We start from the raw sequence: 57,671 nt of genomic DNA, 5'->3' as shown, positions 1-57,671 counted from the left end.
GCCGGGCAGCATGAACACCGCCATCTTGCTGTGGCGCAGGGCCTCCCGCACGGTCGACAGCATCACGTCGTCGCTGACGGCGGCCCGTCCCACCTGGAGGGAGGAGGCGCCCAGGCCGTTGCCGTGGCCCACCTCCACCACCGGGATCCCCGCCGCGTCGGCCGCCTCGGCGTACCCCCGCAACGCCGCCACGCCGAGTTGGTGCCGCACCGCGTGCTGGCCGTCGCGCAAGGTGGGGTCGTGGATCACCACGGAGCTCATCGGCCCGCCCCCGTCCCGGCGGCCGGGGCGAGCCGGGCCGCGTGCTGCTCGGCGACCAGGACGGCGGCCGAGTTGATGATGTCCAGGTTTCCGGCGTACCGGGGCAGTACGTCGCTGTCCGCGGTGACCTCCAGGGAGATCACGACCCGGTCGCCGGTCACCGTGCAGGCGATGACCTCGTAGCCGGGCTGATGGGCCCGCACCCGCTCGGCCGCCCCGGCCACCACGGCGCGCACCGTGGCGGCGTCGGCCCCGGGGACGACGGCGTGGACGGCCGTGCGGAAGGTCGCCGGGGGCGCGGCCGGGCTGATGTTGAGGATCGCCTTGGTGTCGCGCACCCCGGTGAACTCGGTGAGAGCGTGCTGGGTGGTGGCCACGTACTCGTCGAGGTTGAGCCGGGTCGCCCGGCCCGCGATGCCGCCGGCCACAGTGGAGACGGCCTCCAGGTACGCCACTTCGTACCGGCCGGCGAGGGCGTGCGCGACCGGGATCGCCGCCTGTCCGCCGCAGCTGATGAGGCTGACGTTGCGCTCGGCCGGCGGGTGGGTCCCGGTCACGGTGGGCACCACCATCCGGCCGAGCCGGCTGGGGGTCAGATCGATCAGCAGCGTGTCCAGCGGCCTGAGCAGCCGCCAGTGTTCGGCGTGCGACATCGCGTTGGTGGCGTCGAACACCACGTCGAACGGGCGCGGGGCGGCGAGGATCGCACTGATCCCCTCCGCCGTGGTCGGACAGCCGAGCGCGGCGGCGTGGCGCAGCCCCGCGGACTCGGGGTTGCGCCCGGCCACCAGGCCGCACTTCAGCACGGCGGAGCGCCGGACCTTGCCGACCAGGTCCTGGCCGATGGCCCCGGTGCCGAGGACGGCGACGGTGATGGGCGGGACGGTGCCGGGCCCGGCGAGAGCGCGCTCAGCGACGGCCATCGCCCGCCTCCTCACCGATGCCACCACTGTCGCCGCTGTCGCCGCCGAACCGCTGCGCCCAGGCGTCCCCGCGGGCCACCGTCGCCTGGGCCATCCGGGCGAAGGGCGGGCCGACCATGTTGCCGTCCAGGACCGCGATCCCGCCGTCCGCCGCCCGCACGGCCTCGCTGACCCGCCGGGCCAGCCGCAGGCCGGCCGGGTCGGGTCGCAGGGCCCGGTTGATCGCGCCCAGCTCGCTCGGGTGCACGGTCACCTTGCCGTGGAAGCCCAGCTCGCGCACCCGGCCGAGCTCCTCCGCGAGCGCCTCGGGCTCGGCGAGCCGGAAGTTGGCGGTGTCGATCAGGGCGGTGCCGTACCGGGCGCCGGCCAGGGCCATCGCCTGCCGGGCCGCGAGCAGACCCGCCCAGGTGATGTCGATGCCCAGGGCGGCGGCCAGGTCCGCCGAGCCGAGGATCAGCCCGTCGGCGGCCGCCGCGATGGCATCGATGTCAGCGACGGCGGCCGGGGTCTCCACGGTCGCGTAGATCTCCGGGCGCGTCCCCGCCGAGGCGAGGGTGTCGCGCATCAGCGCCACCTCCACCGCGGACTTCACCATCGTCATCACCACGAAGCCCGGCTTGACCGGGCATTCGATGAGCATCGCCAGGTCGTGCACCGCCTCGGCGGTGCCCAGCTCGTTGACGCGCACGGCGGCGTTCGCGGGCTCCGGCGCCTTCTCCAGCGCCGCGCGGCACACGCTCCGCGCCGCGGGCTTCCGCTGCGGCGGGATGGCGTCCTCCAGGTCGATCAGGTGCACATCCGCGTCGTACGACCACGCCTTGACCACCCGGTCGAGGGACAGCGCGGGCGTGTAGAGGATGGAGCGCGGGATGGCCCGAGCGGTGCCCGTCGGTGTCAGCGGAGGTGCCACCTTCATCTGGTCGCCTCCGCCGGGGCCGCCTGCTGGGCGCCCACCGCGGCAAGGGCCGCGCACAGCCCGCGGATCTGCTCCTCGGTCTGGCCGGCGCGGAGCATCACCCGCAGGCCCGCGGTGCCGCGGGCGACGATCGGGAAGAACACCGGGGAGACATAGAACCCGGCCTCGTACACCCGGCGGCCCGCCTCCATGACCGTCTCATCGCTCATCGACACGACCCGGATCGGAAACGTCGTCCCGCTCTGCCCGGTGCTGATGTGCCGGTCGAACAGCTCGATGTTGGCTCGCAGCCGCCGCTGGAGGACGGTCAGCTCCTCGGTGCGGTGGATCTCCGCCGAGGCCAGGGAGGCCCCGACCGCGGCCGTGTTCATCGGCTGCGAGTAGCTGAGCGCGCCCGCGAACCGCTCGACCACGCGCAGCGTGTCCTTCGGGTAGCCGTCGAGCAGGATCGCCGCGCCGCTGGTGCCGAACGCCTTGTTCAGGGTGGCGACGGTGATGGTCCGCTCGTCCAGCACCGGGCAGTGCGAGCGGATGTAGCCGATGCCGCGCTCCCCGTACGCCGAGATCGAGTGCGAGTCGTCGTAGTACACCAGCAGGCCGTACTTCTCCTGAAGCTCCGCCAGTTCCCGCACCGGCGCGTAGCCGCCCAGGCTGTCCGCGCCGTCCACGACATAGGCGACGCGCTCGTACCGTGCGCACATGTCCTCGAGGAACCCGAGGTCGTGGTGGTCGCAGGTGACCACCTCCGTCTCGTCGGCGCAGGTCGGCTTGGCCGCGGCCATCGACACATGGCAGTTGCGGTCGAACACCATCAGCGGCCGGACCCGGTTGCCCAGATGGCCGGAGGCGATCAGCGGCAACAGCCCGGCGCTGGCGACGCCCGCCGAGACGGCGGCCACCACCTCGGCGCCGAACAGCTCGCCGAGCGAGGCTTCCAGCTCCGGCAGGGCCGGGAGCTGCACCCGGGTGCGCGGGATGCAGTGGTCCAGCACGCCGAACCGGCGCAGTGCGGCGACCGCGCCCTCGATGACCTTGGGGTGCGAGTCCAGGTCGAGATAGGAGCAGCAGGTGAAGTTGGTGAACTCGTGGCCGTCCTCGGTGTGCAGCACGCCGGGCTCGCCGTCCTCGAGTTCGGCCGTGATTCCGGCGAGGCCGTTGCGCTCGGACGGGTCCCAGAACGCGTTCCCGACGCCGACGGCCTTGTCGTTGTTGCGGTACCGGTGCGGGGGTGTGATGGTCCGGCGTTCGGTCATGACGCGGCCTCGGCGGGCTGGTAGTTGTAGACGCCCGTGAGCTTGCGGTAGGCGGCCGTGTAGAGCGCGACGCCGAGCACATGGGGTCTGCGGAAGATCTTGGGGTCGCGCAGCCAGAAGTTCATGTTGATGTTCATCTCGTCGAGCGACTCGGCCTGGTGCCACCAGCCGAGCGGGAGATAGAGCATCTGGCCGGGCTCCAGGATCAGCTCCCGGCGCTCGGCCAGTTTTGCGGCGAGCCTCGGGAAGCGCCGCCGGTCGACGTCGTCGAAGTCGAAGGCCCGCGACTTGTCGCCGAACCCGCGCACCAGCGACCTCGGGTAGTACTCGCGGAATCCCGGGGGCGCGAGGACGAACCGCTTACGGCCCTCCAGGGCTATGTTGAAGTTCTCCAGCTCGTCGAAGTGGCTTTGGGTGAACACTCCGCGGTGACTGATCCACAGATTGGCCGCGTTGAGCGAGCGCCGGTAGTCGAACAGCTTCCCGGCGTCGAAGCCGAGGATCGCGTCGACATCGGCCGGGCTGTTGCGGATGTTCGACACGATACGGTTCCAGGTGCCGGGGTCGGTCCGGTATCGGCCGTCGTCGAAGAACTCGCGGAGCCGGATCTCCTTGGTGGTCCAGCGCTGCGAATTCCGCTTGTCCCCGGGCTCGGTGAACAGGGTCACCTTCTTGTTTCCCAGGCGCTCGGCCACGCCTTCCCTGCCGAGGCCCCGGGCGCCTTTCGGTAAATCGATCACCACGGGGACATCCGCCCGGATGAGGGCCTGCCGCCCGAATGCCATGAACTCGTCGAAGAAGAGACGGGGAACCGGTAATCCCCCGAGTCCGTCCCGCTCGGACGCGTGCCGCGCAGTGCTCACCACTCTGTCCTCATTGTTCTCGTCATCGCTCCGCCATCGCTCTCGTCAACGTCATGGTGCTCATACGGCGGTTTCCGGGGCCGGTTCCGGGGCGGGCCCCGTCCTCAGGAGCGCCGGCTGTCCCACGAGGCTCAGCCCCATGGCGAGGAGCCCGCCGCCGACCGCCGCCCACGCGGCCTGTTCGAAGCCGCCCGGGTCGGCCAGCCGCCCGCCCACGGCGGTGCCCAGGGCGATGCCCAGGGCACCGGCGCTGGTGAGCCACGAGAACCCCTCGGACAGGGAGCCCTTCGGGGCCAGGGACTCCAGCAGGGTGCTGCCCGCGATCAGCCCCGGGGAGATCGCGACCCCCGCGACGACGGCGAGGAAGGCCATCGCGAGGGGGGAGTCCGCGAAGGCCAGGGGGACCACGCCGAGCGTCAGCGCCGAGGTGGTGATCGAGAGCAGCCGCGCCTGCGACAGCTTCCAGTCCACGGCCCCGTAGACCACCCCGGCGCTCAGACTGCCCACCGCCGTCAGCGACAGGAACACCCCGGCGAGCCCGGAGGCCGACCGCTCCTGCGCGAACGCGATCAATGTGACGTCGACCGCGCCGAGCAGAAACCCCATCCCCGCGTACGCGACCATCAGCACCCTGACCCCGGCCACCGAGATCGCCCGCCGGGGACCACGGCCCGGGGCCGGTTCGGACACCGGCTCGGACCGGCGGTGCAGCGCCACCGCGATGGAGCCGGTGGTGGTCAGCACCGCGCAGGCGATCAGGCCCGCGGCCGGGTGCACCGCGGTGGCCAGCAGGGTGACCAGCAGGGGCCCCAGCAGGAAGATGGTCTCGTCCAGCATGGATTCCAGGGCGTAGGCCGTGCGCAGCAGCCCGCGGTCGGCCATCGACGCCCACCGCGCCCGCATGAACGAGGTGAACGAGACCGAGGCGCACCCGGTGGCCACCGCCGCGAGGATCAGCAGCCACAGCGGGGCCTCGAGCAGGATCGACACCACCAGCAGCGTCATCCCCGCCCCGTGTGCCAGGCAGGCGGTGAGCAACACCCGCCGCTGGCTGAGCCGATCGGCCAGCCGCCCCAGCACCGGGCTGGCCACGCCCTGCGAGACCAGCATGGCGGCCGCCACCGTCCCGGCGTCCGCCAGCGACCGGGTGACCGCGGAGATCAGCATCAGACAGCTCAGCGACCGCATGGCGATCGGGAATCGGCCGACCATCCCCCAGAACGCCAGCGCCGCGGCGCCCGGCGCCCGCAGCAATCGGAAATAGGACCCGAGCCCGGAATTCGAGCCCGATGTACCTTCGGCCACATTGCCCCCGTCAGCGCGAAACGGCCATCCCGAGTTATTCCGACGATCTCGAGCCGGAATACCCGGTCACGCCACACGTCAAGGAACGAATTGTTCCGCACCGACTGTGCCGATCCCCTGTACCCCCGCCCAATACAGCGATTCGTCATAATAGGCGGGCCGCACCCGGTTGGCCATGGGTCCGGCGGTATCCGAGAACGATGGCCGTGTTCACCGCGGGTTTTGGACGCCTTGCTCACCGCGGCCTGTTCAAGCAGCGCAAGAACGGCCTGGGGCGAGGCGTGAGCGACGAGGTCGAGGCCTGGATGGCCGGCCTCAAGGCGTGACGCCCGCGCGGTGAGGCTGCCGCCCCGTGGCGCACAACGGGGAGAGTCACCGCGGAGCGGCAGCCGGACCGGGCCACGAGGCCCGGGAGAGCCGCCGGAGGCGTGGGTTCCCCGGCGACTCGACAGAAGATACGGGCCGCCGCCCCGCGTTGTTCAGTCTTCGACTAAACGGGTTTTGCCGCTGAGCCCGGTTTGCCGCGGCGGCCCGCCCCTTGCCAGGCTGTCCCCATGCCGACCACCCCGCTGCCCGAGCTCGTCGACGCGCTTCTCGCCGGCCCCCGCCCGTTGCCCATCGTCTCCGCGGGCGTCCCGGTCCTGCGCCGGCCCGCCCTTCCGTACGAGGGTCAGCTGTCCGACGGGCAGCTGGACCGGCTGGTGGTGGCGATGCGGGAGACCATGCACGCCGCGCCGGGGGTGGGCCTGGCCGCCCCGCAGATCGGGATTCCGCTGCGGATCGCGGTCATCGAGGACCCGGCCGAGGTGTCCGCGGAGGTGCGTGAGGCGCGCGGGCGGGTGCCGCTGACCTTCCGGGTCCTGGTCAACCCGTCGTACGAGCCGGTGGGCGACCCCGGCCGCCGGGTGGCGTTCTTCGAGGGGTGCCTGAGCGTGCCCGGCTGGCAGGCCGTGGTCGCCCGCCCCGAGCGGATCCGGCTGCGGGGGCAGGACGAGCGGGGGCGGGTGCTGGACGAGGAGTTCGCGGGGTGGCCCGCGCGCATCGTCCAGCACGAGACGGACCACCTCGACGGCATGCTCTATCTCGACCGGGCCGAGACCCGCTCGCTGGCCTCGGCGCGCTCCGTCGCCGAGCTGTGGTCCCAGCCCACCCCGGCCGACGCGGCCCGGGCGCTGAACTTCCCCCTGCCGGGCGCCTAGGGCCTGTCCGGCGGGCGTCCTTCTGGTGGACGGCGCGTGTTCCGGCCGCGGCGGCACACGTTCGTCATCGAGCGGCAGTCGTCGAATCACCGTCCGGACACTGCCGCGTTCTCGTACCGGGGCAACACTTGCGAAGCCATTCCAAGCTTCGCTGGTGCTGAATCCCCTGAACGGAGAACAGGAATGCCCTTGCTCTCGACAACCCCGGTACCGGCGGACGCCGGCTCCTACGTCACCTCGATCGCGGACACCGAAGAGCAGATACAGGCCGCGCAGCGGCTGCGCTACCAGGTGTTCGGCCAGGAGCGGGGCGCCCGGCTGCACTCGCCCGTCCCCGGCCGGGACATGGACGAGTTCGACGAGGTCATGGACCATCTGATCGTCACGGACACGGCGACGGACACCGTGGTCGGCACCTACCGGCTGCTGCCTCCCGGGCGCGCCGAGCGGCTGTACTCGGACACCGAGTTCGACCTGAGCGGGCTCCCGGAGGAGATCCGCTCGTCGATGGTCGAGGCGGGCCGGGCCTGTGTGCACCCGGACCACCGCTCGGGCGCGGTGATCAATCTGATGTGGGCCGGGCTCGCCCGGTATGTGCTGCTGTCCGGGCACCGCTATCTCGCGGGCTGCGCCTCGGTGCCGCTGGCCGACGGCGGGCAGGCCGCGGCGAACGCGTGGCTGCTGGGCACCTCCCGGCACGCCGCGCCGCCCGAGGTGCGGGTGCGCCCGCACGACCCCTGGATGCCCACCCGGCCGCTGGTGGCCGAGCCGGGCTACGCCTCGCTGCCGCCCCTGCTGCGCGGCTATCTGCGGATCGGGGCCTGGATGTGCGGGGCCCCGCAGCACGACCGGGACTTCGACGACGCCGACTTCTTCGTGCTGCTGGACACGGAGCGGATGAACGACCGCTATCGGCGCTACTTCCTGGGCGATTCACGGTGACCGTGCCCGTGCCCGTACCGGCGCCCGCGAGCGCGTGGGCCGCGTGGTCCCCGTGCACCACCCGCTGTGTGGCGCACGCCGCCGCGCGGGTGCCCGCCTCGCGGGCGGCCGGGCGTGCCGCGTCCTTCGCGCGGACGGTGGTGAGCGCGCTGCTGCGGGGCCGGGGGATCGGCGAGCCCGCCACGCTGCGCGCCCACGCCGCGGCGGTGCTGGACGCCCTGGACATCCGGCTCGAGGTGATCGGCGGGCCGCTGAGCGTGCCGGGTGACACGGGCACGCTGGTCGTCGCGAACCACATCTCCTGGCTGGACATCCTCGCCCTGCTCGCCGTGGAGCCGGTGACCATGCTGGCCAAGCGGGAGGTCGGGGGGTGGCCGGGGGTCGGCCCGCTGGTGCGGCGGGCGGGGACGCTGTTCATCGACCGCGACAGCCTGCGCGGGCTGCCGGACACCGTCGCGGCGATGTCCGGGCAACTGCGCTCCGGGCGCTCGGTCATGGCCTTCCCGCAGGGGGCGACCTGGTGTGCCGGGACGGGCGGCCGTTTCCGGCGGGCCACCTTCCAGGCGGCCCTCGACGCGGGGGCGCCGGTCCGGCCGGTGTCCCTCGAGTACGTCCAGCACGGAGCGCCGACCACGGTGGCCGCCTTCGTCGGCGAGGACGACTTCGGCAGCTCGGTGCGGCGGATTCTGGGTGCCGCCGGGCTCACGGTGCGGGTGCGGGTGCGCGAGCCGCTGTGGGCGCTGCCGGGGGTGGACGACCGTCGGGCGCTCGCCGCGCGGGCCCAGGCGGCGGTGTGCGGAGCGGAGATGGCCGTACACGGCTGACCCTTCGGGCAGTGTGGGCGATGTGTGGGATCGGTGGCGGCGGTCTGCCCGAGTCCACGGTGACACCGGCGGACGGGGCCCGACCCGGAGGTTTCGGCGCCCTTCCGCCGTACGACACGCGGAAGTTGATCACAGTTGCCCCGAACTCCATTCGGGCAGAAACGGTCACAAGTCTTTCGTATACGGGCAGGGCCAACAGTGCGTGGCATTGGTATACACCTGAAAGCGGACCTAAACACCCGTCACCAGATTGTTCAGCCGTTGCCGATACGACAGAAAGTGGTGACTTCCCTTGGCTGCCCTCCCCCACACCGCCCGGGTCACCCCTGATCACCCCAGAGTCCATGAAGGGCGCGGCCGGTACGCCACCGGCATGGCCACGCTCACCTCCGACCTGCGCGTCCTCGCGGGTGACGACGACTTCTTCCGCCACTTCGGCGGCTCGTCCGCGGAGCTGTGCGGCCGCGAACTGTTCGAGCTGCTGCGCCCCAGCGCGCTCTCCGTGCTGCGGGAACACTTCTCGCGCCTGCACGACGGGCGCCGCACCCGCTTCACCGAGCGCGTCGTGGGATGCCGCTCGGACGGGCAGGTGTTCTCCGGCGATCTGACCGGCACGGCCATCGAGGGCCCGTCCCGGCAGGCGTCCTCCATCGTCGTCCTGGTCAGGCCGGACGACGAGCCGGCCACCGAGGAGGTGTCCACGCTGCGGGGGCTGCTGCTCTCCCCCATCGAGGCCCGGATACTCGAAGGAGTGGCCACCGGCGCCTCGACCGTGCAGCTGGCCTCCAAGCTCTATCTGAGCAGGCAGGGCGTCGAGTACCACGTGAGCTCGATGCTGCGGAAGCTCAAGGCGCCCAACCGCGCCGCTTTGGTGTCCCGCGCCTACGCGGCAGGCATCCTGACCGTGGGCACCTGGCCGGCCCAGGTGCTCCCGGAGTACATCAAATAGCCCCCGTCGGCGGCACGGCCGGGGGCGTGCCGCCGACGCGGGTCGCTCCGTCGCTATCCGGCGACGAGCGCGGCGGTCACGGACGCCGTGGCGACGACGGCCAGGGCGATCCCGCCGAGCAGCGCGGCCACCAGCCGGCACCGCAGCCGGAGATGGACCGCCTGATACTCCGCGCGCAGCTCCTCGCAGCGCCACGCCACCTTGCGCAGCATCTGCTCGGTGACGTCCAACTGGTCCTGGGTGTAGCGGCGCTCGACCTCCTGGCGCTGGGCGACGGTCAGCCAGTCCAGCCGGCCCGCGAAGCGGCGCGCCCGTTCCGCGGCCAGGTCGCGTTCCGCCTGGAGCAGCAGATAGCCCTCGAGCTGGTTGATGCCCATGGCGATGTCGCCGGAGTACGGGGCGCCGGCCGCGCTCATGCCCCTCATCCCACCGGCTCCCGCTCGGCGACCTCGGGGTGGTGCAGATCGAACGCCGGGGATTCGGAGCGGATCCGGGGCAGCTCGGTGAAGTTGTGCCGGGGCGGTGGGCAGGAGGTGGCCCACTCCAGCGAGCGGCCGTAGCCCCACGGGTCGTCGACCTCGATCTTCTTGCCGTACTTCGCGGTCTTCCAGACGTTGTAGAAGAACGGCAGGATCGACAGGCCGAGCACAAAGGAGAAGATCGTCGAAACGGTGTTCAGCGTGGTGAAGCCGTCGGCGGCGAGATAATCCGGAATCCTGCGGATCATCCCTTCCGCCCCCAGCCAGTGCTGGACGAGGAACGTGCCGTGGAAGCCTATGAACAGCGTCCAGAAGGTGATCTTGCCGAGGCGCTCGTCCAGCATCTTGCCGGTGAACTTGGGCCACCAGAAGTGGAAGCCGGCGAACATCGCGAAGACGACCGTACCGAAGATCACGTAGTGGAAGTGGGCCACCACGAAGTAGGTGTCGGACACGTGGAAGTCCATCGGCGGTGAGGCGAGGATGACACCGGTCAGACCGCCGAAGAGAAACGTGATCAGGAAGCCGACCGCCCACAGCATCGGGGTCTCGAAGCTCAGCGACCCCTTCCACATCGTGCCGAGCCAGTTGAAGAACTTCACCCCGGTCGGCACCGCGATCAGGAACGTCATGAAGGAGAAGAACGGCAACAGCACGCCGCCCGTGACATACATATGGTGCGCCCACACCGTCACCGAAAGACCCGCGATCGAGATCGTCGCGCCGATCAGCCCGATGTAGCCGAACATCGGCTTGCGCGAGAACACCGGAATGACCTCGGAAATGATCCCGAAGAACGGCAGCGCGATGATGTACACCTCGGGATGGCCGAAGAACCAGAACAGATGCTGCCACAGCAGCGCCCCGCCGTTGGCCGCGTCGAAGATGTGCGCCCCGAACTGGCGGTCCGCCTCCAGGGCGAACAGCGCGGCGGCCAGCACCGGGAAGGCCAGCAGCACCAGCACACCGGTGAGCAGCACGTTCCAGGTGAAGATCGGCATACGGAACATCGTCATGCCCGGAGCGCGCATGCAGATGATGGTGGTGATGAAGTTGACCGAGCCGAGAATGGTGCCGAAGCCGGAGAAGGCCAGACCCATGATCCACATGTCGGCGCCCACACCCGGCGAGCGGACCGCGTCCGACAGCGGCGAATACGCGAACCAGCCGAAGTCGGCGGCGCCCTGCGGGGTGAGGAACCCGCCCACCGCGATCAGCGAGCCGAACAGGTACAGCCAGTAGGCGAACATGTTCAGCCGCGGGAACGCCACGTCGGGCGCGCCGATCTGAAGCGGCATGATCCAGTTCGCGAAGCCCGCGAACAGCGGCGTGGCGAACATCAGCAGCATGATCGTGCCATGCATGGTGAACGCCTGGTTGAACTGCTCGTTCGACATCAGCTGGTGGCCCGGGCGGGCCAACTCGGCGCGCATGAACAGCGCCAGGATCCCGCCGATACAGAAGAACGCGAACGACGTGACGAGGTAGAGCGTCCCGATCGTCTTGTGGTCGGTGGTCGTCAGCCACCTCACGGCCGCGGATCCGGGGCTCGGACGGCGCGTGGGCAGGGGCGCCGGTGCCGCGACAACAGTGTTGTTACTCATGCCCGGTAGGTGTCCGGCACCCCTCCCGACCGTCACAGGGGAGGCCGGGAAAAGAAAGATTCCCGGGGTGTGATGATCGGGGGCATGCCGGACACCTACCGGGCATGAGCCCCGACGAAGCCTTCGACACCGCCTACCGTGAGCATTACTGGGCGGTGAGCCGCTTCGTGGCGCGACGGCTCGACGGGCAGCCGAGCGAGGTCGAGGAAGTGGTCGCGGAGGTGTTCGCCGTCGCCTGGCGGCGCCGCCGCGAGCTGCCCGGGTCGCCCTTGCCCTGGCTGTACGGGGTGGCGCGGAACTGCCTGGCCAACGCGGTGCGCGGGCGCGGCCGGTACCGCAGGCTGCTCGCCAGACTCGGCCACCACGAGGTGACGCGCGGCCGGCGCACCGTGTCGGGCCCGGACGCCGAGCGGCCGGGCTCCTGGGTGCTGGAGGCGCTGGACCGGCTCACCGAGGCCGACCAGGAGGTGCTGAAGCTGACGGCGTGGGAGGAGCTGACCGTCGAGGAGCTGGCCACCGTCCTGGGATGCGGCCGGTCGGCCGCGGCCATGCGGCTGCACCGGGCCCGGCAGCGGCTGCGGGCGCAGATCGACACGGTGCGCGGGACTGTCCCGGTGCCGGCGGGGACCAGCACGGAGGAACAAGGGACATGACCGACGAACTCGACCTGCTCCGCGGCGCCGACCCCGTCCCCGCAGGCGACGAGCGCTGGCGGGACCGCCCGCTGGACTTCGAAGGCGAGCGGCGGCTGCGGCAGCTGGTGTCCGGCGCCCGGCGGCGCCGCACCGTCCGGCGGATCGTCATGGGTGCGGCCACGGCGACGGCGGGCGCGGTGGCCGCCATCGCGCTGACCGTCTCGGGCCCTGCCTCCTCCCCGGCCGTGGCCGCCCCGGTGGCGCTGCGGCCGCACGCCTCCGCCGCCGATGTGCCGCTCGCGGAGATCGCCGGCCGGGCCCGGACCGCGGCGGCCGCCGAGCCCGGGACGTCGGTGCGCGGCAGCCATGTCCAGGACTGGTCGCTGGGCCTGGAGTCGGGGAAGGACGCGGTGACGGTCCCCCTGGAGACGCTGACCCGCTGGAACGCGGACGGCAGCGGCTCGCTTCTCGTGGTGGCCACCGACCCCCGCCACCCGGGCCGCCCGGTCATCGACGACGGCGTGCCGCCCCGTACGGTCCACGACGGCAAGGTGGTGCAGCGGGAGAGCTACCCGCCGGGCATCGGCGGCGCGAACCAGAGCTTCTTCGAGCCGCCGCCGGCCGGCGCCGCCGCGCTGCGCGACTACCTCGCCGTCTGGCACCCGGGCGCGGACCGCGACCCGGACGAACTGCTCGGCGCGGTCCGGGACTTCCTCCGGGTGTGGACACCCGGCCCGCGCGAGATCGCGAACCTCGCCACCCTGCTCTCCCGTGACGCGGGCCTGCGCCCGGCCGGCCGGGTCACCGACCGGATGGGCCGGGAAGGCCAGGCGTTCGTGCGCACCACCGGCGGGCTGCGGCAGATGGTCGTCCTCGACCCGGACGACGGGAGGGTGCTGGACGTGGAGGAGACGTACACCCGCGACGACCCCGAGTACCGGATCGAGTCGGGCGATGTGCTCTCGTACACGGCCTGGCTGTCCTGAGCGCTCACTCCGATGCGGCCGCACAACATCCGTGCGGCGCAGGGGTGTCATAGGGTGATCGGCCTATGCACTCCTCAGTCTCCCAGCGGCGGACGCGGCTCCTGCTGCCCGCGCTCGCCGCCGCCGGCGCGGCCGTGGGGCTCGCGGGCTGCGCGTCCGGGACCGGTGCCCGGGACGACGGCGCCGCTCCCCGGCTGTCCGCGCCCACCAGCGCCGTGCCGCTGTGGCCGGACTTCACTCCGCCGCCGACGCCCGAACATGAGGGGCAGGCCCCCCGCTTCGTCCGCTATCTGCCCGTCGACGGCGTGTCCGCGCCCGCCGGCGGGCTGGCGAGGGTGTCCCCGAAGCGGCTGCTGGACAAGGACCCGAATGTGCCGAAGGTGGTGCAGAGCGCACTGGCCGCGTGTCCGCGTGCCGACTGCCCGCTGCGCAAGCCGGTCCTGCGCGATCTGACCGGCGACGGCCGGGACGAGCTGGTGACCGCGGTCGACCTTCCGAAGTTCCAGCGGACGCTGGTCCAGGTGTACTCGGCGGAGGGCCGGACCATCAGACCGGTGCTGATCTACTGGGGCCAGCTGGGCGTCACCGGCGAGACGTACGGCCGTGACCTGGTCATCACGTCGACCGGCGACGACGGCCGGCTGACCGCGCGTTACCGCTGGAACGGCGATGTCCTGGCCGCGGTCACCCCGCGCGGCGCCTCCACCGCCCCGGATGCCGGGGTTCCCGTCCCCGCCGCCCCGGAAGTCGCGGAGACCGGCCCCGGCGCCGTGCCGGCCGAGACCGCCCCGCCGAGGAGGACGCCATGACCTCCGCCTTCCCCCCGCCCGCGGCCGCCGGGCCGGGCCCCGCGGCGCCCGGCCCCACCACCGAGGCCCACCTCCTGCTCGTGGAGGACGACGAGGTGATCCGCAACACGGTGCGCATGCTCCTGGAGCGCTACGGCTTCACCGTGTCCACCGCCGGGGACGGCCTCACCGGCCTCGAGCTGTTCCGCGAGCGGCAGCCCGATCTGCTGCTGCTGGACGTCATGCTGCCCGAACTGGACGGCATCGGGCTGTGCCGCCGGGTCCGCGAGCTGAGCCTGGCCCCGATCCTGATGATGTCCGCCCGCGGCGACGCCCTGGACGTGGTCTCCGGTCTCGAGGCGGGGGCCGACGACTACGTGGTGAAGCCGGTCGAGAGCGCGGTGCTGGTGGCCCGTATCCGCTCCCTGCTGCGCCGCGCCTCGTTCGCCCCCGTACGGCGGAGCGCGCCCGGCGGGCCGGAGGGGGAGACGGCCGAGGAGGAGCCGCGGACGCTCGCCTTCGGCGACCTGACCATCGATCCCCGCGGGATGGAGGTGCGCCGCGCCGGCCGGCTCGTGGCCCTGACGCCGACCGAGCTGCGGATGCTGCTGGAGTTCGCCGCGTCGCCCGGCGTGGTGCTGGAACGCCGGACGCTGCTCAGCCGGGTGTGGGACCACGCCTGGCACGGGGACACCCGCGTGGTCGACCTCCATGTCCAGCGGCTGCGGGCCAAGATAGGCGCGGAGCGGATCGAGACGGTCCGCGGCTTCGGCTACAAGCTGCGGCGCTGACGATGGCGCTGAGATGGCGGATAGCCGCCCTGGTGGCGGCGGCCGCCTGTGCGGTCGCCGCGGCGGTCGGCGTGCTGGTGCACCGCGCTTCACAGGAGCGCGAGCTGTCGCAGGCGCGGGACGCCGCCCGCACCACGCTGGAGCGGGCCGCCGCCATCTATGCCCGCACGGGCGACGTCGAGGGTTCCGGAGCCGCCCTGGACGCGCCCGGACTTCCCGGCGGGCTGCGCGGCCTGGTGCGCAAGGGACACCAGGGCACCGAGTTCACCACCGGGGCCGGTGGGCCCACGATGTGGGCCGCCAGACCCGCCGACGGCCAGATCCTTTCGGTCCGGGTGGACCTGGGCACCTCCATGCGCGACATCAGCGCGCTCGACACCAACATCGTGCTGGCCGGCCTGATGGCCACCGCCGTGGTGCTGCCGCTGGGGGTGGTGACCGCCGGGCGGATGAGCCGGCGGCTGCGCACCGCCGCGGCGACCGCGCGCCGGATCGCCGCCGGTGACCTGGACGCCCGTATCGCGGCCACCGCCCGCCCGCACGACGAGATCGCCGAGATCTCGGGGGCCGTGGACTCGATGGCGGCCGCGCTCCAGGAACGGCTGCTCCGCGAGCAGCGGTTCACCGCCGATGTGGCCCACGAGCTGCGCACCCCGCTGATGGGTCTGGTGACCGCGGCCGAACTGCTGCCGCCGGGCGAGGCCGCCGGGTATGTGCGGGACCGGGTGCGGGTGCTGAGCACACTGGTCGAGGACCTGCTGGAGATCTCCCGGCTGGACGCGGGCGCGGAGCGGGCCGATCCGTCCCCCTGCCCCCTCGGGGCCCTGGTGGCCGAGGCCGTCGCCCGCACCGCGCTGGACGTACGGCTGGGCACCGGCCCGGGGGCGGAGGAGGGCGCCGGGGACGGACCGACGGTGTGGACGGACCCCCGGCGGATGGAGCGGATCGTGGCCAATCTGGTCGTCAACGCCCATCGCCACGGCCGCTCCCCGGTCGAGGTGACGGTGGACCCGGACCGCAGGACCGTGACCGTGCGCGACCACGGCCCCGGCTACCCGGACGATCTGCTGCGGGACGGCCCGCAGCGGTTCCGCACCGGCGCGCGGGAGCGCGGCCGGGGCCACGGCCTGGGGCTGACCATCGCGCTGGGTCAGGCGGAGGTCATCGGCGCCGCGCTGGCGTTCTCCAACGCGCCGGACGGCGGGGCGGTGGCCACGCTGCGGCTCCCCGAGGGCCCCGAAGCGGCGCCGGTCGAAGCGGCGGCGGCACCGATACACGGCTGATACATCGTCGAGCGGGATTCGAGGCCCGGCCGAGCCGGGGCCGTTACCGGGCTTTGCGGTTTTCAAGATCTTCGCTGCCGAGGATGGCCCCGCCCGCGAATATCTCGCGGGGCTCGACGGAGGTGCTCCCGGTATGACAGGTCCGCGTATGGCGTTACCTACTCGGCGCGAGCCGGACGGTGCGGCGGCCCGCGAGGAGACGGCCGGGGCCCCTGGAGGGACGAGAAGGAGGCCCAGACGGGGGAAGCAGCGGAAGCGGGAGAAACCGACCGGGCTGCGGCGCTTCTTCACCTGGCGCAGGCTGCTGGCCTACGTGATCGCGCTGTGCGCGCTGCTGGTCGGGACCTTCGCGGTCCTCTACTACCTCATCGACATCCCCAAGGCCAACGCCCTGGCGAAGGCCGAGAGCAATGTCTACACGTACAGCGACGGAACGGTCCTGGCCCGCACGGGCGACATCAACCGCGAGTCGGTGCCCCTGAGCAGGGTGCCGAAGCACGTGCAGCACGCGTTCGTCGCGGCCGAGAACAAGACCTTCTACGACGACCCGGGCATCGATCCGATGGGCGTCGCCCGCGGCCTGGTCAACACCGTGACCGGGAAGGGCACCCAGGGCGGCTCGACCATCACCCAGCAGTACGTCAAGAACTACTACCTGAGCCAGGAGCAGACCGTCACCCGCAAGGTGAAGGAGCTGATCATCTCCCTCAAGGTGGACCAGCGGAACTCCAAGGACGACATCCTCGCGGGCTATCTGAACACCAGCTACTTCGGGCGGGTGGCCTATGGCGTCCAGGCCGCGGCCAGGGCGTACTACGACAAGGACGTCGAGGACCTGACCGTCGCCCAGGGCGCCTATCTCGCGGCACTGGTGCAGGCCCCCAGCCAGTACGACTGGGCGGTCGCGACCCCCGCGGCGAAGCGGCTGGTGACCCGGCGCTGGAACTACGTCCTGGACAACATGGTCGAGATGGGCTGGCTGAACGCGGGCGAGCGGCAGACCCTGCGCTTCCCCGAACCGGTCGCCCCCCAGCCCGCCCGGGGCCTGAGCGGGCAGGCCGGCTACCTGGTGGACGCCGCGCGGAACGAACTCATCGCGGCCGGGGTCAGCGAGCAGGAGCTGGCCGCGGGCGGCTGGACGATCACCCTCAACATCGACCCGGACAAGCAGCGCGCCCTGGAGCGCACGATGAAGCCGGCGCTGCGCGACAAGGACACACAGGGCGCGGCGGTCTCGGTGGACCCCGGGAGCGGCCGGCTGCTGGCGCTGTACGGCGGCCGGGACTACACCAAGCACTACCTCAGCAACGCCGCCCGCGCCGACTACCAGGTGGGGCCCGTCTTCCTGCCGGTCGTGACCGCCACCGCGCTGGAGAACAAACAGGGGCGGAACAACGGCCGGGCGGAGGTGAAGGACATCGCGGTGGCCCTCGGCATGCCCCCGGACACCACCGGCCTCACGGACCCGCTGACGGTGTCGCTGGGCCTGGCGGGCGTGAGTCCACTGCGGATGGCCGGTGCCTACGCCACGTTCGACCGCCACGGCGAGCGCGTCACGCCGGTCATCGTGAAGTCCGCGCGGCGCGGTGACGAGACGGCCGGGCCGCCGCGAGCCATCGGCGACCGGGCGGTCACCCGCGCGACCGCCGACTCCGTCACCTCCGACCTCGTGCAGAACGGCGAAGGGCCGCTGGCGGCGCGCAACCTCGCCCGGCCCGCCGCGGGCATCTCCGGCACCGCCGACGACAAGAAGTCGGCCTGGTACGTCGGCTACACCCCCGACCTGGTCACGACGGTCGCCTTCTTCGGTGAGGACGCGAAGAGCCGGAAGCAGATCCGGCTGAAGGACACCGGGACCGACGTCCTCGCGAAGATCTGGAGCGCCTATACGCGGGAGGCACTGCGCGGTGCGCCCGCGTCCGGGTTCGATCTGAAGGGGGCCTTCCCCACGGTGCGGGTCCCGGCGCTGCGGAGTTGAAGGCGCGCCGCCGCGTCATGACCCATTCGTCATGACCCATTCCTCATGATCCGTCCGGCTGACAGCGGGGGCACCAGGCGGTGGTCCGCCCCGCCATCCGGGTGCGGCGCAGCGGGCCGCCGCAGCGCGGGCAGTGCGGGTCGGGGTCGTCGCGGCGGCCGGTGAGCCAGGAGGGGCCGGTGGGCACATGGCCCGCCCGCACCGACGTCCGCAGCACGCCGCGCATCTCGCGCTCCAGCCGGGCCCGCTCCTCGGCGCTCAGCCCGGCGGTCGGCCGCGCCGGGTGGATGCCCGCGCGCCACAGGATCTCGTCGCCGAGCAGATTGCCGAGCCCGGCGACGACGGACTGGTCGGTCAGCGTCGCCTTGACCCGGCCGCGCCGCCCCGCCAGCAGCCGGTCGAGTTCGGCGCGGCTCACGGACAGCGCGTCCGGGCCCTGGTCGCCCAGGATCCGGTCCACGTCGGCCTCGGTGGCGGCCAGCCACAGGCCCTGGAGCTTGCGCTGGTCCCGGTAGCGGAGGTCATGGCCGTCGTCCAGGGCGAGGGTGACGCGGTCGTGCGGATGGGGCGGCTCGTCGTGCGGGCGGCACAGCAGATCGCCGGTCATCCCGAAGTGCAGGAGTACGGTGGGACCGTCGGTACGGGCGATCAGCCATTTGCCGTGCCGCTCCGGAGCGCCGAAGCGGTGGCCGGTCAGCTCCCGCCGCAACCGCTGAGGCGTCACCCCGCGCAGCACGCCGGCGTCGCTCACCTCGACCCGCTCCACCCGGCGGCCCTCCGCGCAGGAGGCCAGCACCCGCCGGTAACCCTCCACATCGGGTAGCTCGGGCATAGCGCCACACCCCACGATTCGCGGCCTTTACAGCACGTTAACTCCGGAATAGTCCGTAATCCGATTAAAGTAGCAGGTTATGCGATTCCTCCGCTCTTCAGCGGACCGGGGAGCTTACGGTCACAGCCGTAGGCTCTTCGCGGTTGCGCGGTGCCTGCCCTTCGTGGCCCTCGTCGCGGTGGTCACGATCGAGCTCTCACCGGCGCATGTCATATACACCGGCCCCCTGCTGTCCCCTGCCCCGGCGCTGGCCGCGGTGACCATGGGGCCGCTCGGCACCAGCGCGGTGGCCCTGCTCGCCTTCGGGGTGAGCTCGGCCACCGCGACCGCCAACCACGCCTGGGGCACCCAGCAGGTGTACGCCAACATGGCCGCGCTGCTGCTGGTGGCGCTCGCGAGCGTGGTGGGCAGCGCCGTGCGGGTCCGCAGGACGCAGGAGCTGACCCAGGTGCGGCGCATCGCCGAGGTCTCGCAGAACGTGGTGCTGCGGCCGCTGCCCACCCGGATGGGCATGGTGATGGCCGCCAGCGTGTATCTGGCGGCCGAGCGGGGTGCGCAGATCGGCGGCGATCTCTACGAGGCGATGACCACCCGGTTCGGGGTGCGCCTGATCGTCGGGGACGTACGGGGCAAGGGGCTGGCGGCCGTGCGGTCGGCCGCGGCGGTGCTGGGCGCCTTCCGCGAGGCGGTGCACTACGAGCGGGACCTGGCCGAGGTCATGCACCGCTGCGCGGCCGCGCTCCAGCGGGAGTACGCGCTGATGGACCGCACCGACCCGCGGAACTGGGAGGAGCAGGCCGAGCAGTTCGTCACCGTGCTGCTGGCTCAGGTGCCGGACGACGCGACGATCCAGGTGATCAACCGCGGCCATCCGCCGCCGCTGATCGTCCAGGACGGCTGCGTACGGACCCTCTCCCCCACCCGTCCGCTGCCCCCGCTGGGCCTGGAGGAGTTCCTCACCGGGCCGCCCATCGGCACCGAGACCTTTCCCTTCGCCGTGGGCGAGCGGATGCTGCTGCACACCGACGGGGTGCTGGAGGCGCGCAACCGCTCCCACGAGTTCTTCCCACTGCCGGAGACCCTGGAGAAACTCGACGGCGCGACCCCGGAGGAGTACCTGGAGCGGCTGCGCCAGGCGCTCGTCCGGCACGCGGACGGGCACCTGGCGGACGACGCGGCGATGATCCTGATCGAGCGAGCCGTCACGGCCCCCGCCCCCGGCGAGCCCTAGAGCCGGCGGGTCACCTCAGCCGGTGGGCAGTGTCGCGCGGCCGTAGGGGACCAGGCGGACCGGGCCGATCAGGCCGTAGCGCTGCCGCTTCGCGGCGCCGAACTCGGCGGGGCGGACGGTCCGCAGCCGGTTGAGCAGCGTGGTGGCCACCTCGACCTCGATGGTGTTGTCTCCGCGCCGCAGCAGGCCCCCCAGATCCACCACGCCGGTCACCTGGTCCACGGGGCCCACCGCGGTGCCGTTGACCGTGACCCGGTAGGTGTCGAAGACCTCGCCGAGCTCGAGCCGGGCGCCGTTGGCGCCGGTCCAGCCGCGCCCCAGCCGCACCGTGGCGCGGTAGCGCCCGATGCCGGACGCGTCCTCAAGGCCGGGGAGGTCCGGCCAGGCCGCGAGGGCGTCCAGGTCCAGCCGGTGTTCCACCGTGACATGGCGGTCGGGCGAGGGGCCCGGCCGCCAGTCCGCCACCCGCAGCGACCAGCGGTCCAGGGTGAGCGGCGCGGGCAGCTCGCCGATGCGGGCGACGGCCCTCCGGCCGTCGCTCACCACGGTCTCGCGGGTGCCGGGGCGGGTGTCCACCACCTCCAGGACACCGTCCGTGACCCGCGCCGACTCGGCGTCGGTGCTGATCGCGTGGAGCGGCCCGGCGCCGCGCGCGAGCGCGACGAGGGCGGTGGCCCCGGGCGCCAGGGCCATCCGCAGCGTGACCCGGTCCCCGTCGCGGCGGTGGACGGCGACCGGCGCCACCTCGCCGGTCCAGGCGTCCAGCGCGTACGGGGTGGCCTTCGGCCAGGGCGCGGCGATGGCCACCTCGTGGTCCACCGTCTCGGTCGCCGAGCCGTTGGCGAAGAAGTGGTAGGCCACGTCCCGCGCCGCCCGGTGGCAGTGCAGCAGCGGCGAGCGGGCCGCGTACGCCACCTCGGGCCCAAGGCCCAGGTCGGCCAGGGCCGCCGGGATGTCGGGCCGGTCGGCGACATTGCGCACCCCGGGGACGGCGAACAGCCGGGTGATCAGGGCGCGCAACCGGTCGTCGTCGCCGTCGTGCGGCAGCCCGGGCACATGCCCGTCGGACCAGTCCCCCACCACGATCATCGGAAGGCCGTCCTCGGCCAGCTCGATCAGTTTGCGGGCGGTCACCAGTTCCAGGGTGCGCTCACGCCCGATCATGACGTCGCCCTCCAGCACCAGGACCTTGAAGGCGGGCCCGTCGGGCGCCAGCCGCCCGCCCCGTACCACGGCGCTCGGCAGGCCGAGCGAGCGCGGGCTGAGGAAGGTGTGCGTCCAGCCGAGTGGCACCCCGTCCGCGGTGAACCAGGGCGCGCCGAGCCCGGAGCCCGCGTAGCCCTTCTGGCGCAGCACGGCCACGTCCACGCGGTGGCTGCCGGTCTGGAGCACGCCCTGGATCCGGCCCAGGTATCCGGCCACGTCGGACACATGGCGCCAGGCCGGGGTGCGCGGCCCCCATGCCTCGCCGTATCCGGGGCCGCCGTGGTACGGGGAGAAGGCGGCGAAGCCCGGCCAGGCGGCGCCGGGCGCGGTCGCGTAGCCGAAGCCGTGGAGCACCGCCTGGTTGACGCCCGCGCAGTACTGGGTGACCAGCTTGCGCAGGGTGGCGTCCCAGGTGGTGGCGTACGCGCCGCCCGCCGTGGCGCCCGCCTCGTTGGACAGCACCCGCCCGCCGCCCATGTCCCGGCCGCCCGCCAGACAGCGGAAGTCGTCGAGGTTCTTGAAGCCCAGCGACTCGCCTTCGGGGATGTCCAGGAGCGAGGCGCTGTGGATCGCGTCGGTCTCCAGGCCGTAGGGCTGGACGCGCAGGGCGAGGCCCAACGAGTGGGCCCAGTCGCGCAGCGGCAGCAGGTGGTGTTCCAGATACAGATCGGTGATGACCTGCATGTAGTCGCGGCGCACCGCCTTGTTGGTGGCGGCGTCGAAGGCGAAGACATACTTCTCGTCCTTCTCGATCACCGCGGCCAGATACGGCAGCAGGGGGTGACCGATCCGCCGCTCGAACTCCTCCGCGAGGCCGGGGGTCCACAAGGTGGCGTCGGTCTCGATCTCCAGGGAGTCCTCGAACAGCGCGCCCCCGGCCCGGCGCAGCAGCTCCCGGACCCGGCGGGTGAGGATGCGGCGCTCCCAGAAGTCGGTGACCGCGCGGGTGCCGGCGGCGTTGAAGTGGTCGACGACATAGGCGAGCGGGGAGGTGTGGGCCGGGCCCTCGGGCCGCTGGCCCGAGCCGCGCTCCCAGTACGAGATCACCGCCCACTGTCCGTCGTCGGGCGCGGTCCACTGGAGCGCCCCGTCGCGGACCAGCGCGGTCAGGTCGGTCACCGAGTCCCGGTCCAGTTGCAGCGGCGCCGGGGCCGCGGCGGCCGCGCCGATACGGGCCGCCTGCACCCACAGCAGCCGCCGGGCGGTGGCGCCCTCGGCCGCAGGCACCACCGGCGGCGGCACCGGGCCCGCGTAGGAACCTTGGAAGGTGTTCAGGCCGTGGGCCAGCTCGTGGGCCGCCGCGTCGCTGTCCGGGGTGATGGTGGGCACTGCGGCGGGCCAGGCCGGGCCGATGGTCACATCCACGGTGAGGCCGCGCCGGTCGGCCTGGCGCAGGGCGCTCTCGAGACCGGCGGCCCAGGCCGCGGTCCCCCAGCCGTAGCGCTCGGCGTCGATCGGCTCGCTCAGGCTGTGGGTGACGGCCGCGACCTCCACCCCGCCGAACCCGGCGTCGGCGATCTGGTCGACCTCCCGGGCGATCTCGGCCGGGTCCACCAGGCCGTCCGGCCACCACCAGCGGAACTTGGGCCGCACCGCGCGGCCCGGCGAGGCGAACGCGGCGGCGAAGCCGGGCCGCGGGGCCTTGCCGCGCGCCGCGGCGGGTGTCGCGGCTGCCGGGAGCACCGCGGCCGCGCCGGCCGCCGCGCCCAGGCCGAGCAGCGCCCGGCGGCGCGGGCCACCTCTGTCGTCTCTCATGCGTCACTCCCGGTCGGCGGCTCGTAGACGGAGGTGAAGGTCCAGGTCCCGGAGGCGACGGCGTACACCCGCGCGCCGTCCTCGGTACGCAGCGGACGCGCCCCGTCCGGCGCCCCCACGGCCCCGGAGGTGACGGGCACCCGCACCTCGGCGGTGGTCCCGGCGGGCACCGTCACGGTCAGCCGGTACGCGGAGCCGTCGCGCCGCCAGGCGCTGCGGGCGGGGCCGTACGGGGTGGTGTACGAGGCGGCCACCTGGGTCAGGTCGCCGACGACGGCGGGTGCGAAGAGCAGCTTGCGGTAGCCGATCGAGTCGTCGGTCTGCCGGATCCCGGCGAGGGAGCCGGTGAACCAGGAGTCGACCGAGCCGAGCATGAAGTGGTTCTGGGACTGGCCGGAGCCGCCGTCCCAGGTCTCGCCGAGCGTGGTGTTGCCGTGCACCACCTGGTAGCCGTAGCTCGGGCTGTCGGTGCGGGTGGCGATCCGGTAGACCACGTCGTCGCGCCCGGCGGCGGACAGCACCCGGAAGGCGGCGGGCAGCGAGATCTCGCCGAGCACGAGGTGGTCACCGGCCTGCTCGACGCTGTGCACGAAGTGGTCGAACAGCCGCTGCCGCTCGCCGTCGGGGACGGCGCCCATGTCCAGCGCGAGCGCCTCCGCGCCGTGTCCGCCACCGCCGAAGGTGCCGGTCGCGGCGTCGTAGTACTTCGCGGACAGGGCGGCGACCGAGGCGTCGGCCTTCTCCCGGTACGCGGCGGCGTCCTCGCGCTCGCCGAGCACGCCGGCGATCCGGCCGAGGGCGTCGACGACCCGCCAGTAGCCGTAGGTGCCCGCGACGGCGCGCGGGAAGGTGCGGTCCGGGGTGATCCAGTCGCCCAGGCCGTAGTCGAGGATGCCGTCGCTGACCTGCTGGGCGAGGAAGGCCGCGTACCGCTTCATCCTCGGGTAGTAGGCGCGCAGCGTCTCCCGGTCGCCGTAGGTCGTGTAGAGCTGCCAGGGGACGAGGACGAACGCCCCGCCCCAGTTGGCGTCGTTGCGGTAGGAGCCGGGCAGCAGGGTGTAGTCCGGCACGGTGCTGGGGATCAGGCCGTCCGGGGTCTGGGCGTCGGCCATGTCCCGCACGATCTTGCGCAGCTGGGACTGCATGTCGTAGTTGGCGGCCAGGGCGGGGAAGACCAGTTGGTCCTGCTCCAGCCAGCCGAGCTTCTCCCGGCTGGGGCAGTCGGTGAGCACGCTCATCATGTTGCTCCGGATGGCGCCCCTGATGAGCCCGTGGATGCCGTTCAGCAGCTCGTCGGAGCTGGTGAACTCGCCCGCCGAGGCGTTGTCGGTGCGCAGCACCAGGCCGCGTACGGACACCTCGGCGCCGGCGGACAGCCCTTTCAGCTCCAGATAGCGGAAGCCGTGGTAACTGAAGCGCGGATGCCAGGTCTCCGCCCCGCGGCCGGCCGTGGTGTAGCTGTCCCACAGCGGCGCGCCGACGTTGCTGATGGACTGGTGGGCGTGGCCGTCCTTGAGGCTCTCGGCGGGGTGGACCCGCACGGCGGTGCCCTCGGGCGCGCGCACGGTGATCTCGGGCCATCCGGCGATGTTGCGCCCGAGGTCGAACACCCGGCTGCCGGCCGGGGAGTTCGCGACCTCGGTGCCCTCAAGGGTCTCGGTCACCCGGATCGGCTCGGTCTCGCGGGCGCTGACCTGGGCCGGGTCGGTGGCGGTGCCGGGTGCAGCGACGACGGTGGCGGCGCGCCAGCCGGTGCGGTCCCCGCCGGGCCGGTCCCAGCGCGGGAGCTCCCGGCGGGCGTCGTAGTCCTCTCCCCCGTACCAGTTGGAGGAGGTGGTGGCGCCGAGCGTGGTGCGCCAGTCGGGACCGCTGGCGATGCGCCGGACGGTGCCGTCGGCGAGGGTGATCTCCAGCTGGGCGAGCAGCTTGGGGTCGCTGAGGTTGCCGTAGAGCTTGCGGTAACGGTCGGCGGTGCTCACGACGTTGGCCATGCCGTTGCCCAGCTCGACGCCGATGGTGTTGGCGCCGCGCCGCAGCCGCTCGGTCACGTCGTAGGTGGCGTACTGCACGCGGTCGGCGAAGTCGGTGTTGGCGGGCTCCAGTACGGCGTCTCCCACCGGGCGGCCGTTGATCCGCGCGTCGTAGACCCCGAGGCCGGTCAGGTAGAGGCGGGCGGAGCGGATGCCCTGGGGGACGGTGAAGTCCTTGGCGAACAGCGGGAGTCCGGCCGGGAGGTACGGCTTCGGCGGCGTCTGCCCGGTGACGCGGGCGGACTCGGTGAACGGGCCGGTGGCCGCGTCCGAGGTGGAGACGGTGTAGTCGACGGGGAAGTCCGGCACCCGGCCGTCGGCGGTGAGGACGTCGGCGCGCGGGTAGAGCAGCACCCGGTCGAAGCGGGCGGTCTGCTTCAGGTCCAGGGTGAGGGTGATGGGCGTGGCGGAGACATCGGCGTCGGGGTGCGGCTTGCTCGCGTACCCGGCGGCGGTCTGCGCGCCGCTGTTGGTGAGCCCGTCCACGGCGAGGGCCGGCTCCCAGGTCTTGCGGACGGTGTTGCTCTCGGAGGCGGTGACCGCCGCCCCTTTGGCGAGGTCGGGGCCTTCGGGGTCGGCCGAGTCGCGCACCTCGATCTCGGCCAGTTGGAGCCGCCGGGTGAGGTGGGGGAAGTCGCCTTCGGCGAGCGGCAGTCCGAGCCGGGTGACGTCGAGCCGTACATAGCGGGCGTCGGTCTTGGGCAGGTCGACGACCACGGGGGTGACCTGGCGGCCGCTCAGCTGCCAGTCGGCGTGGCCGATCCACTGGGCGGACCAGTCCTCCGGGGAGGTCAGCCCGGTCTCGAAGACGGACGGCGCGCTCCAGCCGGACGCCCGGCCCGCGCCGCCCCCGGTCCACACCTTGACCCGCCAGTACACCCGGGTGCGCGGGCCGAGCCGGTCGCCCGCGTAGGTGGCGCGCGGCGCGTCGGAGCGGACCTCGCCCGAGTCCCACAGGTCGGGGCGGCCGGCGTCCAGCCGGGCCGCGCTGGTGGCGGCCTGGACGCGGTAGGCGCGCTGCACGGTGTCCCGGCCGGTGACGGACGGCCGCCAGCTGAGCTCGGGTGTGGTGTCGTCGATGCCGAGCGCTTGGCTCAGGGCCCCGGTGCGCAGCGCGCTGGGACGGCCCGCGCCACTCGCGTCGGCGGGGGCCGCCGAGGGCACGGTGGTGGCCAGGGCGGCGAGGGCCGCGACGGCGGTGGTCGCGAGCCGGGCGAGCCGTCTGCGGCGCAGCGGTGGCCGCGGAGGTCGGACGGGTCTGTCCATGGAGCATCTCCGAATGAGTGGTCGGGGGCCCGGAGGGATACGGGCGGAAGTCGGGCGCGCCGGAACACGAAACGGGCGCGAAGCGGGCGCGGCCCGGGGCCGCGGCTCCGGGCCGCTGGTCAGGCGCTGGTCAGGCGCTGGTCACGCTCGGGTCAGAAGGGCCGTCACCGGGCGCAGCGGGCGCAGCGTCACCGGCCCCAGCAGCCCGGACGGCAGCGGCTTGCCGCGCTCGTTGGAGAGGGTGTTGGCCACGCGGACGGCGATGGTGTTGACGCCGGGGCGCAGCAGCTCGGTGACGTCCACGGAGTACGGGGCCCACAGCGCGGGCGGCAGCGCGGTGCCGCCCACCGTCACCCGGGCCACCTCGCGCACCTCGCCGAGGTCGAGGTGGAGACGGCGGCCGTCGAGGTCCGCGCGGGTGAGGGTGATGTTCTTGGTGTAGGTGGCGCTGCCGGAGAAGCGCGGGTCCAGGTCGGCCCAGCTGCCCAGCGGCCGTACGACGGGCTCGGCGCCGTCCCGCTCCAGGGTCAGGGTCCAGTCCCCGTCCAGCGGAATCGCCCGCAGCGGGTCGGTGACCTCGGCCTCGCCGCGGTAGGTGTGGCGCCCGTCGGTTCCGGTGAAGGCGTAGCGGCCGGGTGCGTCCGCCAGCGCCTTCGCCCGCAACCCGCCGCCCTCGGCGGTCACGGCGGTGACCGGGAGATCGGCCCGGGTCAGATGGGCGCGCGCCGTGGTGCCCGCACGGAACACCACGGCCAGCGTCTCGTACGGGCGCAGGCGCAGCGGCAGCCGGGTCGCCTCGGCTCCGGGCCGGCCGACGGTGGTGTGGACGGGGGCGGGGATGACCGTGCCGGTGGCCGGGTCGCGCAGCTCCGGTGCGCCGCCGGCCGGGAGGACCGCCTCGGTGTCCACGCTCTCGGCGCTCTCGTTGTTGAGCAGGAAGGCCGTGTCCCGGCCGGAGGTGGTGCGCAGCACGAGCACCGAGGGGGCGGGCGGATCGAGCACGGCGGCGGCGACACCCGCGGCGCGGGCCGCCTCGCCGAGGCCGGCGGGGTCCGCGACCCGCTCGGCCCGCCCCCGGCCGACCCGGCGGCTGCCCGGGGCCTGCTCGGGGAACAGGGCCCGCAGGGCGCGGCGCAGCGCGGCGTCGTCGCCGTTCGCCTCCTGGTCGGGCAGCTCGCCGACCGCGAGGACCGTGCCGCCGCCGCGGGCGAAGTCGGCGAGGGTGCGGACGGTGGCGGCGTCCAGGACCGGGGTGTTGGGCACCACGGCCAGCTCGTAGCGGGCGTGGCCGACGGCCAGGGTGCCGCCGTCGGTCCTGGCGTGGTCGCGCAGCGCCCGGTCGCCGGACAGGGCGCCCTCGTGGACGAGGTCGAAGTCGGCCTGGGCGCTCTCCAGCGCCCGGGCGGCCGCGCCGAACGCGGTGTCCAGCGCGGTGCCCTGGTCGGTGCCGCGCCACTGCTCGGCGGCGCGCTGCGGCTGGATCAGGGCGGTGCGGGCGGCGGAGGTGCCGCGGGCGGACTCCATCACGCGACCGGTCCAGTCGGCCAGCGGGCGCATGGCCCACCACCAGGGGGCGCGCGGGCCGATGGGCGGCGGGAAGTAGACCCGGGTCTCGTCGGTCCACAGCGCGTGCAGCACCGTCAGGTTGACGCCCCTGGCGGCGCCGGCGCCCAGCAGCGCGTGGGCGAAGGCGGGCGCGACCTGCCACCCCATGTTGCCGAAGGCCTCCAGCAGCACCCGCTCGCGGCCGGCCTGGTGGGCGGCGCTCGCCGGGTTGCGCGGGATCATGCTGGGCTTGCCCGCCACATACTCGCCGGTGATCATGTCCCCGCCGGGGATCTGCGCCCACTGGTTGACCTTGTGCAGATCGCCGGTGGAGGCGATGCGCTTGGCGGGGGCGGCCTCGTCGTACAGGGGGTTGGTGATCAGGGCGACGCGCCGCTCGGCGTACCAGTCGGCCTGTTTGCGGAAGGAGAGCGCGAACCGGTCGGAGACCGCCTGCCAGAACCGTCCGCGCAGCACCCGGCCCTCCCGGCCGAGGCCGTCGTCCAGGAGCGCGGCGTACGCCCGGCCGGGCTCGGCGCCGACCGCGCGCAGGGCCGCCTCGAGCGTGGGCGACCAGGGCGCCCGCTTGAAGTGCGGCTCGGCGGAGGCGAAGAACGGCTCGTCGTCCCAGAAGCCGGGCACCACGGTGCCGAAGTAGCGGCCGAATCTGCGGTGGTACTCGCCGGGCACCATGTCCAGCATCAGCTCGATGGGTTTCTCGTCGAGCAGGTCGACATAGGCGCGGCTGTAGCCCTGGGTGTCGTCGGCCAGGGTCGTCCCGCCGAACACATCGATCTGCCACCGCCCCGCGGGCACCTCCCAGCGGCGGGTGGTCCGCAGCCGCTCGGTGAGTTCGACCAGCAGCGCGGCGTCGTCGGCGCCGACCGGGCGGGCGGCGGCCGCCACCGGTGCTGCGGTCCCGGGGCTCCGGCGGGTGGCGAACTCGCCGGGGGCGGCGGGGTCGGCGAAGTCCTCGCGGTAGAGAACGGTGTCGTCGGCGGCGGTGACGGTCAGGTCCTCCCACAGGGCGCGCTGGGTGCCGGTGGCGTGCACGCCGACGCTGCCCGCCGGGTGGGTGTCGTCGGTGACGGTGCCCTTGTCCTTGTCGTCCAGGCGGACGGTGAGCGTGGCGCCGCTGACGGCCACCCGCAGGGTGTGGAACTTGGTCCGGTTGAAGCCGTCGGTGCGGGCGCTGCGGGCGAGTTCGGACCGCTCGCCGCCGTCCAGCCGGGAGATGGTCACCACCCCGGTCTGGTCGAACTCGACCACATAGCCGTCGTCTCCGGTGGCGGAGGCGCGCAGCAGCAGTCCGGCGGCGGCCGTCTCGGCCTTGGCGCTGCCGGTGACCGTGCAGTCACCCCAGCGGGCCCCGCGGCGGAGCACGGCCGCGCCGTCGAGCACCGCGGCGTCGGCCACGAGCCGGCCGCTCTCGACGCCGACGCCCGTGGTCTCGTACAGGTCGACGGTGGCCGGGCCCTCCACCACGGTGGTCGATCGCCACAGCGCCTTGAGGCGCAGCTCGGGACGGGCGGGGTAGTGGCGGCCCCCGACCGTGCCGCCGTTCACGATCAGCCCGGCGGCGCGCCCGCTGGGGAAGTGGTTGTCGTTGAACACCCACACCCGCATCCCGGTGCGCTCGGCGACGGCCAGGACGTGTCCGACCACGTCGAACCAGTCCTCGCTGAAGAACACCGGGCTCATCTCGGCGTTGTCGAAGGGGAAGAGGACGACCTCGTACATCCCCTTGTCGCGCAGCTCGGCCATCTGGCGGTCGATCAGCTCATGGGTGACCGGTCCGTTCCAGTACCAGTACACCGTGGGGCGGCTGTCGCGGCGGGGGTCGGTGAACCGGGCCGCCGGGAAGCCGGCCCCGGCGGCGGACTCCGCGTGGGCGGCGGGCAGGCCGGTGCCGAGTGCGGCGACGACCGCCCCGGAGGCCATGACGAAGTGGCGTCTGGTCGGTCGGATCGGTCTTCCGGGCTCTGGGGTGCCGGTTTCAGGCATGGGGGCGCTCCCGTAGGGACAAAGGCGGAAGGAGGGGGAGGGGTCAGCCGTCGGTGCGGTGCAGCGCGGCGACCTCGGCGGCGGTCAGGGCGCGCCCCAGGACGCGGAAGTCGGCGACGGCACCGTGCAGATACGGGTGGGTCGGGTTCTGGGAGCGGCCGAGGTAGTTGCGGGTGGTGGCGCCGAGCAGCAGCGGTCCGGAGACCACCGCGTCGTTGCGCCCGGCCTGCTCGCCGTCCACGTACAGCACGCCGGTGCCGCCGCCGAGGGTGAGCGCGAGCTGGATCCACCGGCCCGGCTCCAGGGCGGCCGAGGCGTCGATGTAGTCCTCCGCCTCCATGCCCGCGATCTTCCAGGCGGCGCGGGCCTTACCGGCGCCGGTGCGCGGGGTGAGGAAGAGGTAGGTGTTCTTGTGGAAGCCGAGGTCGAAGACGCGCGCGGAGTTGGCCACGCTGTCCAGGAACACCCGGACGGAGAGGGTGAGTTCGGTGAGGCCGGTGAGCAGCCCCGTCGGCAGGGCGACATGGCCGTCCTTGCCGTCCAGCGCGACGGCCGCGCCGTGCGGCGCCGCGGTGGTCCAGGAGGCGCCACCGGCCAGCCGGGCGTCCGGGAAGCGGCGCAGCGCGTCCGCGCTGGTCGCCCCCGAGCCTTCGGCCAGCGGGAAGCGGGCGATCTCGCGCCGCCGCGGGCCGCGCGGCGGGACGGCGAAGTAGACGTTGTAGCGCTGGTGGTGCACCCGGTGGAAGGGCAGCAGCGGCACCCTCGTTCCCCCGGCGACCGCGGTGAACTCCGGCCCGCCGCCCAGCACGCCGGGCGGCCGCACCGAGGACGGCTCGATGTCCGGGATGGTGCGCGGGCCCGTCTCGCCGTACGCGCCCGCCAGCACCAGCGGGCCGTAGGACACCGCCTTGATGTGCGGGTTGTCCGGCGCCGGGCGCCACACCAGCTCGCGGGGGAAGGTCAGCTCGACGGTGTCGCCGGTGCGCCAGTGCCGGTCGATGGTCAGATAGCGGCCGGGCACCGGCCTGGCATCCACGGGACGGCCGCCCACCAGCACCCGGGCCCGGCGGTCCCCGTCCGCGAGCCAGCCGGGCACCCGCACCTTCAGGGCCAGCCGCCCGCCGCCCTCGGTGACGGTCAGCCGGACGGTGTCGGTGTCGGGGTAACCGCCGCGCTGCCGCAGCCGGAAGCCGCGCTCGGCCCAGGTCACTTCGGAGGGGATGAAGAGGTTGACGTACAGGGCCCCGGCCTTCTCGTCGCGGAAGTACACGGTGTCCGCGAACTTGGTGTGGGTCTCCAGGCCGGTGCCGTGGTCGCAGGAGAAGTTGTCGTAGTCGCCGCTGTAGCTGCCGGGCGCGGAGCCGAGGCCGCCCTTGGGCTGCCGGCGCGAACCGGCCCACAGACCGGTGTAGTACGTGACGAAGCCGTGGTCGGAGTCGGGGTCCTGCTCGCCGAGCATCTGGTTGTACAGGGTCCACTCGTAGTGGTCCATGTACGCGGCCCTGCCCGGGTCCTGGAGGAACAGCAGGCGGCCGATCTTGAGCATGTTGTAGCTGTTGCAGTTCTCGCAGGTGTCCTCCGACAGCCTGCTGACGACCTGCCCGGGCGGGCCGAAGAACTCCTGGTTGGAGTTGCCGCCGATGACATAGGAGTGGTCGCGCACGACGATGTCCCAGAAGTTCCGCGCGATCCGCAGATAGCGCGGGTCCCCGGTGGCCCGGTACTCCTCGGCCGCGCCCACGATCTTGGCGATCTCGGTGTTCGCGTGGCGCCCGTCCAGCTCGTCGCGCCCCTCCGCCAGCGGGCCGTACAGCGACTCGTGGTCGAAGCGGCGCGCCGTCCGCAGATGGGCGGGGTCGCCGGTGACCAGGTACAGGCCCGCCAGCACCTCGTTCATGCCGCCGAACTCCACGCCGAGGAGCCGCTGCATGGTGGCCTCGTCGAGCGGGGCGGTGCGGGAGTCGGCCCAGGCCGCCATCCCCCGCAGCACCTCCAGGGCCTGCTCGTTTCCGCTGAGCCGGTACTGGTCCAGCAGCCCGGCCATGATCTTGTGGATGGTGTAGTACGGGGCCCACGGCTTACCGCCCGCCTCGAGCTCGTCGAAGATCCGCTCGGGAAACGCCGACAGGTACCCGCTCCGGAAGCCCGCGCCGGGCGAGGCCGCCTGACACTCGGCGAGCGCCGCGACGATCCGGCGCGCCTTGTCCGCGTGGACCTCCTCGCCGGTGTTCGCGTGGGCGAAGGCCAGCGCGGAGAGCAGATGGCCGGTGGTGTGGCCGCGCAGCAGCACATTCGGGGCCTCCCAGCCGCCGCAGGGCTCGGCGGTGGAGGCCAGTCCGACATTGAGCCGGAAGGTGTGCAGCAGCCGCTCCGGGTCGACGAAGCGCAGATACGACAGGGTGCGCCGCATATTGGCCAGGAAGGGGCTCTCCAGCAGTCGCACGGCGGAGAGCGGGAAGGGGGTCAGCCGCGCGGGGGCGGCCTCGGCGGGTGCCTCCGCGGATGCCTCCGCGAAGGCGGGGGCGGGCAGCCCCACGGCCCACACGGCCGCGGCCGCGCCACTCGCGGCCAGCACCCGTCTGCGGCTCATACGGGACCCTGCGGCTGATCCGGATCCGGTCATGGCGGTGCGTCTCCTTCGGGGGCAGGGCGGGGCAGAGCGGTTCCCGGGACCGAAGTTGAAACGTTTCGATTTGGTTGCCAGGAAGCTATGGGCGCATAGCGGGGTGCGTCAAGAGTTGTGCCGCCCTAAGAAGTTGACACGATTCATACGGCGTGGTGGGTCCGGCGGGCGGAACGGCCGCCGGACCAGCGACTAACGCACGGCGGCGCCGAACTCCCCCACCGCCTGCTGGACGATCGCCTCCAGGCGGGCGTGGTGCGCGCCGCGCCAGTAGACGCGCTCGCAGGCCGTGCACTGGGCGAACACGTCGTAGGTGCGGCGTGTGCCGTGTTCCAGGCGCTCGCCGACGGTGTCCTTGTCGGCGTCCTCGAGCGGGCCGTTGCACGCGGTGCAGCGCGTCCAGGGGGCCAGCTCCGGGGTGAACCGGCCGAGTATGTCCCGCAGTTGGTCGTCGGGGCGGTCGCTGTAGACATACGCCCCGGCCCAGAGCTCGCGTCGGCGCAGCAGCCCGCGGTCCCGGGAGAGCAGCACCCGCCGCTGCGCCGCGGAGAGCGCGGCCAGGGCGGGGTCGCCGAGGTCCTCGCTCTCGTAGGCCGCGTCCACGCCCAGCAGTCGCAGCCGCCGCGCGAGGGTTCCCAGGTGCACATCGAGCAGGAAACGCAGCGGCGCGCCGGGCACCCGCTGCGGCCGCGCCACCGCGCACACCTCCACGGTCTCCCCCGCCCGCGGCACATGGGACACCGGGGTCTCGCGGCCGTCCACGAGCAACCCGCCGACCTCGGTGAGCGGGACGCCGAGCGACTCGATGACGTGTCCGAGCGTGGACGCGCCGTCGGTGACGACGGCCGTGCGCTCCCGGCGCCGCTCGGGGACGGCGAACATCCGCAGTTCGGGGGCCAGGCCGACATGGATCCGGGGTCCGTTCACATGGCCAGCATGCCAGAAAGTCCCGTCACACCCGTCACTTGCGTCACGCTCCGCGCTCTCCGCCGAATGCCTGAAAGATCGAGGCGCGGACACAAGGATCTCCCGGCCACGCGGAAACCGGCGGGAGGGTAATGGCGCGAATACTTCTGCCCGAACGGGCGCCCCAATCACGGGCCATCCGGATTTGCCTATTCCTGTTGACACCCACGACCAGCCACCCCAATGCTGTGAGGGTTCGGTGCAGATCCGCCGCAAACCATGCCTCCCCTTGCGATGGGAATACGCCATGCGCCCATCGTCCGGCGCGCCCGGAAATCGGGGCCGGGCTGCGTAGAGCGGTGACCTTAAGAACCAATCACAAGAAAGGACCAATCATGGAATGTCCTGCCTGGGTGAAGCCGGAAATGCTGCCCGTCGAGTTCGATGTGGACCAGCCGTGCTCCTGTGATTGTTCGGGCGGTGCCGGTGCCGGATCCGGTAACGCGGAGTCCGAGCCGAGACTCGACATCTGACCGACGGCTGTCGGCAGTCCCCGTCAGCCGGCAGGCGGGGCCCCGGCGCGCCCGGAGCCCCGCCTGCTCATCGGAGGTGCAGGATGAAGCTGCTGGAGCAGTGGCACGACCTGATCGTTCCGGAAGATCTCGTCTACTTCCGGTACTCGGAAAAGCGCCTGGTCACCAACCCCGAGCTGGCCGCCTGGTGCGTGCTGACCGAGCCGGAACTGGCGGTGCTCGAGGCGCTGAGCCGGGGCTGGAAGCCCCCGTCGCCCGGCGGTGGATCCGCCGAGGTGGAGCGCGCCCTGGCCAAACTGGTGCTCAAGTGGATCGTCTATCTGCCCGGGCACCGCCCGGCGGTGCGCCCTCCCAAAGGGAACCTCACGACCGTCTACTACGCGATCACCGACGGCTGCAATCTGCGCTGCCCGTACTGCTACGCCTCCTCGGAGAAGTGCCTGCCCGGGGAGTTGTCCACCGAGGAGTCGCTCGACCTCGTCGACCAGGCGGCCGACATGGGCGTGGAGCAGTTCATCTTCACGGGCGGCGAGCCCATGCTGCGCAAGGATCTGTTCCAGGTCGCCTCGCACGCCCGCGACCGGGGACTGACGGTCAACATGATCACCAACGGCACGCTGATCCGCACGGCCGAGATCGCGCGGCGGATCGCGGAGATCTTCGGCACGGTGACCGTGAGCGTCGACGGCGGCACCGCGGAACTGCACGAGCGGACCCGGGGCAAGGGCACCTTCGCCCGCACCGGAAAGGGTCTCGGGCTGCTCAACGACGCGGGCGTCGCCCCGGTCATCAACCATGTGGTCACCCCGGAAAACGTGGACGCCCTGGAGAAGGTCTGCGAATTCGTCGACGATCTCAAAGTGCGTCGCGTACGTCTCATGTATCACTCCGACCTCGGCCGTGCGGCCACCGACGGGTACGACTTCGGATGGCTGGACTTCCAGAAGATCCAGAATTTCTTCTGGACCAATCCGATGGCCGACAAGCTTCTCCCCGACGGCCCCAGGTCCAGCAAGCCGTGCTCGATCAAGGGCAACTGCGGTATGGGCGGAAATGAAATCTACGTAAATTCACTGGGCGATGTTTATCCCTGCAAACTGGTCACCGAGCAGATACACAAGGCCGGAAACGTCCGGCAGCGCCGGCTGACCGAACTCTTCGCGTCCCCGGTACTCGCCGACATGCGCGGCAACAGCGTATTCAGCGGCGAGAATCTCAAGGACTGCCGCCGCTGCTATATCCGGGGCGCCTGCGGCGGTGGCTGCCGGGCGTACCACATGGCGGAGACCGGAGATGTCAATCGCAACGGCCGGCATCTGTGCCGGATGCTGCGCCACTCCATGATCTCCAACTGGTGGCGGGCCACCGGAGTGTCCGGGCGCCAACTCGCCGAACACCAGGAGGAGATGCTCCGGCCCCATCTGGTCCGGGACGACACGGTCCACCCGGTGTACGAGGACTGGAAGACCTCCGGCCGCCGTCTCCTGCCGCTCGTCGACTGAAGGGAATCGTCCATGCGCTACCGGATCGCCCCCGACGTCGTCTGGATGGCCGACGACGGCGAAGTGCGGCTCTACGACGCGGGTTCGGGTGAGTTCCGGACCCTCAACAGCACGGGGGCCGAGCTGTGGATCCTCGTATCGGAAGGACAGCCCGTCAACGCCATCACCTCGGAGATGGCGCGGCGGTACGCCGCCGCCGACACCGGGCAGACCGACGTGGTCGTGCAGGACGTGCGCGACTTCCTGGACGCGCTGGCCGGGCAGGGGCTGCTGCTGGCCGATGACGTCACCCCGTCCGGGACCCCGGGCCCGCCGGCATGACGCCCGCGGTCCACGCTCATGACCTGGTCAAGCGGTACGACGGCATGGACCGGGACGCGGTGAGCGGGCTGTCCTTCGACATCGAGCCGGGCGCGGCCATCGGGTTGCTGGGCCCCAACGGGGCGGGCAAGACGACCCTCATCAAAATGATCTGCGGAGCCACCGTGCCCACCCGGGGCGCCGTCGAGGTGTTCGGGGCCGATCCCGCGGCGCCCAGCGGAGTCACCAAACGCGGGATCGGCGTCGTCCACCAGAGCGGGCCGTTCGACATGATGCTGCCCGCCCTGGACAACCTGCGTATCACCGCCGCGTACAAGGGACTGCGCTGGCGCGAAGTGCGACCGCGGGTGGACGAGCTGCTCACCGCCTTCGGCCTGGACGGCAAGGTCCGCCAGCTCGTGTTCACCCTCTCCGGAGGGGAGATGAGGCGCCTTCAGGTCATTCGCGCGCTGCTCGGCGACCCGCCGCTGCTCCTCCTCGACGAGCCCTCCGCCGGGCTGGACGTGGGCGGCCGCCTCCAGGTGTGGTCCCTGCTGCACGAGCTGCGCCGCCGACACGGCACCACCATGCTGTGGACCAGCCACTACGTGGAGGAGCTGGAGCGCAACTGCCAGCGGGTCCTGGTGGTCAACCACGGCAGGCTGGTCGAGTTCGCGGCCCCGCGCGAGCTCGCCGACCGGTTCGGCGGCCAGGTGGCGCTGGTGCGCCCGGACAGCCCGCGGGACACCGACGGGCTGCTGGCCGTGCTGGGCCGGGGGCGGCCGCAGCTGCGGGTGACGGCCGGCGACGGACATGTCGAGGTGCGGGGCCAGGCCACCCGGACCCGCCTGCCCGCGCTGCTCAGCGACGCGGAGGCGCTGGGGATCGGCGTCGGGCCCGTCGAGTACCGCACCCCGTCGCTCGAGGACGCCTTTCTCACGCTCGTGGGGGCCGGACATGACGGCTGACCTCGCCCCGGGGCCGTCCGGGGAGACCGCCCCGGCACCGGCCCCACCGCCCCGGCCGCGCGGCGATGTCGCGGCCACGATGTACCGCGAGTACCTCCTCCTCACGCGCAACCGCACCAACCTGCTGCTCGCCATCACACCGAGCGCCGTCTATCTGCTCCTGTTCGCCACGTCCCTGTCCCGCCTGGTCGGGGATGTGCGCTACGAAGGCCGTGTCATCAGCTATCCGGAGTTCGCTGTTCCAGCGCTGCTGCTCTCGTCGATGCTCGCGGCGGCCACCACCGCCGGCACCTCCCTGTTCCAGGAGCGCCTGGGGCGGATGGATGTCGAGCTCTGGTCCTACCCCTTGCGGCGCGGCAGCTATGTGGCGGGAAAGCTCCTGGTCAGCACGTTGCTCATCCTTCTCCAGAGCCTGGCCGCGCTGGGCGTCTCGCTCCTCGTGTTCACCTTCCGCTGGCCGCCGAGCCACTGGGTGTCGGTGCTGTGCGGGATCGCCGTCGCCTCGATGGCCTTCAACGGCCTCTATCTGCTGCTCGCCACCCTGTTCAAGGACTTCCAGCGCTTCTCGGTGACCATCAACGTGCTCGCGCCCACGCTGCTGTTCGCCAGCCCCTCGTTCTACCCCGCCGCACAGATGGCCCCCCTGCTGCGCTGGCTGTCATGGGCGAACCCGGTGACCTACGGGATCCGCTGCATCCGCGACGGGGCCCTCTTCGGGTTCGGCGCCGCCTGGCCCTGGTTGCTGATCCTGCTCGGCATCGCGGCCGTCGCCTGGGTCCTCATCGGACGCTCCCTGATGGCGCGCGCCCGCGAGATCTGACGCCGAGGCCCGGGGGACGGCCGGCTCGAACACCACCGACCACGGCCTCGGCCGTCCCTCGTACCACTCCCCACGCCGCTCCTCGGCTCGCCCCTCGTGCCGCTCCCCGGCCGGGGCCGCGGGCAGCCGCCGGGCCGTCGTCGTGTCGCGGGCCACCACCTCGGCCGCGATGCGCGCGAAGCGCCGGGCCGCCGGGTGGGGCCGCTGCTCCGGCCAGACGGCGGACATCTGCTGGATCAGCGGGCGCCCCGCCAGCGGACGCCACATCACCCGCGGTTCCCGCCCGGCCACGCGGCCGTCGTCGAAGGCCACCCCGCACCCCGCGGAGACCAGGCCCACCAGGAACTCGGGGTTGCGCGCGTGGCGGACGGCGGGCGGGGCGAAGCCCGCCGCCCGGCAGAGGTCGAGCATCCGGTCGTACCAGCCGGGGGCGCCAGCCCGGGGAAAGAGCACCAGGTCATGGCCGGCCAGGTCGGCCAGGGACACCTCGGGCAGCCGGGCGAGCGGGGACGTACGGGCCAGCACCACGCCCAGCTCGACCCCGACCATGGGGCCGAGCGCCAGATCGGTGGCGTCCCCGCACTCGACAGGATGCTGCACCCAGCCCACATCGAGCTGTCCGCAGGCCAGCAGCCGCAACTGCTCGGCGGTGTCCACCTCCTGGAGATCGATCCGCAGCCCCGGACACCGTTCGGCGCACGCCGCCAGCAGCGCGTGCAGCGTACGGGCGGGCATCTGGGGCGGCACTCCGGCCCGGAGGGTGGCCGGCTCCCCGGTGCGGGCGCGGCGCATGACCGTACGCAGCCGCTCCTCACGGGCCAGCAGCTCACCCGCCTCCTGGAGCAGCAGCGCACCGGCGGCGGTGAGCCGCACCTGGCGGCGGGACCGGTCGAACAGCTCCACCCCCATCTCGCTCTCCAGCCTGCGGACGGCCTGGCTCAGCGGGGGCTGCGCCATGCCGAGCAGCTCGGCGGCGCGGCTGAAGTGCAGCTCCTCGGCGACGACAATGAACAGCCGCAGGTGGCGTATCAGATCCACCGGGCGACCATACGTGACGCGCGAGAGGGACCGTGGCATTGGCTTCGACCGAGGAGAGAATCGAGGACAAGGTAGCGGCGGTCTTCGAGGCCGCGGGGGCTCGTGGACGGCTGCACGCCGTGGGGATCGGCGGTGGGCGGGAGGTCGCGGTCGGCGCGGACGAACCGGTGGTCATCGCGTCCGTGTTCAAGATCCTGCTGGTGCTGGAGTTCGCCCGGCAGTCGGCGGCCGGTCAGCTCGACCCGCGGGAGCGGGTGCTGCTGACGGCGGCCGACCGGCTCGGTGGCTGGGGCACCGCCGGGTGCCTCGACGACGTCGAGATGTCGCTGCGCGACCTGGCGTACTTCGCCCTGTCGGTGAGCGACAACACGGCGGCCGATGTGCTGATGCACCGGGTGGGCCTGGACACGGTGCGGCTGCTGGCCGCCGAGCTCGGGCTGGAGCACACGGTGGTCGTGGGCGGCCCCCGGGAGCTGCTGGAGTCCATGCTGGAGGACGTGGGCGCCCGCGACGAGGCCGAGTTCGCGGCCGTCTTCCCCACCCTGGGCCCCGAGCGGGTGCGGGGGCTGCGGGTGCTCGACCCGCGGCGGACCACCAGCAGCACGGCCCGCGACATCACCCGGCTGCTGGGGCTGATCTGGCGGGACGAGGCGGGGCCGCCGCAGGCGTGCGCGCGGGTGCGCGAGCTGATGGCCCGGCAGGTCTTCCGCCACCGGCTGGTCTCCGGGTTTCCCGGCGACGTACGGGTGGCCGCGAAGACGGGGACCCTGCCGAGCCTGCACATGGAGGCGGGCGTGGCCCACTACCCGGACGGCGGGCGGTACGCGGTCGCGGTGTTCGCCGAGACCCGCGAGCCCGGCACCGTGAACACCGCCGTGGACGCGGCGATCGGCCGGGCGGCCCGGCTGGCCGTGGACCACCTCAGAGGCTCTGACCTGGCGTGATATCCACCCGGATATCGATGGGGAGAGGTTTGGATCTTGGACGGGGCCGGTCGGCGCCTGCTCTGCTGTGGCCATGAACGACGAGAAGACACCACGTTTCAACCGCCGTCTGCTGTTCCGGGGAGCCGCCGCGGGGGCGGCCGTCCCGATGCTGTCCGCGGCCCCGGGCGCGGCCACCACCCCGCGCCGGCCCGGAAGCCGGACCGGAAAGGCGTCGGGCGCGGAGTTCCGCTGGCTGGGGACCACCGGGTGGCGGATCGACTTCGACGGGCGGACCGTGCTCTCCGACCCCTATCTGACCCGCTTCAAGACCGGCCTGTTCGAGGGCTCCTTCAACGCCCGCACCGAACTGGAAACCGACGAGGCGCTGGTCGGCGAGCACATCGGCCGCCCGGAGCTGGTGCTGGTCAGCCACAGCCACTGGGACCACTTCAACGACGTGCCGTTCATCGCCCGTTCCACCGAGGCGCGGATCGTGGGCACCGAGACCACGTACCACCTGCTGCGGGCCTTCGGGATCGACGCGAGCAGGATGATCGTGGTCAAGGGCGGGGAGGTGCTGGACTTCGGCGGATATGTGGTGGAGGTCGTCTCCAGCCGCCACAGCCGCAACAAGGCCCAGAGCTACTTCGCCCCGGGCACGCTGAACGCCCCGCCCGCCGCCCGGCCGGAGACGATCTCCGACCTGCCCGAGGGGGACACGCTGGCGTTCCAGGTGACGGTGGGCGACGGCCCGTCGGCGTTCCTGATGGGGGCGAGCGACTTCAGCGCACGGGACGCCGAGGGCCTGCGGCCCGATGTGGCGATGGTCGCGGTGCCCAACAGCGTCTCGACGCACCGCTATGTGCCCCGGCTGCTGAAGACCCTCGGATACCCGGGCACCGTCGTGCCGGTGCACTGGGACGTGTTCGAGAACCCGCTGAAGGACGGCGCTCAGGAGGACCCCACGATGGACCTGGCCGGCTTCCGGGACCAGGTGCGGGCCGCCGCGCCGGGGACACGGATCCTGCTGCCGGACTACCTGACCTCGTACCGCTTCTGAGCCGAACGTTGCGGACCCGGTGGGCCGGCGTCAGGCCTTTCCGTGCCGGCGCCGGTTCACCAGCAGCACCCACTCCTCGTGCAGCACCCTGCCGAGGAGCGCCCCGCCGAACACCACGAAACCGACGCCGACCAGCCAGGACTGGACGACCAGGACCGTGCCGACCGGGCCGTAGGAGACGGCGCTCGACGCGATCAGCGGCGAGAACACCAGCCGGGAGAAGATCCGCAGACCCAGCAGCCCGGCCGCCGTGGCCACCGCTCCGGGCAGCAGGGGGCCCCAGCCGATCCGGCCGCCCAGCAGCACCCGCTGAGACCACCAGAAGAACGTCACCGTCCCCACGATCCCGATCCACAGCCGCCACCCCGGAGTGAGATGCGAGGACACCAGGAGGTAGCCGATGAGCACCGCGAGCCACACCAGATGCCGCCAGACGGTGTGCCAGCGGCCCGGGGACAGTTCCCACACCTTCTCGTAGCCGGTCTGCACCGCCGCGCCGAACCGGAGGCCGAAGACACACAGCGTGGCGAGACCGAAGGCGGTGGTGGTCTCCAACGCCTGCCGCGGCGCCGCGAACAGCCGCCGCACCTCGTCCCGCGACTCCTTGGACACCCCGAGGCCCTCGGCCAGCCACTGGGGGAAGCCCTGGGGATTCACCGGGTCGGCCGCGGCGACCACGATGAGCAGCGGTACGAGGGTCAGAAACCCGAGCGCGGCGAACCCCATGGCGCGGTGGAGCAGTTCGAACTCGCTGCCGCGCCGCCACCCCCGCCCCATCGCGGAGGCGTGGAACCCGTCGTGCAGCCGTTTGAAGAGTGATGGGTGGTCGTCCTGGTCCTGTGGTGATCCGCCGTCCCGCGGCGTGGGTCCGGCCACTCAGTACGGGTGCCGGTCCGGCTTTTCCATCCACGCCTGGTAGGCCCCGGCGCCCAGCTCCGGGTGGATCTGCTCGATCCGGATCCTCCGCTCGTCCAAGGGCCGCTGGAAGTCCTCGTACTGGAAGGAGTCGTCGAATCCGATCTCGCGGGTGGCGGCCACATCACAGCTGTAGAAGACGTTGTCGATCCGCGACCAGTAAATGGCGCTCATGCACATCGGGCACGGCGCCCCGCTGATGTAGATCGAGCAGCCCTGGAGCATGCGCGCGCGCTCGGGCACCACGTCGGTGGATCCCTCGGGGCGGGGCACGTACTGGAGCGTGCTCTCGTTCTGGTGCTCCTCCGATATGGTCGGCGCTTCCGGGTTGAGCACCTGGGACGCCTTTCGGATGGTCTCCACTTCGGCGTGTGCGGTGGGATCGCCGGTGAGCAGCACGCGGTTCTGCCCCCGGGCGAGGATCTCGCCGTCCCGGGTGAGGACTGCCCCGAACGGCCCGCCCCAGCCCTTTTCGACCGACTCCGTGGCCAGTCGCACGGCTTCAGCCAGGAACTCCTTGTTCCCCATCTCGAACCTCCGCTCGGCCGCTGCCCGGGTTCCGCGCGGGACACCATACCATTTGGTCCACTATTGCCCCGTTATTCGCTCAACTCACGGTTTGCGCCTTAAATCCCCTTTGAAATACGCTACTCCATATGAGTGCCCGTGCAAGCCAGGGCTCCGAGGGGACCGGCGCCACGGTCGTGACCTCGCAGAAGGTACGGCCCGGCCGCACCGAGGAGTACCAGCGCTGGCAGGAGCGGACGGACCGGGCCGTCCGCGACTTCGAGGGCTTCGAGGGCACCGAGCAGTACCCGCCGGACTCCGAAGAGGAGAACGAGTGGGTGGTGGTATTCCGTTTCTCCCGGATCGATCAGTTGACGATGTGGCTGCGGTCCAGCGTCCGGCGGAAGCTGCTCGACGAAGGCAGCGCGCTGTTCGAGGAACCACCCACCCAGGAGGTGCTCAGCGGCGGGGCCCCGGTCCGGGAGGCCGTCACGGCCGTGATCTCGCACGAGGTACGGCCCGGCCGGGAAGCGGACTTCGCGCGCTGGCAGCAGAAGATACTCAGGGCGCAGCAGAAGTGCCCCGGGTTCATGGGCTCCGAGCTCTTCGAGCCGGTGGCGGGGATCCAGGACAACTGGGTTGTGGTCTTCCGTTTCGACACCCGGAAACACCTCGACGAGTGGCTCGGGTCCGACGCCCGCGACAAGCTCCTGGATGAGGGGCGGGAGTACTTCTCCACGTACGACGTCCGCAAAATCACCTCACCGTTCAGCGGCTGGTTCCGTTTCGGAGAAGGGGAGCAGGACGGCGTTCCCCCCAACTGGAAACAGGCCATGTCGGTGGTGCTCGCCCTCTATCCCACCGTCATGATCCTCAACCTCACCGTGGGTCGCGGGCTCGACTCGCTCGGGACGCCCGGGTATCTGGCCCTGTTCATCGGAAACGTACTGAGCGTCAGCGCCCTCACCTGGCTGATGATGCCGCTGGTGAACCGGGCGCTCGCCTTCTGGCTGCTGCCCGGGCGGGCCCGCACGGTGGGTGTCCACGTGGCGGGCGCCGCACTGGTGACGGCGTGTTACGCACTGCTCATCGTGGTGTTCGGGCTGTTCACCTGACACCTGCGCCCATGCCGGGCAGCGAGTCCAGCGGGGCCTCGAACCGATTGCAGACGGCGTCGAGGACGGCGGCGTACCCGCCGAGCCACCCGTCGGCGGTCGACGGGTCCCACAGGTCGGTCGCGTACTCGACGTACAGCTCGTAGGTGTCGCCCTGGGGCACGACCCCGAAGCTGCAATCCCTGCGCGCGCCCTCCGTCGGCTGATCCATGACCTCCGCCCGGATCCCGGGCAGGTCCAGGGTCAGGTCGAGGGAGTTCTGGAAGGTCATACCGATCGGAAACGCCCCGGGCAACCGCAGCCCGTACTCCTCCAGCAGGCCGCGGCGGAGGGCGGACAGCGGCAGCAGATGGTCGATGCCCTCCACGGTACGGCTGACCACCTGGTCGACCAGGTCCGCGAAACGGGCGGCCCGGTCCAGACGCAGCCGCAGCACCACCCCGGTGGCGGTGGTGGTCACCAGGTGCTCCATGTTCCCGCGCGGCCGGTTGGCGTAGTTGGTGACGACGGGCAGGTCGTCCCGGCCGGTCAGGCTGGACAGCAGGACCGCGAAGGCGGCGGTGGTCACCGCGAACGGGGTGACGCCACGCTCGCGGCACAGCGCGCGGAGGGCGTCGGCCGACCCCCGCTCCAGGGTCAGCCGCGCAGTACGGCCGCGGCCGCTGGCCCGGGGCGGGCGGGGGTGGTCGAGCGGCAGGTCCAGGTCGGCCGGCAGATCGGCGAACCGGCCTGCCCAGTAGGCCAGTTCACGCCCGTTGCCGCCCGGCCCGGCCGCCTTCGCGGCCTGTTCCCGGGCGTAGTCGGTGCACTGCGCCACCCGTTCGGGCAGTTCGGGCGGGCGGCCGCAGACCGCGGCCCGATACAGCTCGGCCAGGTCGCGCAGCAGGACCGTCACCGCCCAGCCGTCGACGCAGATGTGGTGGACCACGAACATCAGCACCCAGGCGTCGTCGCCCGTGCGCAGCAGGCTCCACGCCGGCCAGGTGCCGGAGGTGAGGTCGAACGCCGTGTCGACGGCGGCCGCGCACTCCTCCTCGACCCGCTCGGCCCGGCGCACCGCGTCCAGGCCGGTCAGGTCGCGCACCGGAAGCGGCACGGACCGGGGGGCCAGCACCTCCTGCCGCCACCGCTCCCCCTCGACCTGGGCAAAGCGGCAGCGCAGCGCGTGGTGCCTGGCCACCAGCCCGTCCAGCGCGGTGTGCAGCGCGGCGGGGTCGACCGGCCCGGTGAGGGAGATCCGCAGGGGGATGTTCCACACCTGGGGCACGGGGTCCTGCCGGCTCCGCCCCAGCAGGCCGAGTTGCTGGACGGACACCGGGGCGGTGGCCACCACCGTGTCCCGGCCCCGGTCTTCGAGTTCGAGGCGGGCGAGCAGTTCGCGTTTGTGGCGGGTGAGCGCGGCCAGCACGTCGGGGCCGAAGGCGTCGCGCGGGGCGTCGTACCGCAGCCGGTGGCCCTTTCGGGCCAGCACGATGCCGTGCGCGGCGACGTACTCCAGCAACTCGTCCACGGTGGCGTCGGGGGTCATATCTCCCCCCGGACCCGCGAGGGCTCCTCCGCGGTCTCCGCGGTCGCCGCCAGAGCCTGGGTCATGGCCCGTACGGTCGGCCGCTGGTAGAAGCGGACCATCGGATACTCGGCGCCGAGCTCCTCGCGGACCCGGTGCAGCAGCCGCATGGCGGCGATCGAGTCGCCGCCGAGCCGGAAGAACGAGGCGTCCGGCCCGATGCGCGCCGCGTCGAGCCCCAGTTCGGCCGACCACAGGGTCACCAGCGAGGCCTCGGCCTCGGCCTCTCCGGAGATCTCGTACGGCATGGCCTCGTCCGGTGGCGTGTCATCGGTGACGGCGGTATCGGGGTACGGCACGGCATCGGCGTACGGCACAGCCGCCTCGGGCAGCGCGCCGCGGTCCAGCTTGCCCTGTGCGCTCAGCGGCAGGGCGTCGACCACCGCCCAGGCGCGTGGCACCAGGTACTCCGGCAGCCGCTCGGCGAGGCGCCCGGCGACCCGCCGCAGGAACGCGGCCTCGTCGGCGGGCGCGCCGCCGTCGGGGACCACATACCCGGCCAGCCGCGCCTCGCCCCGGCCGTCGCGGACGGCCACCACCGCGGCCTGGCCCACCTCCGGCAGCTCGCGCAGCACTTGGGCCGCCTCGCCCGGCTCCACCCGGAAGCCACGGATCTTGACCTGGTCGTCGGTGCGACCGACGAACTCCAGGGCGCCGTCCGGGCGGCGCCGGGCCAGGTCGCCCGTCCGGTACAGCCGCGCGCCGCCGACGAGGCCGTCGAGGAACCGCCGCGCGGTGTCCTCGGGGCGGCCGAGATAGCCGCGTGCCACGCCCGGGCCGCCGATGTACAGCTCGCCCGGGTCACCGTCCCGGACCGGCCGCAGGTCCTCGCCCAGCAGATACAGCGAGGTGTTGTCGATCGGCCGGCCGATCGGGATGGGCCCAAGGTCGCTCCCGGCGTCGGCGACGGTCGCGGTGGTGACCAGGACCGTGGTCTCCGTCGGCCCGTACACATTGACCGTCTCGTACGGCACCCCCGGGCGCGGCCTGTGGCGCATCACCTCGCCGCCGAGCGCCAAGTGGCGCAGCGGCGGCTGAAGGTGGACCGGCAGCGCCAGGACGGATTCGCCGAGCGCGGTCGGCAGCATGGAGAACGTCACCCGCTCCTCGCGGTACCAGCGGGCCAGCGCGGGCGGGTCGAGCCGGGCGGCCTCGGGCGCGACGGCGATCGACGCGCCGGAGGTGAGGGCGGGCCAGATCTCCAGCACCGAGGCGTCGAAGCTCTGGCTGGACACGACGGCGGCGCGGTCGTCGGGGGTGAAGGCGAAGCGCTCGCGGTGCCATTGGCAGAGGTGGGCGACGTTGCGGTGGGTGACCATCACCCCCTTGGGACGTCCGGTGGTGCCGGAGGTGTAGATGACGTAGCACAGCGAATCGGGGCCGACGGGCCCTTCCGGACGCCCGTCCTGAACGTCCTCCAGCATCTCCGCTGCGGAGATGTCGAGGACGCTGACGCCGTCGGGCAGAGCGGGCAGGGCGGGCGCGTCGCCGCGGGTGAGCACGGTGCGGGCGCCGCAGTCCGCGAGGATGGCGCCCACCCGCTGCGGGCCGAGCGCGGGGTCGAGCGGCAGATACGCCCCGCCGGTCCGCAGAACGGCGAGCATCGCCACGACGAGGTCCGCGGAGCGCGGCAGCCACAGCGCGACCACGCGCTCACCGCCCGGAGCGCGGGGCTCGGCCGCGCGGAGCCGGGCGGCCAGGTGTGCGGCGCGCGCGTCCAGCTCCCCGTAGGTGAGGCGCGTGGCGCCGTCGGACACCGCCAGGCGCCCCGGGTCGCTGCGGACACGGTCGGCCACCAGCCCGTGCACCGTCGCGTCGGCCACCGGTCGGCGCGGCCCCGCGCAGGCGGGCGCGGGGCCGGCCGCCCGCGACAGCGGGTCGGCGGGGTCGCGCACGGCGGCTTCGAGGATGTCCCGGAAGCGGTCGAAGAAGTGGTCGACGGTGGCCGGGTCGAACAGGTCGGTGCGGTATTCCAGGTGGCAGCCGACACCGTCCGGGCGGGCGGTGAAGTACACCGTCAGGTCGGTCAGCGACTTGTCCGGGCGGTGGTTCAGCGCGGTGCTGTGCACCCCGGGCAGGTCCAGCGCGAGCGGTGGGCCGCTCTCGTACTCCGCGAGCACTTGGAAGACGGGGTTGCGCGAGGCGTCGCGGGGCGGGGCCAGGGCCCGTACGACCGCATCGAACGGCGCGGTGGCGTGGTCGTAGGCGTCCACGGCGGTACCGCGCACCCGGGCCAGCAGCTCCTCGAAGGCGGGGTCGCCGCTGAGGTCGAAGCGCAGCGCGACGGTGTTGAGGAAGAAGCCCACGAGGTCTTCGGTGCCCTCGGGCCGGTCGGACACCGGGGTGCCGACCACGATGTCCTCCTGTCCTGTGACCTCGCGCAGCAGCGTGGCGAAGCCGGTGAGGAGCGTCATGAAGAGGGTGGCGCGGGACCGGCGGCTCAGCTCGCGCAGCTGCTCGGTGAGGTCCTTGGGCAGGGTCCGGAAGACGGTCCTGCCACGGGAGGTCATCACCTCGGGGCGGGGCCGGTCGGTGGGGAGTTCGAGCACCGGTGGCTCGCCGCCCAGATTCTCGGTCCAGTACGCCAGATCGCGGGCCAGGGCCGGGTCCGAGTCCCCCACGGCCGCCCGGTCCCGCGCGAACTCACGGTAATTGGAGTGCAGTTCGGGTGGAACGGCGACGCTGCCACCGTCCAGTGCCGCGCGGTAGAGGAGGGACAGATCTCGGGTGAGCACGGTGACGGAGTGGGCGTCGGCAACGATGTGGTGGAAGGAGAACACCAGTACATGCCGCGCCTCGCCCAGCCTCAGCAGCCGGAACACGAACAGCGGGCCGTCGGCGAGGTCGAACCGGCGCGCGCTCTCGATGGCCATCGCCTCGCGCACGGCGTCCTCCTCCGGCGTCCCCGCGCGGTCCACCAGCGCGAAGTCGGGCGCCATGCGATCGCGTACGACCTGTCGGGGCTCGCCTTCCAGGGCGGGGAACACCGTGCGCAGCATCTCGTGCCGCTCCGCGAGACCGGTGAGGGCGTGGCGCAGGGCGGGGAGGTCGAGGGGGCCGTCGAGGCGGATGGCGGTGGCCTCGTTGTACGCGGTGCCGCCGGGCAGCAGCCGCTCGTGCAGCCAGATGCGCCGCTGGCCCGGCGAGAGGGGGGCGGGCGGCGCCGTGGCGACGCCCCCGGCGGCGTCGGTCTTGGGGAGCCCGATGGCCTCCGCGGTCTCCGGGTGCAGGGCGCGGCGCAGCCGCTCCAGGTGGGGCAGCCCGGCCCGCAGCCGGTCCGGGGACACGCCGAAGTCGACGAGGGCGGCGATCTCGTCCACGCCCGCCTCGCGCAGCGCGTCCACCACGGGCCGGCAGCTCTCGGGGCTGCCGATGAGAGAGCGCTGGTCGCAGTAGCGGCCGTAGGCGCGGCGAAAGATGGCGTCCAGCGTCTCGTCGCCGACACCGTCGATGTCCACGCTGTGGCCGAGGCTGTTCGCGACCTGCCCGAACAGGGACAGGGATGAGCGCATATAGCGGGAGAGGGGTGCGTAGGCCTGGCGCCGGGCCTCGTCCGGGTCATCGGTGAGGTAGGTGTGCAGCAGCACGACCACGCGCCCCGCGTCCGGGTCGAGGCCGTGTTCCTCGCGGGTCCGCCGGTACAGGGCGATGTGTTCCGCCAGTTGTTCCGGGGACTGGCTCATCAGGTTGGTGACCACGCCCATGTCGTGCCGGGCCGCCCGGGCGTACGAGTCGGGGTTGCCGACGATGGCGGTGAACATCGGCGGGGTGTCCTGGACCGGGCGGGGAAACAGCCGGACCTCGGTCTCGCCCGCGCCTCCGGGGCGGCGCAGCGGCTCGCCCCGCCACAACGCCCTGACCTGCTCGGCCTGCTCGTACATCAGCTCCTTGTGGTGGCCGAACCGTTCGGGGAAGAAGACGAAGTCCCGGGCGTGCCAGCCGCTCGCGCAGCCGATGCCGATCCGGCCGTGGGAGAGGTTGTCGGCCATCGACCACTCCTCGGCCACCCGGATCGGGTCGTGCAGCGGGAGGACGACGGAGCCGGCGTTGAGGCGGATGCGGCTGGTCTCGCGGGCGAGGGCGGAGGCGAGCACGGCCGGGTTGGGGAAGGGCCCGCCGAAGGTGTGGAAGTGGCGCTCGGGCAGCCACAGGGCGTGGAAGCCGTGGGAGTCGGCGAAGCGGGCGGCGTCGGCGATGAGTTCGTAGGAGTCCTCGGGGGCGGTGCCCTCGGGGTAGTCGCCGAAGAAGTACAGGCTCACCTCGGGCGCGGGGCGCGGGGCGGGCTGCCGTGCGGCGCGCGGGCGGGCGGGTTCGGGGGTGGTGCGCGGGAAGAAGCCCGCCCGGCGCAGATCGAGCAGCGAGCCGGTGACCGCGTCGGTGATCCGCTCGATGTCGTGGTCGGTGTGCGCGGTGGAGAGGAAGAAGTTGCGCCACTCCCACACGTGCACACCGCGCAGGAGCAGGTGGTAGTAGAACAACTCCATGTCCGCCCGGTGTTCGAAGCGGAACATCGAGCCGAAGTGGGCGAGCCGGAGCGGGAACTCCTCCTCGGCGAAGAACGCGTTGAGCGTGTCGGCCAGGTGCTGGGTGCGGGCGTTGAGCCCGCGCTGGAGGTCCGGGCCCTGCTCCTTGAGGTGGGTGAGCACGGCGCGCGCGGCGGCCATCGAGACGGGGTGCTGGAGGTAGGTGCCGCCGAAGAAGGTGGTGTCGCGGGGCGGGTAGCTGTCGTCGCCGTAGCGCCAGAAGCCACCGTCGACCCCGTCGAGGAGGTCGGCGCGCCCGGCGATGGCGCCGATGGGGAAACCGCCGCCGAGGACCTTGCCGTACGTGGCCAGATCGGGCACCACGCCGTACAGGTCCTGGGCGCCGCGCTGATGCGGCCGAAGGCCGGTGAGCATCTCGTCGAAGAGCAGGACGATGCCGTGGCGGCGGGTGAGTTCGCGCAGCGAGCGGACGAACGCAACCGGCTGGAGCGCGGGGTTGCGGCTCTGGACGGGCTCCACCAGCACGGCGGCGATGTCGCCCGCCGACTCCTCGATCAGCCGCAGGCTGTCCGGAGCGCCGTAGTCGAGGACGAGGAGGTCGGCGACGGCGTGGTGCGGGATGCCGGAGGAGACGGGGACGGTCTCGCGTCCCGCGCCTATGGTTCGGCCGAGTACGTTGTCGGCGTGTCCGTGGTAGGCCCCCCGGAACGTGACGATCTTGTCCCGGCCGGTGGCGGCGCGGGCGAGCCTGATGGCGGCGGAGTTGGCCTCGGTGCCGGAGTTCGCGAAGGCGACGCGTTCCATGCCGGTGAGTTCCGCGAGGAGCTCCGCGGCCTCCCCGGCCTCGGGGCCCCGCGGGCCCAGGCGCAGACCGTCGGCCAGATGCGCACGCACCGCCTCGGTGACGAACTCCGGCTCGTGGCCGAACAGCAGCACCCCGAAACCCATGGTGATGTCGACGTACGCGTTGCCGTCGATGTCCTCCAGCCGCGACCCGCGGGCCCGCCGCGCCGCCAGCGGATACAGCATCTCCTTGGTGGCGCTGCGAAAGCCGACCGAAGCCCGGCTGTCGGCCAGCGCACGGCGGTGGCGCTGGGCGAGCTCCCTGGAGGCCGCGGTCCTGGCCGTATAGCGGCGTATCAGCTCGTCCGCGTGAGCGCGCGCCGCCTGCCCGCCTTGGGCCGCCATCCCGGCCGTACGGGGGACGGACACGCGGGGACCGTGGACGTGAGGTGCGTTGTCGGTGGCAGCCGACTCCGAGGCGGGGAACGCGGGCGCGGCGGACGTCGGGGCAGACGTGCCCGACGCGGACGCCGACGGCGCGGGCGCGGCCGACACGGCCGTCGGCGGTACGGGCGTGGCCGGTGCAGACGCGGGCGACGCGGAGGCGGTCGGCCCGAGCGCACCCGGCGCCGACACGGCCGTCCGCGATGCGGGCACATCCGGAGTGGACACGGCAGACGCGGACGCTGCCCGCGCGGACGCACCCGGTGGCCACGCAGGCGCGGCCGGTGCGGGCGCCGACAGCGCGGATGTGGCCGACGCAGCCGTCGGCGATGCAGTTGCAGCCAGCGCGGACGCTGCCTGCGCAGACGCAGCCGACACGGCCGTCGGCGGTACGGGCACGGCCGACGCCGACGCGGGCGACGCGGAGGCGGTCGGCCCGAGCGCACCCGGCGCCGACACGGCCGTCCGCGATGCGGACGCGGCCGGTGCGGGCGCTGGCAGCGCGGACGCGGCCGTCGGCGGTGCGGGGGTGACCGGCGCAGATACGGACGACACGGATGCCGACGACGCAGAGCTGGCCGACCCGAGCGCACCCGGCGCGGACACGGCCGTCCGCGATGCGGACGCGGCCTGTGTGGACACGGCCGGCGCGGACACTGGCGGCGAGGACGTGACCCATACGGCCGCCGGCGGTGCGGGCGCGGCGGACGCGAACGCCGACTGCCCGGAGGCAGTCGGCCCGGGCGCCCCCGCCGCAGACGCCGCCCGCGCAGGCGCGGCCGACGTTGACGCCGATGGCACAGAGACGGGCGGCCCGAGTGCGCCCGGCGCAGACGCCGACGGCGCAAACGCAGTCGGCCCGAGCGCGGCCGGGGCACCGGCCGTCGGAGTGGGCGCGACCGCCCCGGGCGCGGCAGGCTCGGGGGACGCGATGGCCGACGGCGTGGCCGGGGCCGGAGTCCGCGGCAGCGGGGCGGCGGCTGCGGTCAGGCGTTCGATCTGCTCGGTGATGCGGCGGGACAGCCGCGACATCTCAGCCAGGTCGCGCGCCACGGCGGCGGTCGGTGACTGCGTCATCTCAAGTCCGCCCTTCCGTTCAGGGTCGGCGCGCCGTCGCTCGGCAGCGAGCGTTCCAGCAGCTGGGACAGCTGGCTCATCAGGAGCAGTTGGTTCCGGGCCAGCTCCTGGACCTGCCGGGCCAGCTCGTCGTACGCCTCCCGCGTGACGTACGGCGCGTCGGCCGCCGCCGTGACCTCCGGCACCGGCTCGGGCCGCGGCACCTCGGGGGCGGGTGGCGGGCTCATCCGGGCCACGATCGCCTCGGCCAGCAGCCGTGGCGTGTCGGCCTCTTCGAACAGCTCGCGCATCGCGACCTTCACCGCGAACTCCCGCTCCACCTCGCGCAGCATGTTGATCATCTGTAGCGAGTCGGCGCCGAGATCGAAGAACGGCACGTCGGGCCCCACTTCCTCCTCGCCGAAACCCAGCTGATGTGCCGTCAACTCAATGATCCTGCCGAGCACCTGATCCAATGCCGCCCCAATCTCTCGGTCGCCCATGTCTCTCCCCGGTCCCGGCCCGGCGGCGCCGCCCTCGGCGGGCGCGGCCTCCACCAGCTCGGGGCCGGTCCAGTGCGTCTTGCGCTGGAATCGATACCCGGGGAGCGGGACGCGTCCGCCCGCGCAACCGGCCGCCATTTCCCCCCAGTCGAGCCCGTGTCCCTGGCAGTGCAGCCGGGCGGCGGCGTCCCACAGGGCGCCGAGCCCGCGGCGGCGGCGCAGGGTGGAGAAGGCCCGCACCTCCGCGAGCTCGCGCCGGGCCAGGGCGGTCAGCACCTCGCCCGGCCCCAGCTCGACCAGGGCCGCCGGGCTTCCCCCGGCCAGCTCCCGCAGGACCAGGTCGAAGCGGACCGGCCACCGGGCCTGGCGCACCGCGTAGTCCGGGTCCGGGGCCCAGCCGGGCGGCCGCGTACGCCCGTCCAGGCCACTGACGAACGGCACTTGGACACCTCCGAACCGGACCGCCCCGGCCGCCTCGCGCAGCCCGTCGAGGGCCGGGTCGAGGAGGCCGCTGTGGAACGCCCGGTCGACGGGCAGCCGCTGTCGGCGGACGCCGCGCGCCTCGAACCACCGGTCCGCCTCGGCCAGCACGGCGTGCGGCCCGGCCAGCACATGGTGGCGGGCGCCGTTGACCACGGCGAGCTCCAGGCCGGCCAGGTCCGCCAGAGCGAGCCGGACCGTCGCCTCGTCGGTGAACGCCGCGATCATGCCGCCCGGGGCCGAGTCGCGGCGCATGAGCCGTCCGCGCGCCGCGGTCAGCCGCAGCCCGTCGGCCAGCGACAGCGCGCCGGCCGCGAACAGGGCCGCCCACTCGCCCGCGCTGTGGCCCGCGACGGCGGCCGGCGGGCCGGTGAGCCGCTGCCACAGCCGGGTCAGCGCCGCCTGTAGCGCGAACAGGGCGGGCTGGAGGGTTTCCGTCGACTCGTCGTCGGCGTACCGGGCAGCTCGGGCCTCGTTTCCCGCGGCGGTGAGCACACGCAGCAGCGAGCCGCCGTACTCGTCGCGATACTGCTCCTCGCACGCGTCCAGGACTTCGCGTACGACGAGGAACCGCGTGTAGAGGGCCGCGGCGGCCCCGCGCACCGAGGCACCGCCCTGGCCGCTGAACAGCCAGACGGGCGGGGTCGGCGGCGAGTGCGGCGCCTCGCCCCGTACGTACCGGCGCGGGGCGGGCCGATCGCCGAGGCCGCCGTCGAGGCAGTCGTCGAGCGCGGCGGCGAGCGCCGCGGGCGTGTCCCCGAGGAGCACCAGGCGGTGGCGGAGCGCGCGCCGCCCGAGGGCCAGGGTGGTGACCAGGTCGGCCATGGCGGGTGCGGGCCCGGTCCGCAGACGGGCGCGCAGCGCGCGGGCGTTGGCGTCGAGGGCGGCCGAGTTGTGTCCGTACAGCGGCACCATGCAGGGTGGCGCCAGGCCCGGTCGCGCCGCCCCCGGCGGGCGTACCGCCCTGCTCCGGGCGCGCGGGGCCTCCTCCGCCTCCTCGACGATGACATGGGCGTTGGTGCCGCCCACCCCCAGGGAGGTGACACCGGCCCGGCGCGGGGTGTCCCCCGCGGGCCACGGGCGCGCCTCCGACGGCAGATAGAAGGGGCTCGTGTCGAGGTCGAGCAGCGGGTTGGGGGCGGTGAAGCCGGCCAGGGGCGGAATGGTGGCGTGCCGCAGCGCCAGCACGGCCTTGATCAGCCCGGCCAGTCCCCCGCAGACGTCCAGATGGCCGATGTTGGGTTTCGCCGAGCCGATGCCGCAGAAGCCGCGCCGCTCGGTGTCCTCGCGGAACGCGCCGGTGAGGGCGACGAACTCGATGGGGTCGCCCTTGTACGTCCCCGTGCCGTGGGTCTCGACGTACCCGACGGTGTCGGCGGACACCCCCGCCGAGGCGAGCGCGCGCCGGATGACCGCCCGCTGCCCGTCCACCGAGGGTTCGGTGTAGTTCTTCTTCGCAGCGCCGTCGTTGTTCAGGGCGCTGCCGAGGATCACCGCGTGGACGGTGTCGCGGTCGGCGAGCGCCCGGTCCAGCCGTTTGAGCACGACGGCGGCCACCCCGTTGCCGCCGACCGTCCCGTCGGAGGCCGCGTCGAAGGCCAGACACCGTCCCGTACGGGAGAGGATCGAGCCGGGGGCGTGGCGGTAGCCGAGAATCTGCGGCACATGGACGGCGGCCGCTCCCACCACCGCGAGCTCCGCGTCATCGGTGAGCAGGGCCTGCCGGGCGAGGTGCACCGCGACCAGGGAGCTGGAGCAGGCGTTCTGGATGCCGACCGCCGGCCCGGTCAGCCCGAGCCGGAAGGCGGCGCGGGTGGCGGTGTAGTCGGGGTGGTTCCCGATGTCGCGCTGGAGTGTGGGGACCCAGGTGTCGCCGAGGGGCTCGCCGGCCAGGTTGCGGTGTCCGTAGGTGTGGTACGGGAACAGGTGGTAGCCGGTGCTGGCGAACACTCCGACCTGCGTGCCCGTGCCCGCGTAGCCGGCGTCCTCCAGGGCGTGGTGTGCGCACTCGAGGAAGATCCGCTGCTGTGGATCCGTGAGCGCCGCCTCCCGGGCGCTCATCGAGAAGAACTCCGCGTCGAATTCCGGTATGCGCCGCAGCGGGGCGCTCGCCCCGACGAAGTCCTCGGCCCGGAAGGTCGTCTCCGGAACGCCCGCCGCCCGCAGCTCCCGCTCGGTGAATCGGTGGATCCGCGATATTCCGCGGTGGATGGTGTGCCAGAACCCTTCCGGGGTGTTGGCGCCCGGTAGGCGAAGGGCCATGCCGATGATCGCTACGCGTCTGTGGGGCGGCACCGTCACCGGGCGCCCCTCCCCTCTTCCGCGAGTGTCCGATCCTCGACGCTTGTCGCGCCGTCCTGGGCGGCGGACCGCTCCCGCGCGGCACGGCCGATGCGGACGAGGAAGAACATGAAGACCACCCCGACGGCGAGGGCGACCCCGTGCATCACCCCGACCACCCCGAACGGCGACATGCGCTCCATCAGCGCGGCGCTGATCACCATGCCGGAGCCGAATCCCACGCTCTCCACCGTCGCGGAGATCCCGAACACCCGGGTCCGCTGGTCGTCGGGCACCGTCTGAAGCCTCGAGGTGTAGGCGATCTCGCTGAGCCCGTCCGCCATGCCCGCGAGAAACACGATGGCGACCGTGAGCGGCATCGGCAGACCGGCGAATCCCAGCACGAACGTCGCGGACATCACCACGGTGCCCAGGGCGAAGGCCCACTCCCCCAACGCCCGCCCGCTTCGCTTGGCGCGATAGGCCACCACCCGCTGGGTGGCGATGTTCCCCAGCGCCCAGGTGGCCCAGAAGAAGCTGATGAACGAGGCCGGGTGCGCCTCGTCGAGTTCGCTGGAGTAGACCGGCAGGCCCACGTTGTGCGAGGAGGAGCCGAACGCGTCCAGGCCCCGGATCGACACCATGAACAGCAGCAGCGGGGTCAGCGAGAACAGCCACCTCGCCGTCCGCCGCTCCGGCGCCCCGCCCTGGCCCGCCGCCTTGTCGCCGTCCGGCCCTCCGTCGGAGCCGGTGGCCCCGGCCGTGGGGCGGATCCGCAGCGGCAGCAGGGCCAGGTTCGCCGCGGACACCAGGAAGGTGCAGGCGTCGATCGCGATGGCGCCGGTGAAGCCGAGCCAGGCGACCACCGGCCCGGCGGACGCGAACCCGGCCACCATGGCCATCGACCGGCTGGTGGCCAGCAGCGCGTTGGCCGGAACTCGCAGTTCCTGTCCGGCGATGTCCGGCACCGCGCTGCGCAGCGAGACCGAGGAAACCGTCGCGCACAGCCCGGTCACCACCGCGAGCCCGTACAGCAGATATCCCCGGGCGCCGTCCGGGGCCAGAAGCAGCGTGAACAGCCCCGTGGCCTGCGTCAGATCCGCGGTCATCATGAGGACCTTGCGGTCCAGCCGCCGGGCGAGCAGGGCCGCGACCGAGCCGCCCAGCACGCTCGCGGAGAGGCGCAGCGCCATGAACAGGCCGGTGCCCAGTGCCGTTCCCGTGACGGCGTAGGAGAAGAGACTCAGGGCCACCATGTTCACGTAGCTGCCGTACGCCGAGCAGGCGGCACCCAGGGCAAGGAACCGGATGTAGCGCAACCACCCTCCCGAATTTCACACACGGTTGAACCTGGGCGCATGCGCTGCATAATCTGTCCCGCCGGAGCGAAAACGCGCCAGACCCGAACAGGCCAAACGGCACATGACAGGTGGCCGGTCCGAGCTCTTGACGCCCGCTGTTCCCGCCCTCTACCGGCCCGCTTCGCCCGGGGTCCGGCCGTACCGCTGTGCCACACTGTGACTGAGGAGAGCCGACTCCATGAACGGGCCCGAGAGGCAGCACTCAGGGGTGGAGGAGCTGTTCACCGAGGGCGGTTCGCTGGGCAGGCTGATGAGCGGCATCGACTGGGCGGCGACCCCCCTGGGGCGGACGGAGGCGTGGCCTGCCCGGCTGACCGAGGCCCTCCGTATCGTCCTCGACTCGGAACAGCCGATGGCGCTGTTCTGGGGCCCCGAATTCCGGATGCTGTACAACGAGGGCTACACCACCATCATCGGCAGCAAGCACCCGGAGGCGCTGGGTCGTCCGTGCGTCGAAGTGTTCCCGGAGAACTGGGACACGACCACGGGTCCGCTGTTCCACTCCGTGGTGGACGGCCGCAAACCGATCCTGGTCAACGACATGGGTTTCGCGTTCATCCGGCGCGGCTTCCTGGAGCAGTCCTACTACGACATCTCCTACCAGCCGATACCGATGCCGGACGGCACGGTGGGCGGGGTGCTGTGCGTCGTCACCGAGACCACGGCCCGGGTGCTCAGCGAGCGGCGGCTGCGGCTGCTGGCCACGCTGGGCTCCAGGACGGCCGGGCTGAGCAGCCCGCAGGACGTGGCGCGAACGTTCGTGGAGGTGCTGGACGCCCACCGCGAGGACGTGCCGTGCACCGCCGTCTATCTGGCGTCGGGGCCCGGAGAGCTGTGGCTGGCCGCCGCCACGGCCTGCGGGGACGCCACCCGGCCGCCCGGGGAGCTCCGGCTCGACCGGACCGCCGAGGAGACCGACGGGGACGGAGGCAGGGAGCGGGACGGGCTCGCGGCGCGCCTGGCCACGGTGGTCGGCGACGCCGCCCCGGCCTGGCTCCCGGGCGCGCTGCTCGGGCGGCCGGGAGAGGAGGCGCTGGCCCATCCGCTCGTCCGCTCGGGCGAGGTGGCGGGCGTACTCGTCATGGGCGTCAACCCCAAGCTGCCCGTGAACGCGTCCTACCGGGACTTCTACGATGTGCTCTCCTCCGGTGTCAGCGCGGCGCTGGCGGCGGCGCACACCCAGCAGGAGCAGCGTCGGCGCGCGGAGGCGCTGGCCGAGCTGGACCGCGCCAAGACGACGTTTTTCTCCAATGTCAGCCATGAGTTCCGCACCCCCTTGACCCTGCTGCTTGGGCCGGTGCAGCAGGCCCTCGCGGAGGAGGACAGACCCGAGCGGCGCAGACAGCTGGAGCTCGCCGAGCGCAACGCGCTGCGCCTGTTGAAGCTGGTCAACACGCTTCTCGATGTCTCCCGGGCGGAGGCCGGGCGGCTGAAGGGCAGCTTCGAGCCGGTGGATCTGTCGCATGTCACGGCGGATCTGGCGGCGGTGTTCCGCTCCGCCTTCGACCTGGCGGGGCTGAGCCTGCGGGTGGACTGCCCGCCGCTGCCCGGGCCGGTGCATGTGGACCGGGAGATGTGGGAGAAGATCGTCCTCAATCTGCTCAGCAACGCGCTGAAGTTCACCTTCGCGGGCGGGGTCACGGTGCGGATGG

41 protein-coding genes and 1 pseudogene (2 of these 42 cut by a window edge) are annotated in these 57,671 nt (G+C 72.8%); 21 read left to right on the top strand and 21 right to left on the bottom strand.

Features of this window, described 5'->3' with window-relative positions; all coding sequences use genetic code 11:
- The 6 genes in view from dmpG to ACH4S9_RS20225 are tightly spaced (at most 60 nt apart) and all read right to left on the bottom strand, a layout consistent with a single transcriptional unit that may run on beyond the window.
- Window positions 1-261, bottom strand: the 5' end (the start) of a protein-coding gene (gene dmpG / locus ACH4S9_RS20250; protein ID WP_398373414.1) for a 4-hydroxy-2-oxovalerate aldolase. The gene continues 750 nt to the left of window position 1, outside the view; the window shows 261 of its 1,011 coding nt (coding positions 1-261); its start codon is at window positions 259-261; its stop codon lies beyond the left edge, outside the window.
- Window positions 258-1,184 (bottom strand): acetaldehyde dehydrogenase (acetylating), encoded by a 927-nt coding sequence (locus tag ACH4S9_RS20245; protein WP_385336892.1) that lies wholly within the window; start codon window positions 1,182-1,184, stop codon window positions 258-260. Before ACH4S9_RS20245 ends, dmpG begins: the two co-directional genes overlap by 4 nt.
- A complete protein-coding gene (locus ACH4S9_RS20240; RefSeq protein WP_398373412.1) occupies window positions 1,171-2,100 on the bottom strand; it encodes an HpcH/HpaI aldolase/citrate lyase family protein in 930 nt (309 codons plus the stop codon). The genes ACH4S9_RS20245 and ACH4S9_RS20240 overlap by 14 nt, the downstream gene beginning before the upstream one ends.
- A complete protein-coding gene (locus tag ACH4S9_RS20235; RefSeq protein ID WP_398373410.1) occupies window positions 2,097-3,353 on the bottom strand; it encodes an aminotransferase class I/II-fold pyridoxal phosphate-dependent enzyme in 1,257 nt (418 codons plus the stop codon). Before ACH4S9_RS20235 ends, ACH4S9_RS20240 begins: the two co-directional genes overlap by 4 nt.
- Complete coding sequence (locus ACH4S9_RS20230) at window positions 3,350-4,216, bottom strand: cupin-like domain-containing protein (RefSeq protein ID WP_385336886.1); 867 nt, start codon at window positions 4,214-4,216, stop codon at window positions 3,350-3,352. Before ACH4S9_RS20230 ends, ACH4S9_RS20235 begins: the two co-directional genes overlap by 4 nt.
- A gap of 60 nt (window positions 4,217-4,276) precedes the next feature.
- Window positions 4,277-5,470: an MFS transporter gene (locus ACH4S9_RS20225; RefSeq protein WP_398373407.1), complete on the bottom strand. Its 1,194-nt coding sequence runs from the start codon at window positions 5,468-5,470 to the stop codon at window positions 4,277-4,279.
- A 251-nt stretch (window positions 5,471-5,721) separates the two neighbouring features.
- Here ACH4S9_RS20225 and ACH4S9_RS20220 point away from each other — a divergent pair, with 251 nt between their 5' ends.
- The 5 genes from ACH4S9_RS20220 (at window position 5,722) to ACH4S9_RS20200 (ending at window position 9,435) form a co-directional block, all read left to right on the top strand.
- A complete protein-coding gene (locus ACH4S9_RS20220; RefSeq protein ID WP_311725466.1) occupies window positions 5,722-5,847 on the top strand; it encodes a hypothetical protein in 126 nt (41 codons plus the stop codon).
- A 228-nt stretch (window positions 5,848-6,075) separates the two neighbouring features.
- Window positions 6,076-6,720, top strand: coding sequence for a peptide deformylase (locus ACH4S9_RS20215; protein ID WP_311725465.1), 645 nt, complete (start codon window positions 6,076-6,078; stop codon window positions 6,718-6,720).
- 183 nt (window positions 6,721-6,903) lie between these two features.
- The gene (locus ACH4S9_RS20210) at window positions 6,904-7,662 is read left to right on the top strand and encodes a GNAT family N-acetyltransferase (RefSeq protein WP_398373405.1); all 759 of its coding nucleotides are present in this window, start codon (window positions 6,904-6,906) and stop codon (window positions 7,660-7,662) included.
- 8 nt (window positions 7,663-7,670) lie between these two features.
- Window positions 7,671-8,486, top strand: coding sequence for a lysophospholipid acyltransferase family protein (locus ACH4S9_RS20205; protein ID WP_398373403.1), 816 nt, complete (start codon window positions 7,671-7,673; stop codon window positions 8,484-8,486).
- A gap of 373 nt (window positions 8,487-8,859) precedes the next feature.
- On the top strand, window positions 8,860-9,435 hold the full coding sequence (locus ACH4S9_RS20200; protein WP_361191849.1) for a LuxR C-terminal-related transcriptional regulator: 576 nt from the start codon (window positions 8,860-8,862) through the stop codon (window positions 9,433-9,435).
- A gap of 53 nt (window positions 9,436-9,488) precedes the next feature.
- Here the strand turns inward: ACH4S9_RS20200 and ACH4S9_RS20195 are convergent, their stop codons facing one another.
- Together ACH4S9_RS20195 and ctaD are read right to left on the bottom strand one after the other, a co-directional pair.
- On the bottom strand, window positions 9,489-9,851 hold the full coding sequence (locus ACH4S9_RS20195; RefSeq protein WP_398373400.1) for a hypothetical protein: 363 nt from the start codon (window positions 9,849-9,851) through the stop codon (window positions 9,489-9,491).
- Window positions 9,852-9,856: 5 nt separating this feature from the next.
- Entirely contained in the window at window positions 9,857-11,518 is a 1,662-nt protein-coding gene (ctaD, locus tag ACH4S9_RS20190; RefSeq protein ID WP_398373398.1) for a cytochrome c oxidase subunit I, read from the bottom strand.
- Window positions 11,519-11,622: 104 nt separating this feature from the next.
- On the opposite strand from ctaD, the gene ACH4S9_RS20185 reads away from it, so the two are divergent.
- From ACH4S9_RS20185 to ACH4S9_RS20160, 6 genes are all read left to right on the top strand, one after another.
- Window positions 11,623-12,171, top strand: a complete 549-nt coding sequence (locus ACH4S9_RS20185; protein WP_311725458.1) for a sigma-70 family RNA polymerase sigma factor — start codon at window positions 11,623-11,625, stop codon at window positions 12,169-12,171.
- Window positions 12,168-13,139: a CU044_5270 family protein gene (locus ACH4S9_RS20180; protein WP_398373395.1), complete on the top strand. Its 972-nt coding sequence runs from the start codon at window positions 12,168-12,170 to the stop codon at window positions 13,137-13,139. The genes ACH4S9_RS20185 and ACH4S9_RS20180 overlap by 4 nt, the downstream gene beginning before the upstream one ends.
- Window positions 13,140-13,204: 65 nt before the next feature.
- Entirely contained in the window at window positions 13,205-13,948 is a 744-nt protein-coding gene (locus ACH4S9_RS20175) for a hypothetical protein (protein ID WP_361194271.1), read from the top strand.
- Complete coding sequence (gene cseB, locus ACH4S9_RS20170; protein ID WP_385336858.1) at window positions 13,945-14,718, top strand: two-component system response regulator CseB; 774 nt, start codon at window positions 13,945-13,947, stop codon at window positions 14,716-14,718. Before ACH4S9_RS20175 ends, cseB begins: the two co-directional genes overlap by 4 nt.
- Before the next feature lie 2 nt (window positions 14,719-14,720).
- Window positions 14,721-16,001: a sensor histidine kinase gene (locus ACH4S9_RS20165; protein ID WP_398373393.1), complete on the top strand. Its 1,281-nt coding sequence runs from the start codon at window positions 14,721-14,723 to the stop codon at window positions 15,999-16,001.
- Between the two features lie 148 nt (window positions 16,002-16,149).
- Entirely contained in the window at window positions 16,150-17,979 is a 1,830-nt protein-coding gene (locus ACH4S9_RS20160) for a transglycosylase domain-containing protein (protein ID WP_398373391.1), read from the top strand.
- 43 nt (window positions 17,980-18,022) lie between these two features.
- Here ACH4S9_RS20160 and ACH4S9_RS20155 read toward each other — a convergent pair whose 3' ends face one another.
- Window positions 18,023-18,811 carry an Fpg/Nei family DNA glycosylase gene (locus ACH4S9_RS20155; protein ID WP_385336849.1) on the bottom strand — a complete coding sequence of 263 codons (789 nt, stop codon included), beginning with the start codon at window positions 18,809-18,811 and terminating at the stop codon, window positions 18,023-18,025.
- Between the two features lie 79 nt (window positions 18,812-18,890).
- Here ACH4S9_RS20155 and ACH4S9_RS20150 point away from each other — a divergent pair, with 79 nt between their 5' ends.
- Window positions 18,891-20,042 carry a PP2C family protein-serine/threonine phosphatase gene (locus ACH4S9_RS20150; protein ID WP_311725450.1) on the top strand — a complete coding sequence of 384 codons (1,152 nt, stop codon included), beginning with the start codon at window positions 18,891-18,893 and terminating at the stop codon, window positions 20,040-20,042.
- A gap of 15 nt (window positions 20,043-20,057) precedes the next feature.
- Here ACH4S9_RS20150 and ACH4S9_RS20145 read toward each other — a convergent pair whose 3' ends face one another.
- The 5 genes from ACH4S9_RS20145 to ACH4S9_RS20125 all read right to left on the bottom strand — a co-directional run bounded on the left by ACH4S9_RS20145 (window position 20,058) and on the right by ACH4S9_RS20125 (window position 33,398).
- Window positions 20,058-23,003, bottom strand: a complete 2,946-nt coding sequence (locus ACH4S9_RS20145; RefSeq protein WP_398373388.1) for a glycosyl hydrolase — start codon at window positions 23,001-23,003, stop codon at window positions 20,058-20,060.
- Entirely contained in the window at window positions 23,000-26,299 is a 3,300-nt protein-coding gene (locus ACH4S9_RS20140) for a family 78 glycoside hydrolase catalytic domain (protein ID WP_398373386.1), read from the bottom strand. The genes ACH4S9_RS20145 and ACH4S9_RS20140 overlap by 4 nt, the downstream gene beginning before the upstream one ends.
- A gap of 141 nt (window positions 26,300-26,440) precedes the next feature.
- Window positions 26,441-29,848: a glycosylhydrolase-like jelly roll fold domain-containing protein gene (locus ACH4S9_RS20135; protein ID WP_398373384.1), complete on the bottom strand. Its 3,408-nt coding sequence runs from the start codon at window positions 29,846-29,848 to the stop codon at window positions 26,441-26,443.
- Between the two features lie 43 nt (window positions 29,849-29,891).
- Window positions 29,892-32,438 (bottom strand): beta-L-arabinofuranosidase domain-containing protein, encoded by a 2,547-nt coding sequence (locus tag ACH4S9_RS20130; RefSeq protein ID WP_398373382.1) that lies wholly within the window; start codon window positions 32,436-32,438, stop codon window positions 29,892-29,894.
- Between the two features lie 225 nt (window positions 32,439-32,663).
- Window positions 32,664-33,398 (bottom strand): Mut7-C RNAse domain-containing protein, encoded by a 735-nt coding sequence (locus ACH4S9_RS20125; RefSeq protein ID WP_311725445.1) that lies wholly within the window; start codon window positions 33,396-33,398, stop codon window positions 32,664-32,666.
- A gap of 131 nt (window positions 33,399-33,529) precedes the next feature.
- Between ACH4S9_RS20125 and stsA the strand changes: the two genes are divergently transcribed.
- The 5 genes from stsA to ACH4S9_RS20100 all read left to right on the top strand — a co-directional run bounded on the left by stsA (window position 33,530) and on the right by ACH4S9_RS20100 (window position 37,500).
- Window positions 33,530-33,910 (top strand): StsA family sactipeptide RiPP, encoded by a 381-nt coding sequence (stsA, locus tag ACH4S9_RS20120; RefSeq protein ID WP_385336830.1) that lies wholly within the window; start codon window positions 33,530-33,532, stop codon window positions 33,908-33,910.
- A gap of 83 nt (window positions 33,911-33,993) precedes the next feature.
- Window positions 33,994-35,412 (top strand): StsB family radical SAM/SPASM domain sactipeptide maturase, encoded by a 1,419-nt coding sequence (gene stsB / locus ACH4S9_RS20115; RefSeq protein WP_385336827.1) that lies wholly within the window; start codon window positions 33,994-33,996, stop codon window positions 35,410-35,412.
- A 12-nt stretch (window positions 35,413-35,424) separates the two neighbouring features.
- Window positions 35,425-35,733 carry a PqqD family protein gene (locus tag ACH4S9_RS20110; protein ID WP_398373377.1) on the top strand — a complete coding sequence of 103 codons (309 nt, stop codon included), beginning with the start codon at window positions 35,425-35,427 and terminating at the stop codon, window positions 35,731-35,733.
- Window positions 35,730-36,680: an ABC transporter ATP-binding protein gene (locus ACH4S9_RS20105; protein WP_398373375.1), complete on the top strand. Its 951-nt coding sequence runs from the start codon at window positions 35,730-35,732 to the stop codon at window positions 36,678-36,680. The genes ACH4S9_RS20110 and ACH4S9_RS20105 overlap by 4 nt, the downstream gene beginning before the upstream one ends.
- Complete coding sequence (locus ACH4S9_RS20100; protein ID WP_398373373.1) at window positions 36,670-37,500, top strand: ABC transporter permease; 831 nt, start codon at window positions 36,670-36,672, stop codon at window positions 37,498-37,500. The genes ACH4S9_RS20105 and ACH4S9_RS20100 overlap by 11 nt, the downstream gene beginning before the upstream one ends.
- 24 nt (window positions 37,501-37,524) lie before the next feature.
- Here ACH4S9_RS20100 and ACH4S9_RS20095 read toward each other — a convergent pair.
- Window positions 37,525-38,529: pseudogene (locus ACH4S9_RS20095) on the bottom strand (LysR family transcriptional regulator); the annotation flags it as partial.
- Between the two features lie 41 nt (window positions 38,530-38,570).
- On the opposite strand from ACH4S9_RS20095, the gene ACH4S9_RS20090 reads away from it, so the two are divergent.
- Together ACH4S9_RS20090 and ACH4S9_RS20085 are read left to right on the top strand one after the other, a co-directional pair.
- Window positions 38,571-39,482, top strand: a complete 912-nt coding sequence (locus ACH4S9_RS20090) for a serine hydrolase (protein ID WP_398373371.1) — start codon at window positions 38,571-38,573, stop codon at window positions 39,480-39,482.
- Between the two features lie 73 nt (window positions 39,483-39,555).
- Window positions 39,556-40,524, top strand: coding sequence for an MBL fold metallo-hydrolase (locus tag ACH4S9_RS20085; protein ID WP_398373369.1), 969 nt, complete (start codon window positions 39,556-39,558; stop codon window positions 40,522-40,524).
- A gap of 30 nt (window positions 40,525-40,554) precedes the next feature.
- On the opposite strand, the gene ACH4S9_RS20080 is transcribed toward ACH4S9_RS20085, so the two are convergent.
- Window positions 40,555-41,301 carry a YhjD/YihY/BrkB family envelope integrity protein gene (locus tag ACH4S9_RS20080; RefSeq protein ID WP_311725602.1) on the bottom strand — a complete coding sequence of 249 codons (747 nt, stop codon included), beginning with the start codon at window positions 41,299-41,301 and terminating at the stop codon, window positions 40,555-40,557.
- Between the two features lie 99 nt (window positions 41,302-41,400).
- On the bottom strand, window positions 41,401-41,967 hold the full coding sequence (locus tag ACH4S9_RS20075; RefSeq protein ID WP_398373367.1) for a nucleoside deaminase: 567 nt from the start codon (window positions 41,965-41,967) through the stop codon (window positions 41,401-41,403).
- A gap of 128 nt (window positions 41,968-42,095) precedes the next feature.
- On the opposite strand from ACH4S9_RS20075, the gene ACH4S9_RS20070 reads away from it, so the two are divergent.
- On the top strand, window positions 42,096-43,061 hold the full coding sequence (locus ACH4S9_RS20070) for an antibiotic biosynthesis monooxygenase (protein WP_311725438.1): 966 nt from the start codon (window positions 42,096-42,098) through the stop codon (window positions 43,059-43,061).
- On the opposite strand, the gene ACH4S9_RS20065 is transcribed toward ACH4S9_RS20070, so the two are convergent.
- The 4 genes from ACH4S9_RS20065 to ACH4S9_RS20050 form a co-directional block, all read right to left on the bottom strand.
- Window positions 43,054-44,589 carry a condensation domain-containing protein gene (locus tag ACH4S9_RS20065; protein ID WP_398373365.1) on the bottom strand — a complete coding sequence of 512 codons (1,536 nt, stop codon included), beginning with the start codon at window positions 44,587-44,589 and terminating at the stop codon, window positions 43,054-43,056. The genes ACH4S9_RS20070 and ACH4S9_RS20065 overlap by 8 nt on opposite strands.
- The gene (locus tag ACH4S9_RS20060) at window positions 44,586-50,324 is read right to left on the bottom strand and encodes a MupA/Atu3671 family FMN-dependent luciferase-like monooxygenase (RefSeq protein WP_398373363.1); all 5,739 of its coding nucleotides are present in this window, start codon (window positions 50,322-50,324) and stop codon (window positions 44,586-44,588) included. The genes ACH4S9_RS20065 and ACH4S9_RS20060 overlap by 4 nt, the downstream gene beginning before the upstream one ends.
- A gap of 1,088 nt (window positions 50,325-51,412) precedes the next feature.
- Window positions 51,413-54,673 carry a type I polyketide synthase gene (locus ACH4S9_RS20055; protein ID WP_398373652.1) on the bottom strand — a complete coding sequence of 1,087 codons (3,261 nt, stop codon included), beginning with the start codon at window positions 54,671-54,673 and terminating at the stop codon, window positions 51,413-51,415.
- A gap of 2 nt (window positions 54,674-54,675) precedes the next feature.
- Window positions 54,676-55,977, bottom strand: coding sequence for an MFS transporter (locus tag ACH4S9_RS20050; RefSeq protein WP_311725435.1), 1,302 nt, complete (start codon window positions 55,975-55,977; stop codon window positions 54,676-54,678).
- 220 nt (window positions 55,978-56,197) lie between these two features.
- Here ACH4S9_RS20050 and ACH4S9_RS20045 point away from each other — a divergent pair, with 220 nt between their 5' ends.
- Window positions 56,198-57,671: the start of a SpoIIE family protein phosphatase gene (locus ACH4S9_RS20045; RefSeq protein WP_398373360.1), read on the top strand. 1,979 nt of this gene lie beyond the right edge of the window; 1,474 of the gene's 3,453 nt are visible here — the first part of the coding sequence; it begins with the start codon at window positions 56,198-56,200; its stop codon lies off the right edge, out of view.

This window comes from Streptomyces sp. NPDC021225 (genome assembly GCF_044332865.1).
Classification (GTDB): domain Bacteria; phylum Actinomycetota; class Actinomycetes; order Streptomycetales; family Streptomycetaceae; genus Streptomyces.
This window is presented reverse-complemented; position numbering and strand designations above follow the sequence as displayed.

What these genes read in the sequence shown, in the direction of transcription:
- ACH4S9_RS20245 (WP_385336892.1), bottom strand. Translation starts at nt 1,184, where the DNA reads ATGGCCGTCGCTGAGCGCGCTCTCGCCGGGCCCGGCACCGTCCCGCCC.
- ACH4S9_RS20240 (WP_398373412.1), bottom strand. Translation starts at nt 2,100, where the DNA reads ATGAAGGTGGCACCTCCGCTGACACCGACGGGCACCGCTCGGGCCATC.
- ACH4S9_RS20235 (WP_398373410.1), bottom strand. Translation starts at nt 3,353, where the DNA reads ATGACCGAACGCCGGACCATCACACCCCCGCACCGGTACCGCAACAAC.
- ACH4S9_RS20220 (WP_311725466.1), top strand. Translation starts at nt 5,722, where the DNA reads ATGGCCGTGTTCACCGCGGGTTTTGGACGCCTTGCTCACCGCGGCCTG.
- ACH4S9_RS20215 (WP_311725465.1), top strand. Translation starts at nt 6,076, where the DNA reads ATGCCGACCACCCCGCTGCCCGAGCTCGTCGACGCGCTTCTCGCCGGC.
- ACH4S9_RS20210 (WP_398373405.1), top strand. Translation starts at nt 6,904, where the DNA reads ATGCCCTTGCTCTCGACAACCCCGGTACCGGCGGACGCCGGCTCCTAC.
- ACH4S9_RS20200 (WP_361191849.1), top strand. Translation starts at nt 8,860, where the DNA reads ATGGCCACGCTCACCTCCGACCTGCGCGTCCTCGCGGGTGACGACGAC.
- ACH4S9_RS20195 (WP_398373400.1), bottom strand. Translation starts at nt 9,851, where the DNA reads ATGAGCGCGGCCGGCGCCCCGTACTCCGGCGACATCGCCATGGGCATC.
- ctaD (WP_398373398.1), bottom strand. Translation starts at nt 11,518, where the DNA reads ATGAGTAACAACACTGTTGTCGCGGCACCGGCGCCCCTGCCCACGCGC.
- ACH4S9_RS20185 (WP_311725458.1), top strand. Translation starts at nt 11,623, where the DNA reads ATGAGCCCCGACGAAGCCTTCGACACCGCCTACCGTGAGCATTACTGG.
- ACH4S9_RS20180 (WP_398373395.1), top strand. Translation starts at nt 12,168, where the DNA reads ATGACCGACGAACTCGACCTGCTCCGCGGCGCCGACCCCGTCCCCGCA.
- ACH4S9_RS20175 (WP_361194271.1), top strand. Translation starts at nt 13,205, where the DNA reads ATGCACTCCTCAGTCTCCCAGCGGCGGACGCGGCTCCTGCTGCCCGCG.
- cseB (WP_385336858.1), top strand. Translation starts at nt 13,945, where the DNA reads ATGACCTCCGCCTTCCCCCCGCCCGCGGCCGCCGGGCCGGGCCCCGCG.
- ACH4S9_RS20165 (WP_398373393.1), top strand. Translation starts at nt 14,721, where the DNA reads ATGGCGCTGAGATGGCGGATAGCCGCCCTGGTGGCGGCGGCCGCCTGT.
- ACH4S9_RS20160 (WP_398373391.1), top strand. Translation starts at nt 16,150, where the DNA reads ATGGCGTTACCTACTCGGCGCGAGCCGGACGGTGCGGCGGCCCGCGAG.
- ACH4S9_RS20155 (WP_385336849.1), bottom strand. Translation starts at nt 18,811, where the DNA reads ATGCCCGAGCTACCCGATGTGGAGGGTTACCGGCGGGTGCTGGCCTCC.
- ACH4S9_RS20150 (WP_311725450.1), top strand. Translation starts at nt 18,891, where the DNA reads ATGCGATTCCTCCGCTCTTCAGCGGACCGGGGAGCTTACGGTCACAGC.
- ACH4S9_RS20145 (WP_398373388.1), bottom strand. Translation starts at nt 23,003, where the DNA reads ATGAGAGACGACAGAGGTGGCCCGCGCCGCCGGGCGCTGCTCGGCCTG.
- ACH4S9_RS20140 (WP_398373386.1), bottom strand. Translation starts at nt 26,299, where the DNA reads ATGGACAGACCCGTCCGACCTCCGCGGCCACCGCTGCGCCGCAGACGG.
- ACH4S9_RS20135 (WP_398373384.1), bottom strand. Translation starts at nt 29,848, where the DNA reads ATGCCTGAAACCGGCACCCCAGAGCCCGGAAGACCGATCCGACCGACC.
- ACH4S9_RS20130 (WP_398373382.1), bottom strand. Translation starts at nt 32,438, where the DNA reads ATGAGCCGCAGACGGGTGCTGGCCGCGAGTGGCGCGGCCGCGGCCGTG.
- stsA (WP_385336830.1), top strand. Translation starts at nt 33,530, where the DNA reads ATGGCGCGAATACTTCTGCCCGAACGGGCGCCCCAATCACGGGCCATC.
- stsB (WP_385336827.1), top strand. Translation starts at nt 33,994, where the DNA reads ATGAAGCTGCTGGAGCAGTGGCACGACCTGATCGTTCCGGAAGATCTC.
- ACH4S9_RS20110 (WP_398373377.1), top strand. Translation starts at nt 35,425, where the DNA reads ATGCGCTACCGGATCGCCCCCGACGTCGTCTGGATGGCCGACGACGGC.
- ACH4S9_RS20105 (WP_398373375.1), top strand. Translation starts at nt 35,730, where the DNA reads ATGACGCCCGCGGTCCACGCTCATGACCTGGTCAAGCGGTACGACGGC.
- ACH4S9_RS20100 (WP_398373373.1), top strand. Translation starts at nt 36,670, where the DNA reads ATGACGGCTGACCTCGCCCCGGGGCCGTCCGGGGAGACCGCCCCGGCA.
- ACH4S9_RS20085 (WP_398373369.1), top strand. Translation starts at nt 39,556, where the DNA reads ATGAACGACGAGAAGACACCACGTTTCAACCGCCGTCTGCTGTTCCGG.
- ACH4S9_RS20080 (WP_311725602.1), bottom strand. Translation starts at nt 41,301, where the DNA reads ATGGGGCGGGGGTGGCGGCGCGGCAGCGAGTTCGAACTGCTCCACCGC.
- ACH4S9_RS20075 (WP_398373367.1), bottom strand. Translation starts at nt 41,967, where the DNA reads ATGGGGAACAAGGAGTTCCTGGCTGAAGCCGTGCGACTGGCCACGGAG.
- ACH4S9_RS20070 (WP_311725438.1), top strand. Translation starts at nt 42,096, where the DNA reads ATGAGTGCCCGTGCAAGCCAGGGCTCCGAGGGGACCGGCGCCACGGTC.
- ACH4S9_RS20065 (WP_398373365.1), bottom strand. Translation starts at nt 44,589, where the DNA reads ATGACCCCCGACGCCACCGTGGACGAGTTGCTGGAGTACGTCGCCGCG.